A 52,313-nucleotide genomic window follows, 5' to 3' on the forward strand; every position below is an offset into this window, starting at 1 on the left:
AGTATGCCTGCCGGTCGGCTTCCGAATTGGTGTGGAATGCCCGGAACCGTAATTTATCAATCTCGAATTCTTCCTGCGCCGCTTCCTCCAGCACAGCCGCCCTGCCAGCGGAAGGCTGCAAAACACCCTTGCCGTCGCAGATTTCACAAAGCAACGATGGGTATCCGACAGGGCAAGTTTCATCCTGCTGGATTTTGGTGCATGGGCAAGTGTTTGCGGAAGGCTCAAGCGCGGAGAGGATGGCCGAAGAAATCCGCGACCAGTCTTCAAGTGGCAGGTTCATCTGAACATGCGCCAGTTCTTCCACTGCTTTGCGCGCCGCTTCGATCTGGTCGCTGTTCACCCGCACCGCTGCTAGGTGAGGGGCGGCTGCGGTGGACTGATCAAGCGGACGAATGCCGTGCGTCCATGCCTCATTATAAACCGCTAATGCAAACTCCTGATTTTCCCGTGTGAAGTCAGCACCGAACTCGGCGGACAGATTAAACGCCATGATTTCAAGAACGGTCTGGGTTGGCTGCTGCGGGATAAGCCGGTAGCCACATGGAACATCCATCATGAAGGGAGTAGCTGCCGTGAGTGCCAGACGCATACGACGCGCCTGCTCCGGCAATGGCGTTGTATTCATGACGTGCGGGCGCGTTTCTTCAAACCAAGCGTTGATCGCCGCCTGTACTGCCTGTTCTGGGATGGTCATGGCTGGACCTGTTCTGCGCTCACATAAAGCGGACGCTTACGGGGAGGGAGTTCTTTTGTGAGGCGTTTTGGCTGCTTTTCAGCGGCAAGCTTTGAAGATGGGCGCTTTGCGCCTTTGAACTTCGCTTCCCGGCGCTTCGCCTCTGCGATCAGTGCAACATCCTGCTTTGTTTTGACCGCATGGCACTTCTGATGCGCCAGCTTGAGATTGTCGTCGCTGTTGTCGCCGGTCATTGCCAGCGGGTTCACATGCTCGATTTCCCAAGCGTCAAGGCTGGCGTCGATCTTGCCGGAACAAATATGGCAGATGCCCTTATTCAACGCGAAAAGCCGGGTGCGCTCTTTCGTGGAGAATGACTTACGTGCCATCACAGCCCCCAATCCAGAGAGCCTTTGCGGTAGGAAATTCCGCGCTCAACGGCGATGATGGTTGCCATGACGCTGCGAAGTTCAGCTTCGAAATGGCTGTGCCGCTTCTTCTGCTTCTTGGCCTTAGCTATTTCAGCCTTGAGGGATTCCGCCTTGCGATGAAGGCGAGGGAGAGGATCGACATAGCGTTCCCAGATGGCGCGGAATTTGGATGCGATGAAATGAATGATCATGCTGCATGCTCCTGTAGGAAGCCTTGGCGGCGTGTGTCGTGAAGGGTGATGCCGTGAGACGCACACCACGCGAGCGTGTATTCGATCAGCGACGTGGCGCGAGCGACCGACATGCGGGCAGTGCTTTCACGGATATTGATGAATTCGCCTTCGAGGCCGGGAACAATCTCGGCCTGCTGCTTCGTGGCTACGGAATGTCCAGATACCAGGAGGACTTTCCATTCTTCCGGCTTGCGTGGCTTGCCAGCCCATTCGAATCCAGACTTGGCTATGTCTGTGCAGATCGCATGGAACATTGCATTTTGGTCGACGCTACGAGTTGGCGGCGCAAACGTCGCCGTGAACCCGTCAGGCGTCGCAAAGAGTGCCTGAACAGCATTCTGTCGTATGCGTGGGCTGACGAGTATGAAGCGCTGCTTTTCCATGGCGCACCTCAATACGGAACTTCATCATCTAAATCGCGGGATGAGCCAGACGAACCGCTGTCGGTTGAACCGACTTCACCACGGCTATCGAGCATCTGCAGCTCACCACGGAACTTCTGCAGCACGACTTCCGTCGAATAACGGTCATTGCCGTTCTGATCCTGCCAACGGCGAGTTTGCAGCGCGCCCTCGATATAGACCTTAGCGCCCTTCTTCAGATATTGTTCCGCAACCTTGGCGAGGTTCTCATTGAAGATGACAACGCTGTGCCATTCGGTGCGGTCCTTGCGTTCGCCGGTCTGGCGGTCACGCCAACTTTCAGACGTTGCAATGCGCAAATTGGCAACCACATCGCCAGAGTTAAGACGACGAATTTCCGGGTCCGCTCCAAGGTGACCGACGAGAATAACCTTATTGACTGAACCAGCCATTATGCGGCCTCCTTCTGTGCTGCGAATTTCTTGAGGTGGCCGAGCCAAGCGGCTTTGAATGTCTGGAAGTCCCCATCGGAGAGGGCGTTGATTTCGCCTTCCTGCTTGGCTTTCCATTCAACGGAAGCGGCATGTGTCTCTTGCCGTGCGAGATTAGAAAGCAACGCTTCCAGCGTCTGAGATGGCTCTTTTTTGCCGATTGGTTCGGGCTGCTTATGACCGCGAACCATTGACCAAGGGTCTTGCGTCCAGCGCTTCCACTGCTTCTTACCGTTGAATTCCGTGCATTCGCAGGGGACCCACACGGATTCCAAGCTATAGAGATATCGACCAATTCCCCACTTGACGGCAGCGCGCTTGAAGGCGTCGGAAAGACTGCCCTTCTCTGCTTCCACAGCAGTGTCGCCAGCCCCATCAGCCTTGGTTATCCACTCTCCACCGATGCGCAGGGAGAGGTAGCAGATCGTCTTGGCGCCATGGACCTCATAGCGATCCTGCCAATTTTCAGGGGCAACAACATCGTCAAGGCGGTCCTGAACATCGCGGCTGTCGATATAGGCGAGGGCGAGGGCTTTTGAGCCATCCTTTGTTACTGTCTGAGCGCGCCAGCTAACGGCGTCGCGTGGGAACTCGGCGGCGAGCTTTTGAAACATGTCGGACACGTCACTTGCTCCTGATCATGAGAGAATGAACGCCAATCGTTAGATGCGCGCCGGGGATTTCGTTCCCTGCTTCAAGCGCTTCCTTGATGGCTTTCATGTCGGGTTTCTTTTCGAGGCGGTAAAAGCCTTGCGGAATGGCTTCGAGTTCGGTCACTTCGGCTTTGACGCGAGGCTCCAGAACGCTGTAGGTCGCAAATGGCGTGACCAGCTTTTCAACGTCTGCCGCGTTGAGAATGGCGAGGGAGAGGGCCTTGTAGCCGTCTGCCTGCTTCTCGAAACGTTTCTGGCGTTCGGCGGCATCGTCCTTCTCAGCCTTGGCACCTTCTGCCAGTGCTTCGGCCTTGCGCATCCGGCGATAGACACGGCGCAGAAATTCAATCGCGCTCGTTTCGCCATCGATCATATCAACGCGGAGTTCTTCATCATCTGCCAGTTCCGGGTTGTCTGAAACCAGTTCGGAAATCTGGGCTTCGATAGAGGCGAGATCAGCCTTGAGATATCGGTCGCTCATGTTGTCACCGTGCTAGATTGAGATTGCGGAATGCGGAGTTCCAGAGGCGTTCGGACTTCTGCCAGTATTCAGCTGCGCGAAGGCCTTTTCCCTTGATCTCGGCGTAGATCGCCCAATCGCGGTATTCCTTGGCCTGACGGCGCTGTGTCTGTGAAAGGCTGAAAAATGCCCGCTTTGCTTCGATTGGCATTACCTTCCCCTTTGCGCGTAATCGTTGATGATTTCTGCTGTGAGTTGGCGAGCGCCGCCGAAGCCATAAATCCTGACCAGATTTCGGAAGGCGCTGCGCATCTGATGCTCAACGAAGCCTTCTGGCTGACTCATGATCGAACGGATTGCTTCCAGTTCGCCCACGTCTTTAACGGCTTCGGTGCTCATGCTGGACACTCGCCAACTGATCGGAAGTCTTCTGATCTCGGAAGCGCGTCCAGAGCATCAGTGTTTCCGTAAAGCGTGATTTCCTGCTCGCCGTTTTTGTCCGTGATGCGGATTGTTCGGCTATTGCCGTTGCCTGGATAAGCGCGGCAAAGCTCGACTTTTGCGACGAAGTGAATTGACATGTCGATCATGGTCAGCACCCCATAGTCAGCGCGGCAAATGGCGCTGCAACAGCGATTAAGATTGCTGTGATTGCTTCGAGGCGGGAGAGTTCAAACATCTGTTTCCCTCCTTGCGATATCCGCCATTCTTTCAAGGTGGCAGAGCATGAGAAATGCTGCTGAAACACCAGCAACGGCGAGGGTGAAAAGGATTGTTGCGAGGGCGCAGAGGGTCATGACCACACCTTGTGGCCTTGCCACCCACTTTCCATGGCGTTCAGGCCTTCCTCGTGATCTTCACAAGCGTTGCAAAGGCCGGGGCCATTGACGGGAGCGCCGCAATGTCGGCAGTTGCTTGGCGAGTGGTAGACGGGCTTAATCTTGACCTTGCCCACCTGAGCCTTGACACTCGGCGCTTGCGGCCAGACGGTCACGCCAGCCAATTTGCGGTCATTGAGTGCCTTTGCAGCCCATGCGCTTCGCTGAGCAAACTTCTCATTCACATCACGCGGGCGCATGCCGACTTTGTAAGCAGCGGAACACGACTTATCGCAGCACTTGCCCCAGCCGCGCTTGTGATCGGCCAGCCTGACATTGAACAGAGCGCCACAGGCAGCACAGTTCTTCTGGATGAGCATGATTACCTCCACCGGCTGTCAGAGCCGATAAAACGGGACTGTTCGTCTGTGATGAAAACGGGATTGTCCTGATTGCGGACAAAGCGGTGAGCGTGGCCCAGTTCGCTTGCGAACATGATCTTGCGGAGGCGGGCGCTCGCATTCTGATGCTCTGCCAGCCATGCATTGAACGTTGCCCATGCGCGGGCCATTACACGGCGCTGGCGGGAGTAATCACGAACCGGCTTTCCTGCCTTTACGGTCAGGCCGATAAGCGTCTTTGCCGCTTCGTTGTAGGTATTCTGGATTGAGGGATGCATGTTGCGCTCCGATCTCTTTGTTGAGATCATATTCGCGAAAATCGCGAATAATGTCAAACATAAAATCGCGAAAATCGCGAAATAATTTTGACGCGCAGGTTTGCCGTAATAGAATCACAATGCAAAGACCCGGCCAGTGACCGGGCATTATGACGTTGAGAATTCAGAGAGCAGGGGAGGCGGATATGTGAACCGCAGCGCGTGGCGCGCTTCAGAACGGGGCTTTCTTGCCCTTCAAGGAAGTAGGCCTTCCTTCTTCGGCGGCGCGATGGCACGCCGCCAGTGTCGTAAGCCAAGCAGATGCTTTAAGGGGCATTTCTAACTCACCTGATAACCACGCATCCACAAGCGAGACATGACACTCCAGCTTGCGCGCCAGCATATCCGGCGTCCAGCCGATATCATCAAGACAATGCTGCAAGGTTTCGGGCGTCATCATCGGATGAAAATAGCCCAGATATCTGAGGCTGGAAATGAAAAACCCCGCCGAAGCGGGGTCTAAACTAAGCGGGTTTGGATGCTATCGCTTTAGGCTTGAAGGCTTCGATAGCCGCTGCCGCATGTTTTGCTGGGATTTGCCCTTGCTGTACCTTGTTGTTAAGATATTTCGGAAAGCCTGTGGTTAAATAGGTTTTCCGAAGCCATTTGCGGAATTCGGCCAGTGCGTCATCCGGATAGCAGTAGGCAGGCTGAGGGTTTGACATTGCTTGCGGAAAATACGCGGGGTAATTGTGGTCATACTGCTTTCTCTCGCCGTACAACACTTCAAGGCTATTGTCTTTCCAATACTTTGCCCAAGCCTGCCCGACGCTAATGTCAGGAATAAACTTGCTTCCGAGATTTGCGCCTTCGCGGATCATCGTAACAAGCATGTCGGCGATCTCTTTAAAAATAGAGAAGTAGCCATCTGGAACAGTATGATACGAAAGAGAAACTCTATCGTGGAACTGTTTCCAAGATACGTCGACAGCGCCAGATGGGTTGTATCCCACCTGTGAATAGATGAAGTCTTCAAATCCCTTGCGAGCGAGAACACGGAAGCTGCGAAGGGCATGCTCTTGGGCCGCACTATTGGCTTCAAAAGCATAATATTCCAGGATTGCCATACAGACCACATCCGGAACAATGTGCTGGATAGTGCCGTCTTTTAACACGCCCCAGAACGCAACTGTATCGTCTCCACCATTCTCGCGAATAATCTCTCGGATCCGCTTTTCGCGTGGCTTTAACGGCTCATCAATCCACTGAGATGTGATCCTCACGATCAATGAGTGGTCAACACCACACATGGCAGCTAGTCCCCGCAAGGTAAGATATGGCGTCCCATTGTTAAGGACACCCATGCCGACCCCGTTTCTCTCGGTCTCAACAGCTACCAAAAGATTCAGTTCACCTTGCTCGGGGGTGGTGCTCGTTGTTACTTCTTTTGTCAAATTATATAGCCTTTTCAATATGTTAGAGTGGTGCTCAACTTGGAGAGCAGTCACATTGAATGCGGCTAGGGGGAACATTTTCCCTTGACAATATGGGCTGAGTACATATTTAAAGCCCACAAGTGATCACTTAACCAGCCGCAAAGTTGGTATTCAGACCCGGACGGTGCGCTAACACCTCCGGGTCGCTCTGTTTCTGTGACTCGCACAGGTTTGTTCCAAATGGGGACAGAACAAAGCCTTTTCAAGGCAGTGCGCTTAAAAAGTAACGTAACGTAAAGACTTTTGTGAATATCGGCGCGCAAGGTGCTCGATAATGGCCCGTCATTGTCAGATGCGGGGCCGATAGCAGCTCACCCCTATACACCACATCTAGCGGCGGCAAAATGCCGTTAACGCTTCGTCAAGAATGTTCTTGTTTCGTTCTCATTTGTGAGTCATCCTGTCGCACATAACAAGCGTACAGGGAGTAATGAGTATGGGCATGGTTACAAATATCGTGGTGCAGAGCTACACGAAGGCGCCGAAGGGCAAACTCTTTGCAGATACGCCACTAGGCGCAAGGGATGTAGAGCACGCAAGGCGAACTGCCGAGCGTCTGGCAAAAGAAAAGCCGATGGTCGTCGCATATATGGCGACAGGCGATTCTGAGACGGGTGAATTCGAGCAGTCGAAGCTGATTTTCGCTCATGGCGAGCATCTGCCGCCTGAAATTGATGAAATGGAAAAGATATAGGCACGGGAGGCATGAATGATCAAATTCGTTACCATTCAGCCTGGCAAGGAAGGTGACAGATTAGAATTACTGCGTGTCGCCACCCTGAATGGTGGCCTTCTCACGGCAATGCGAAAGGCTGATTTCCAAGCGAAAGAACTCGCTGAAACTATGGCTTTGGCTCATGGTGGGGAGTGGCAGGCACGTGTTGATCATCAGCGGATGACGGTTCTTGTGTGGAAGGCTGACGCTTGATCACGGTGTCTATGACAGAAAAAACCACTTCAACACCGCGTTGATCCAGCCCTTCGATACGGCTGAGCATTTCTAGAATGGCCTGATCGCCCCGGATCGGGCCATTTTCGATCACCGATGTCGGCAACTGTGCTGGCTCTGGGCCTTGTTCTGTGAAGAACTTTTGTATCAGCGGCAACTCGTGAGCTTTGATCTCGCGAGCCTCTTTGCCGCCCTCCACGTTCGCCATGCGTGTTACAGCATCGGCTGACACACCAAGATACTTGGCTAAGCCACCCTTCGTTCCACGGGGGCGCTGATCCAATTCCTGTTTAAGCCAAAGCTTATATTGATACTGGCGGTCTGTCATAGGCGCATAATCGCGAGTATCGCGAAATTATCTATCGCGAATATCGCGAAAAGCGCTTGACATAAATCGCGAAAATCGCGAATAATGTCGGCATGACAAAAGCGTATCTTGAACCCGCAAATACAATCATCACCAAAGTTGGCGCCGATATCATAGCGGCGGCGGCTGATGTGCATGTATCCCGCGTCTATCGCTGGAGGACTGAAAAGTCCAAGGGCGGCACGGGCGGATTGATACCAATCGATCATATTCGACCTATCATCACGGTGGCTTCATCGAAGGGCATTTCGCTTAGCGCGGATGACTTTTTGCCGCCCGCTCCCAAGCGCCCCCGTTCCATGAGGGCGTCCGTATGAGCAACTCGCGCCTGAAATCCTTCATCGACCGTGTGCTGCGCCTCAAGGAAGAAGAGGACACGATCAAGGCTGACATTCGCGAAGTCTACGCGGGAATGAAAGGCGAGGGCTTTGACAAGACCGTCGCCGGTCAGGTCGTCGCACATCTTCGCAAGGTCGAGAAGAAAGGCCGCGATGAAGTCGATAATGCCAATGAGATATTCGATCTTTATCTGAACGAATACGAGAATGGCACGGGACTTGCAACGCGTGCGCACACGCATGAGAACTCCTATTCGTCTGAAAAGGCGACAGTAATGGACCGCGCCACGGAAGGCTCTTTTGAGACTGGAAGTGCGGCAGCGGAAAACGCCCGTGAGGTGTCCCGGCAAAGGTCGGATGACGGTAGCGTGAGCCATGCCGGAGCGGGTGAAAGCCCCGCAACTGTTTCCCTTTCGTCTGTCTCCCCTCAAGCCCCCCAAGCGGCAGACGAAAAAGCCGTGCCACCTTTCAATAAGCGTGGCACGGCTCCCTCTCATGGACAGGACTAAGGCGGCGATGAGGAACATTCAGCCTGTCCAATTCTCAAATTTACGAACCTGCGGGGCGCTTCTTGCGCGTTCTTTCAAGTTCAGCACGGTCTCCCGCAGTAGTGGGCGCAACGTGCTGGCGCGTGGTGACGGCAGATCTTCCATTGCTAACCTGGAACAATTCATCACGTCTTTCTGCGCCTTCGTCATTCCTTCGGGCTATCGCGGCTTTGCGAGCGTTTTGCAGAACTCTCCATGCCGCGTGCCCGATGTGTTCAATCATGTCCGTCCTTCTGTTCGCTTCCTGACTGATCGTTCTCGTCTGATCAGCAACTTAGCGAAGGGCTTTGTGCATGACGGACTCAAAAATTCAGTCAATCGAGCATCAATTGGTTTCGGAGCGCGTACCGATGAGTAGCTGCGAAATGGCAGGCGAATACGTTCGCGGAATGCTGGAAAAGGAAGCGAAAGGGTGGGGCGATAACGCCAGCGCCTTGCAGCGCCTCAGCCGCCGTTACGGCCTGTCTTACTGGACTTTGAACAATCTCCGCATTGGCCGATCCAAGACGGTCGATGCCTCGATCTATCAGCGCATACGCTCGGCCTACCTCGACATTTGCGAAAGGCAGATCGCACGCCTGCAACACGAACTCGAACTAGAAAAAGCGGTGAACGGCGATGCTGATATGGAGGATTTTGAGCGCGAGGCTTCGCAGCTTTTGGCGAAGGTTCGCGAAGCGCAAAAAGCATCCACGAAAACAACTGGAACGTCGCGAGGAAGGTGAGAAATGAACGCCGTCCTCGTCGCTCTCTTATCGACACTTCTGACAATCCTGCTGGTCTGTCTGATCGGCTTGCTCATTGCGGCGAGGTACTGATGCAGAAGCTTCGCGTCCTCGATCTATTCAGCGGCATTGGCGGGTTCTCTCTCGGACTTGAGCGTACAGGCGGCTTTGAAACCGTGGCGTTCTGCGAGATCGAAGAATTTCCGCGCCGAGTATTGGCGAAACACTGGCCAGAGGTTCCTTGCTATCATGACGTTAGAGAACTCACAGCAGACAAGCTTGCTGCCGATGGAATTTCAATCGATGTCATCACAGGCGGGTTCCCGTGCCAAGACTTATCGATTGCCGGCAAGAAAGCAGGGATGGGCGAAGGAACGCGCTCCGGATTGTGGTCTGAAATCGACAGACTTATTGGCGAGCTACGACCGCAATTCGTCATCGTGGAGAACGTCGCAAATCTGCTTAGTGGCCCTAGCGAACAACCGGGCGGATGGTTTGGCCGAGTTCTCGGAGACTTGGCCGAGCGCGGGTATAATGCTGAATGGGAGAACATACCAGCTGCAATCATGGGCGCTCCCCATCGTAGAGAACGCGTATGGATTGTTGCCTACCCCAACAAAGACAGATGCGGTGAACAGGAATCCACCAAAGAAGTTAATGAAAACAGCGAACGGAACATATCGCCACGTCAACAAAGAAGGCTCGCAAAGCTTCGCTCGGTTTGGTCAGATCGTGAAACATATATTCCTTCCGACCATCGGAAAAAACGAACCGAAGGGAGCCAGCCGCAACAGGTTTCGGGGTTCTCCGCATTTTCGTGGTGCGAAGATGTGCGAAGGGTTGAGGACCTGCGAGGAAGATCCGATATACCTACACCCCTCTTTCGCGGAAGCAGCGATGGGATTCCCCATTGGGTGGACAGAATTGGAACCTGCGGAAACGCGGTAATCCCTCAAATCCCTGAACTGATCGGCTACACGATCCTTGAAGCCATCGCCCGCAAGACAGAAGGCGAGGCGGCATGATCAAGCTCTCGCTCCCGTTCCCTCCTTCTGTCTGGGATATCTATGTAGGCTGGGGCAAGACGCGCCGTCTTTCGCCTGAATATGCGAAGTGGCGGAATGACTGCGGCTATTTCCTAGCCCGGAAGAATGAATTCATCGACGGTCCATTCAGCATTCAGGTTGCCTTGAAGCGCCCGCATAAGCGCGCCGATCTGGATAACAGGTTGAAAGCCATTCTCGATGTTCTCCAGCATTACAAGGTCATCAAGAACGACAATCTCTGTGAACGGCTTTCAATGGTCTGGGATCCGGGCCTGAAGGAAGAGTGCGTCGTCATATTGCAGCGCGCCGAGGAGGCGCAGGCGGCATGATCAAGCCTGAAATCCTTGATGCCATGGTTGCCAGTGGTTGCACCGCCGAGCAGATTGCTGCGGTCGTTAAGGCTTCGATGTCTTCGCGATCATCGAACGCAGAACGTCAGGCTCGTTTCCGTGCCAAACGCAAGGCAGAAAAAGGCGTAACTAGTAACGAAAGTAACGTTACGGGCGTTACGGTAACGGACGCGGTTTCCCCTAAAAAAGAAACCTCCCCCACACCCCCTAAAGAAAAAACTACCCCTTCCACGATTTCGGAAGCTAACGCTTCCTCAATTTCGCTCGAAAACGAGTTCGAGCAACAGTTTTGGCCAGCCTATCCCCGCCGTGTCGGCAAGGGGCAGGCTCTCAAGGCCTTTCGTTCGGCTCGGAAGCAAGCCGAGCTTGAAACGATCCTCGCCGGCGTCCGTCGATACGCTGCTGACCGCCAAGGCGAAAACCCTGAATTCACGAAACATGCCGCGACATGGCTGAACGGTCAGTGCTGGACCGACGAGCCAATCCCGAAGCGTGCATCTTCGCAGCAAAAATCCGAACGATCCGATTTAGACGACCCCCGCGTGATGTGGATGCGCCTCGGTCAGAAGATGGAACAGAGCAATGCAGAATTCCCAGATAGCGACGAACGATCACTATTCGAGACTGGCGGACATGCAGGACATTCAGCGAGCGATGAACCGCCTCTACGCCTTGCCTACGCGAGGTCTACCTGATGGTCTGACCGAAGCCGAGAAGGTTGATATTCGCCGCGCTGAAGTCGAAAATTTCATATCTGCGCTCGAAGGCGTGACGGCTTACGCGCTCTACGAAGCGGTCAAGCAAGTCATGCAGAATGCCCTTGGTCACAAGTGGATGCCGCTGCCGCCAGAACTTCGCGGCCTCTGTGACCAGATCATGCGCCCCATCCTCGAAGCCCGTGCCCGCGACCGCCGCGAAGCTGAAATTCTCAAGGAGCAGCACGAAGAAAAGCGCCAGCGGGAACACTCGCAATCAACCTGGACGCCAGAAAGCCGTCAGCGCGCATCGGCCAAGTGGAAAGCCATCAAAGCCCAGATGCAGGCAGAGAGCGCTAAGGATGACGCCAAGCGCGATCAGTATGACACCAGCCCGGAAGCGTGCGCAGCTCGCTTGAAAGCCGCGGCAGAAGCCAACGGACACGAATTCAACATCGACAATCTCAAGTCCGCTCCTAGCGGATCATTCAAGCAAGTAGGGAGGGCCGCGTGATGATGCTTTTGATTGTGTTCACCTATAGCATACTCGGTGGTTATTTCGTTTGGGTCGGTAACGATGAATGGGCAATCGGATGCATGATTGTCAGCATGATCTCGTTGGCCGCGGATGCAATCGCGACAGAAATTAAGCGCGGGAGGGATAAATGACCTTCGCCGCCTATTCATCCAACACAGAACGCGCAGCACGGGCTTACCTTGCGAGGAAGGCCGCGGAAGAACGAGCGCTTGCAATAGAAGCCAAGCCGGCATTGCCGGAACCAGAGGTTGTTGAAAGCGAGCCTGCTATTGAGCCGGAACTTAGCTTTGACGACTTGGCGCGTGAGGCGGTTAGACAGTTTGAGGAAACAAAGACCGTAAGCGCAGATTTGCAGGACAGACATATTCCCGTGAAAGCCATTGTTGCAGCGGTATGCGCTGGAACAGACGTTACCCCAGCGGAGGTATTCGCCGAAGGGCGCAGCCATAGAATCCTGAAAGTCCGTCATACAGCAATCTGTATTGCTGCCTTGGCGCGCCCGAAAAAATCGCTTCTCTGGCTGGGGCATATGTTTCAGCGCGACCATTCGTCAATTCTCAATTGCCTGATTAAGCACGGCATCGAGCGCGACCTGTCCCACAGGCCGAAGAAGCTCACCAAAGCTGACGTAGAGCAAATCCATAAGCTTCGCAATCAAGGCATGGGCAGGGAACGGATAGCAGCGACTATCGGCATATCTACCACTAAGCTCGAGTATGTGTTGTCAGGCGACCGGAAACGTTGCGCCAAATCCCGTGTGTCAGAGCTATTCGAGCTTGGCAACAACACCTACGAAATAGCGAAGATCATGGGCCTGTCAGAAGCGCAGGTGTCAGCACGCCTGCATGCGGCACGCAGGCTTTCCATGAAAAACCAATCCAAACAAGCGGCATAGGAGAGGGCAATGAACACGCTTAGCTGGTTACTTTATCTTTCGGAAGTTGTTGGACGCATCGGTAACGTCACTGCTGCCATCGCGGTATTTGGAGGAATTGCCGGTCTGTTTCTATTTGTTATCGGCAGAATTATCCCGTGGACTGTTTGGTCGTGGGATAATGAGGAGACAAAGAAAAACAAACTGGATGCGCGAGAAAAAGCGGGGAATGTAGGACGTTCTCTCATTTTTATAGCTGCTATCAGCCTTGCGATTACCGCGGTCACACCTTCCAAGCAAACCATCTATCTCATCGCCGCTTCAGAAGCCGGTGAGGTCGTCGTCAAATCCGATGAGGCTAAGGAAATCATGTCAGGCCTCCGCGACATTATCAAAGACCAGATCAGCAAAAATCTACCGACCACGGCGAAAGAGTAGGAGCGGGCGATGGACTGGCAACCAATAGTAACCGCCCCGAAGGATGGCACCGAGTTTCAAGCATGGATTGACAAATATGGGTGGGAACCGCGCTGCAGGATCAACCCGGAGAGTGAAGCGTTCGAAATTTGGGACAGGGTGGATTACGATCAGGATGGTTGGGATGTTTACCCGCACATGATCCCTACCCACTGGATGCCCCATCCTCACGAACCAGCAGCATAACCCCAGTCAGCGAGGAACGGACATGGCGGCATATTCAAAAGCACAGAAGCGACAGGCGAAGCGAGGCAGACCGAAGAAGGAAGGAATAGCACGTGAGCCGAACGGGCGAGCATTACGCGCAAAGGATGACCCGGCAAAGGTGGCTACAGAGGCGAGGATGAGACATTACGGCGTACCGGCAGACATGGCGCGTGATCCGCGCACAGGCTCATATCTTGGTCGTCTGGCGATGGCTGGCCGAGGCGAGGGCATCAGTCAGGATCAGTATGAGGCGGCAACCCGCTATATCGATCTGTACAACTCATATCAGAAGGCAATCGGTTCACCTGGAGCGCATTACGAACAGATCGGAGGCATCAATGCTGCTGATCCTGATGCATATGTCGATTGGTGCGTTCGAGTAAAGCAATCGTATAAAGCAGCACAAGACGCGATCTACGAAGCGCAGGCAGAGGAACGATCAGAGAACCTATGGGCGGGCCTGCAATACGTGGTAATTCAGGATCAAGAATTCCCGCATCTTCTTCCTTCCACAAGACTTGTGTGTAACGCCCTGCATAGGCACTTCATTCTTGACAAAAAAAGCAAATCACTGAATAAATGACATCAGATTTTAGGGTGCCGAGTTGCATCCAAAGAGTTACAGCGGCTTTCGGGCTGCTTTTTGATTCATGCGGGTGCAAGTTGCAGGTGATTGAATGTCCAACCAGTTGCCGGGAGGTGCAAATCCTCCCACAGCGCCAAATTCGCCCTCATGCAGTACCGCCCCACTTATCCGGGCAGCGCGAGCCATGAGGGCTGCGAAATGCGACGAGACGGCGGACGCGCCTCTGGGGTACGGTACTCCTCCCGGCCTCGCATGCAAATCAGAACGGCGGCGCTGAAAGCAGAAGCGCGTCGTCAAGGGTAGTGGGTCCGGTACGAACCCGGACACGGGCCAAGTGGGCAAGGTAGGTGCTTGGTAAGCCGGGGTAGCGTCCGGCCCGTTCTGGTCAACTATTGCAAGATTTGCACAGGTTCAGCCGTCGCCTTCGGGTGGCGGCTTTTCATTGGAGAGAGCATCCATGCCCAAGCCCTCCAAGAAAGAGCTTAAGGCTCTTAACAAGATAGCGAACAAAACTCAGGTCAAGGTCTGGCGCGCTCGCAACATGATCATGCTTGAAGCTGTCATTGCCGCATTCATGGATACGGACAGCCCGGAAGAAGTGGCTACGATCCTGAGAGAGCAGGCGGATATGCTGGAGAACTTCGGATGACCGCCAAGCTTCTCGCTCTCTCTGCCTTCATCCTCCTTGCCTCATGTGCAAGCAAATACGAATACCACTGCGGCTTTACGGAATATCTCAGCGATAGCAGGTGTAAGTGATGGACGCTCTTTCCTTCGGACTGTTTGGCGCGGGTGTTTTCGTCGGCGTGGTCATTATGGCGCTCGTTAGCGTCTGGGATGCAAGATCAGGTTCGCACATGGGAAACTCGCCATGGTTGCGAGACGACAACGAACCCTGCTGATATGAATTAAATCAAAGGAAATCAAACATGGCTCGCGGTGGTAAGCGCGAAGGTGCTGGCCGTCCTGCTGGCGCCGCAAACGTGCGCACAAGAGAGATAGCGGATAGCGCAGCAAGTGAAGGGCTGACCCCGCTCGAATTCATGCTGAATGTCCTGCGCGATAAAGACGCTGCCATGGACAAGCGCATGTGGGCCGCTGAAAAGGCCGCGCCTTACGTTCACGCGAAGCTAGCCAGCATCGAGCACAAGGGTGATTTGACCGTCACCACGCGTACGAAGGAAGAGAGAGACGCTATTGTCTCAGCCGCTCTCCGCGCCGACACTTGAGGATCTGGCCTATAGCCGCCTCATCGCTTATGCAGCATATCAATGGCCCGGCTATAAGGACGCATCGCATCATCGCCTGATTGCCCGTCATTTGGAGGCAGTGGAAAGAGGCGAGATTACCCGCCTGATGATCACAATGCCGCCTCGCCACGGCAAATCAATGCTGGCATCGGAGTTCTTTCCGGCGTGGTATCTGGGCAGAAACCCGGATCACTACGTGGTCACAGCTACATATGCGCAGGAACTAGCCGACGACTTCGGGCGAAAGGTCAAGAACCAGATCGAAGATCCGGCGTATCAGTTGGTATTTCCCGGCGTGGGTTTGGCGGATGACAGCAAGAGTGCCAAACGCTTCCATGTCGAAGGTCAGACTGGTGGATATGAGCACGGCACAACACAGCGCGGAGCATTTTATGCGGTTGGCGTGGGTGGACCGCTTACCGGGCGCGGCGCTCACCTGCTGCTCATTGATGATCCAGTTAAAAACAGAGAAGACGCGGAAAGCGAAGTAATCCGCAAGAAAACCAAGGATTGGTACACTTCGACCGCCTACACCCGCCTGATGCCGGGTGGTCGCATTGTGGTCATTCAGACCCGTTGGCATGAGGATGATCTCAGCGGGTGGCTACAGTCTGAACATGACCACGAATGCTGGGTGGTACTCGACCTTCCGGCCATTAATAACGATGGCGAGGCTCTTTGGCCTGAACAATACCCAGTCGAAGCACTAGAGCGAATTAAGCGCGCTCTTCCTCCGCGTGACTGGTCAGCACTTTATCAGCAGCGACCAAGCCCGGACAGTGGCGATTACTTCAAGCGGGAGTGGATACACACAACCGAACATCTGCCGCCACGTGAGCAGATGCTAATATACGGTGCGTCGGACTATGCGGTTACCGCAAACGGCGGCGACTACACCGTTCATGTCGTTCTTGGCCTTGATCCTGACGGGCGCATGTATCTGCTCGATCTCTGGCGCGGCCAAGCTTCGTCAGACGTGTGGGTGGATGCTTTCTGCGATCTGGTCGCAAAATGGAAGCCGGTAGGCTGGGCCGAGGAAACAGGCCAGATCAAATCAGGCGTTGGCCCCTTTCTCATCAAGAGAATGATGGAGCGTGGCGCATACGTCGCTCGTGAAAGCTTCGCTACTCGTGGTGACAAGGCAATTCGCGCGCAGTCCATTCGTGGTCGCATGGCGATGGCTGGGCTTTATGTCCACAAGGATGCGCCATGGCTGTCTGATCTCATTAGCGAAATGATGAGTTTCCCGGTCGGCGTGCATGACGATCAGGTGGATGCGCTTGGCCTAGTTGGTCAGCTCATCGACCGCATGAGCAATGGCAGCAAGCCAAAGCCAGACAAGCCAAAACCAGTTTACGCCGTCGAAGACGGCTATGTGCTCGCTCCAGCTCTGCCGGGGCAGAAAAGGCGTTAGTGATGGAAGTTTTTCGCCAGCATGTATGCTTCATCGTTCATACAGCGATGCAATACGAGGCAGGGCGCAGGTACTATCATCATGAAGCTCCGCAGATTATTACCGACAAGGCAATCAAAGATGGAGTTCGGTCCGAAGCAGGCCTGATCAATCACATTGATTATTGGATGAAAAAGCTTCGCGTCGGAAGATGGGATGGTTCCATTGGCTGAATTCATCGAAGAAGAATACGCCGATACGCTGGAAGTCGAAGGCGACACCAAGTCATCTGCGCGTGTTCTCTCGGCAATTAAAAAGGCTGAGCGCGCTTTCAATTCATGGCAGTCGCTTTGTGATCAAATCGACGTTGTTTATGGCGGCGAGGACACCATAGACAGCGATTGGTCTGATCCAGACTACGATCTGTTCTGGGCTTCCATGGAAATTATGAAGCCTGCAATCTATGCTTATCCGCCGCAGCCGGTTGTTTCGCCTCAGTTCAAGGATCGCCGCAAGCTACAGAACACCACAGCTGATCTGTTGGAGCGCTCGGTAAAATCCGCCTTCATCCGCACCGGGATAGACGATGCGATGATCTGCACCCGTGATGACCTGATTTTCTATAATCGCGGCCAGCTCTGGGTAACGTATGAGACGGACGAGAAGGGGGGCGGTCAACGTATTTGCGTTGAGCATCTCGACCGCAAGGACTTTCTCTATCCGCTAGCGCGGAAATGGGCTGATGTGCCATGGGTTGCCCGTCGCGCATGGATGACCCGCAAGGAATTGCGAGTTCGCTTCAAGAAGAACAGCGGCGAGGCGTATAAGGATGCCACGCTATGCTCTGCCGCGAAGCAGAACGACAATGACGGAGGCGCTGATCATTCGCGAAAGGCGGCTGTTTGGGAAGTCTGGCATAAGGCAGATGACCGGGTTTACTGGGTTTCCGAAGGCGTGAGCGTCATGCTCGATGAGGGTAAGCCTCATTTGAAGCTTCGCGGCTTCTTCCCGTGCCCGAAGCCTGCATTTGGTACGATCAAGCCGCGCACACTTGTGCCGGTGCCGGATTACGTGCGTTACAAGCGCCATTTCACGCAGATCAACAGTCTGACGCGCCGCATCTATGCACTGCTCGACATGATCCGCATGAAGGGACTTATCCCGGCTGGCGGCGATATCGGGGACGCTGTTGAACAGGCTCTTGCCGATGATGGCAACGCCGCTCTGTTGATTCCGGTACCTGGAGCCGCACTTCTCGCACCAGGCAGCGCAGCGAACTTTGTCCAATGGTTGCCACTGGCTGACATTGCCACGGCCATTCAAGGCCTTATCGAGGCGCGTCGGGAACTGTTTTCAGACTATGACCGTCTGTCAGGTATCTCGGATATTATGCGTGGCGAGACGCAGGCAGAGGAAACACTTGGCGCGCAACGCCTCAAAAGCCAATATGGCAGTGTTCGCGTCAAAGAGAAGATCGATGAACTGCAACGCATTGCCCGCGATGTGACGCAGATATCAGCGGAAATCATGGCAGAGAATTTCAGCCAAGACACCTTGCTTGAAATGAGCCAGATGGAAATACCGACAAAGGCCGATATCGAGAAGCAGCTAAAGCTTGTTGAGGACGGCGCGGAACAGGAAATCAAAGCTCTTGCCGATAATGCCAAGAAGGCGGCAGAGAAGGCGCGCGCGCAGGGCCAGCAGATAGACCCGCAGCAGGTTGAGCAGCAGTTCCAGCAGGCGCAACAGCAGATCATGGCCAAGTATGGTCCGCAGATCCAGCAGGCGCAGGATGAAGTACCTATCGAAGATGTGATGAAGCTGCTTCGCGATGACAAGGCGCGCTGCTTCGCCTTTGAAATCGCCACTGACAGCACGATCCTGACGGACGAAATGCAGGAAAAGGCAAGCCGAAACGAATTCCTGACTGTTTACGCGAACGCCTCGCAGTCACTCATGCTCACAGCACAGTTTGGTGAAGCGGGCGCTGAACTGGCCGGTGAACTGCTCAAATTCGTGCTGCAGCCTTATCGTGTAGGACGTGATCTGAATGGCGTCATCGACCGCTTTGTTGAGCAGGCCCCGAAGATGGCAACGCAGGGCAAAGACGATAGCGCAGAAAAGGCACTTGCCGAAGCCAATGCTAAGATTGCCGAGGCTGAACTGGGTAAGGCTCAGGCTGCTATCCAAAAGGTTGATGCTGACACCCAGCTTAAGACCTTTGAGCTTCGACAGAAGCAGCAAGAAGCCGTTGTATCGGCTGAGCAGGACCGTCAGAAGTTCGAGCTCGAGATAGAGCAAACTAGGGGCAATCTGGCCGAAACGAATGCTCGCATTGAGAAAATCGGGGCAGATATCCAATTGGCATTCGCCAAGCTCGGTATCGATCGGCAACGAGAGCAGCGTGAAGATGTCAAAACCGCTGCCGATATATCCATGCGCAAAACCGATCAGGCTATTTCGGTAGCCAATTCTGAGCGTGATGCTTCGTTCCGTGAACAGGAAGGTATGCGGGCTGATAGGCAGCAGGACTTCAGCGAACGCAATACGGATCGCCAGCAGACCTTTGCTGAGCGTCAGGCCGAACGGAGTGCGATGGAATGAGTATCCCTTTCGTCATTGCCGCAAACGGCTTGGGTATCCCGGTAATCCCGGTTGAGAAGAACGCCCCAGCCGCAATCATCGCCGAGAATGGTCTCGGTATTCCAGTTGTCATCGTTGAAAAGAATGGTGCGCCCTTCATCATTTCGGGCCTGCCAGAACCAGAGCCAGAAGGAGCATAGATATGGCTGATGTAAGGCGTTTGTGCGAGGTCGGCTTTGCGACCGTTGCAGCAAAAGAATTGGCAAACCAGATACAGTCTGGTGGCCTTCAGATTGGTACGACCGGCACGACTGCCATGGCTGGCAACCGCATACCCACTTCCACAATTCGCGGTGGCGTTCTCCAGCAGACAGCCATTCCCAATGTTTCCGCCGCACCAACGCAGGCAGACTTCAACGGTTTGCTCGCGGCACTTCGTGCTGCCGGTATTCTGGCGCCATAATGGATCTGGTCGAGTTTGACCTTGGCAATGGGCGCAAGGTCTATCGCTTTCCAAAGGTACAGGTCGAGAAATCCCGGTCTGACTTGGCTTCGCCGCGGCTAATTCGAGACTTCGATGAGCCGGTGCAGTCAATGGCAGACGGCAAATGGTACACGTCAAAGCGTGATCTTGCCCGTTCGCATCGCGCCAGCGGCAATCCGCATGGTCAGGACTTCATAGAGCTTGGCAACGATGAAATGCCATTTGTCGAGCACAAGACCGACGAAAAGAAGCTTCGCGATGATATCCGCGCAGCTAAAGCCGATCTGGATGCCGGTTGGCGACCAGAAGTAGTCACGCTGGACGATTAGATAATTTCCAAAATAAAACGGAAGTTTTATCGATTGGCCCTGAACCGATTGAAACAGGCGATAGATCGCAAAAGCTGCTTAACTCTTGAAAGGCGCGCTCTCTTCCAAGAGGAAAAAGAGCATCGTTCAATTGCGTTTGAGCATCAAGCTCAGCTTCGCCTAGAAGGCGTTTTATTTCGCTGAAGTTCTCCATTCAACAATACTAGCATTCCTCCTCAGACAAGGAAATATCAAATGAACGACACCACGGTCACTCAGCCGGGGACGGTGGCGCTTGAGCCGCCGTCAACGGTCCTTAATCCTGAAACGGTATCTGGAACAAGCGGCGGCGGTCAGCCGTCCCTTAGCGAGCCAGATAAAGGCAATTCCATCCAGTCCGTGCTCGAAGGTGAGCTTTCGCGGCTGAGAGAGGAAGATGCCAAGGGAGCAAAGCCGGACGAATCGCCTGAGAAATCAGATGACAAGCCGAAAGCCGAGCAGGAGGATAAGTCCGACGACAAAAAGCCAGAAAAGGCTGAAAAGTCAGAGGAAAAGCCCGCTAAGACCCGTGGCGATGATGGGAAGTTTGCCAAGGCAGAGAAGGCAGAAGACGCCGACGATGCCAAGGCAGAGAAGGGCGCGCCTGAGAAGGCCGCAACCGAGCGGAGCGCGCCAGACGACAATCGCCAGTCTGAGGGCCGAAAGTTTGCTGAGCCGCCCGCTCGGTTTCTCCCGGAAGCCCGCACCAAATGGGCAAATGTTCCCAATGAAGTGAAGGCAGAATTTCATCGCATCTCTCAGGAGATGGAAACCGAAATCAGCCAGTCTAAAACGGCGCGTGAGCGATATGAGCCTATTCGTCAATTTGATGAAATGGCGCGCCAGAATGGCCGCAATCTAAACGAGAGCTTGGCGAAGGTTGTTCGGATTGAGCAGCACATCGCCCGTGATCCGATTGGCGCGATTGAAACCATTCTTCGCGAGATTGGGCCGCGTAAGCAGGATGGTTCGCCTGTTTCTCTCTACGAAGTGGCGCAGGTAGTCATGCAGCGCGGCCCGCAACGGGCCGATGCGCAGGATCTACCCGCCGCGTCTACTCCTCAGCTAGACCAACAGACAGTTATCCAGCAAACGAAAGAGCAAATACGCCAAGAGATGGCCGCAGAAGTGATCATCGCGTCGTTTGCTGGATCGCACCCCGACTATCACACCCTTGAACCTCAGATCGAAGCTGTTCTCAAGTCAGGTGTGATTGAGCAGATTTATGGCAACGGCTTGTCGCCGGAACAGAAGCTCACAGAGGCATATCGGATGGCTGGCGGCAGTGTGTCGCCTTCACGTTCCCAGCCTGAGCCAGTCCCACAACACTCCGAGCCTGAAAAAGTGCCTTCAAAAGACGCTGGCACGAAATCCATCAAAGGCGCTCCAAGCGACGGCATGGATACCGTCATCGAGGAGCAATCACAGGATTTGCGCGACATCCTGAAGAAGGAATTTCGCAAGATGAGCGCATAAGCAAAAGGAAAGCGATATGGCTATCGTTGATGATCGTCATTACCGCCAGCTCCTGACGGCGGCTGTTGCCAAGAGGCAGCGGGAAATTCAGGATATCGTCTATAATGCGACCCCACTCACCCGTATTCTCCGGGATCAGGGACGCATTCAGGTCAAGCGTGCCGGTGGGCCAGAACTTCGTGTTCCGGTTGAATTCGACAAACTGCAGGCTCAGTGGTTCACTGGATACGACAAGATCGAGATTACCCCAAAGGAACTGCTGAACTCGGCAGTCTTCAATTGGTCTCGCGTCGTTTCCATGTTCTCGCTGACCGGCACAGAACTGCTCTACACTCGTGGCGAAGAAGAAATCATCGACCTGATGAGCTTCTATGTCCGCGCCGCAGAAAAGAGCGTCAAGGAAGAGTTCGAAGTGTCTCTCGTTGGTGACGGCACTGGTTCCGGTGGCCGTCAGATGATCGGCTTTGGCGGTGCCATTCCGATTGTAGCCAATACCGGCACTTACGGCGGTATTGACCGTGCGGAGGTCGCCAACTGGCGCACCACGACCTACAACGCCACCACGGACTTTGCTGACATCGGCACCACCTGGGATCCGACGACAGCGCGCCCGATCATTGAGCGCATCGCTCTCAATCGTTCGCGGAACGGTCAGTACCCGGACCTGTGGATTTTCGACGCCAATTCGTATCAGGCTGTTTCCGCGTCGTTCGTGGCGCATCAGCGGCTTGCAACCGAGCGTTCGGCTCGTCTGGGTTATCAGGCTCTCGCCTATCATACCCCGGCTGGCTTGGTCGATCTGGTCGCTGCAGGCGGCGTTGGCAATGTCATGCCAGCAAATACCGCGTTCGGTATCGATACCTCGGCGCTCTCGATTTACGAGTTCCCAAATCAGTCGTTCGTTCCATTCCATCCCGGCGACGGCATGCGTCCAATCAACCAGGACGCTGTTGCGCAGGGCATCGTGTGGTCTGGTCAGCTGGTTCTCGAAAATCCGCTGTTCACCGTCCGTCTGCAGACGGCGTAACGGAAAGGAGATCAAATCATGGTTTTCCGTACCACTCCACAGCTTGGCCAGCAGCTTGATGATGTTGGCGCAAACTACTGGGATCAGCTCGCAGGCATCACGGTTCCTTCGCCAAAACCCGGCAACAAGGAACTGGGTAGCGACGGCGGCGAGTACTGGTTCGTAACGGCATCCGCGAATATCGCGGCGACTGCTACGACCGGCACTCAGGTTGCTATTACCTTCCCAGCCTACACCGTAGCGACCGGCACGGGAGGTTTCTACACGCCTCCAGGTGTCGCAGTAACGAGCGGGCAGACCCTTTGGGTCCGTCGCGGCGCTTACAACGCCACTCCGGCCTGATCACATCAACGCGACATGAAGGGCGGCTTTCGAGCCGCCTTTTTTCATTCCTAACTCAGACAGGAGAAAAACCATGGCTCTTTCAGTGCCGATCGATACCCGCGAAATCACCATCACGCCGGTATTCAAACATATCACCGTCGAAGACATCGCTGCTTCGGAACGCGAAAAGCGACCCGTCATGAAGACGATTGAAGCGGTAGAAGTGCGCTTCGCCGGTTCAAAGCTCTATACCCCGGTTTTCCCGGTTACAGCTCAATGGAAACGTGAAGGCCACAACGTTATTACGTATGCAGAGCGTTGGGCCGATCAGTACCGTGATTTCCTACAAGGGAACGACCAGAAGGCAGCGGGAACGCCACTGGAGATGCTGAAGACGCTCGGTATTAGCGATGCGCAGCTTTCACTCTGCCGCGCGCTAAAGATATACAGCATTGAGGCGCTTGACGGTCTGGAAGGTCCAAACCTTAAGAACCTCCAGATGAACGCCAATCCGTTAAAGGATATGGCACGCCGATATCTCGCTGACCGCAACAGCGGTGGTGCAGCAACGAACGAGATCGCAGAGCTTCGCGCTGAGATTGATCGTCTGAAAGCTGCTCAGTCCTTGCCAGCCAAAGAACCTACGGCGGCAGAAGTCGAAGAAGCGCTTCGTAAAGCCGACGACGAATACACAAACCTGAGCGACGACGAATTGAAAGCCTTGATCAAGGACAGAACGGGATCGGCGCCACGTGGCCAGCCCGCTCGAGATTTCCTGCTCAATGCGCTTCGTGAACTGGACGCAGCATAATGACTGTTCTCTCAGCCGCCCAAGACGCAATCGCTCGGCTTGTCGGGCGTCGCCCTGCAGCTGTTGTTTCCTCAACGGATGAAATCTGTGTGGAGGTGACTTCGATTGCACAGGAGGCGGCTGAGGATATTGCCAAGGCTCATGACTGGCAGAACCTGACCGAGTTTTACACGCTGACCGCAGACGGAACTGCCTCGGCTTATCCTTTCCCGTCAGATTATGATCGGATGGTGCAGAAAACCGAGCTTTACGACCCGAAAACGTGGTGCTGGGGTTACGAGCACATCACTGACTATGGTCAGTGGATTATATACAATAACAGCGGCTTTGGCTGGATTTCTCCCGGTATTTGGACAATCCGCAAGAACCAGTTTCATTTCATGCCGACGCCAGCGCAGGGCGCGCAGGCTGTATTCGCTTATGTGCAGAATACGATTTTCACTGATGCAAATGGCAATCCGAAAGCCAAGATTACCGCAGATACAGACGTGTTTGTTCTTGATGAACGCATTCTGACGCTCGCCATTATCTGGAAATGGTTGTCGCTCAAGCGGATGGATTATCAGCAGGAGATGGACGATTACAATATCGCCATCTCTCAAGCCGCTGCACGCGACAAGGGTGCGCGCGTTATTCGCAAGAACAATCGCTTCGCGCCCCTCAATACCTATCTCGCATATCCGTGGCCACTCGGAGGCAACTGATTCATGCTTATGAGAAAAGCGGCTCGACAGACAGGCGCGCCACGCCAGCGCAAGTCGGATATGGTGACATTTGCTTCTCCCGTAGCCGGATGGATATCCAATCGCGCGCTCGCTGAACCGAATACCGGCCCGCAAGGCGCGTCAGTTCTCGAAAACTTTTTCCCTACGGCCACAGGGGCGATTCTTCGGCGTGGCAGCTATGTTTACGCCCAGTTGGACGATGACGCCCCAGTAACTGCGCTTTTCAAGTATGTTGTCGGCAACAATCAAAAGCTGTTCGTCGCTGACGAAACAACCATCTACGACATCAGTGTAATCATCGATCAACGAAACTGGACGCTTAGCGTTGGCGATGACGTTATTGGCGACCCGATTGCGAATTATGAAATCGGTGTTGTTTCTGTTTATCAGAAGGAAGTCTGGGAAGGAGCGCTTGGAGGCGATTGGTTTACTGTCCAGTTTGCTACGACTGGCGGCGTGTTCCTGATCGGCGTGAATGGAGCCTCCGAAGGCTTTATTTATGACGGGACCGATTTCTACTCTCTCGATGGCGGCGACGATCCGGCCTTTACGGGTATTCAATTTCCGAATGGATTGACAAGCGCCGACATGGCTTATGTTTGGGTATATAAAAACTCTCTGTGGTTCGTGGAGAAAGAAAGCCTTAACGCCTATTACGTCGCAGTGGATCAGATCGGCGGAACAGCCAAGAAATTCCCTCTCGGATCGGAATTTGGGCAGGGTGGTTCGCTTCTCATTGGCCAGTCTTGGTCGCTGAACAGTGGCGGGCAGGGCGGTCTTTCTGACCAGTGCGTCTTTGTTTCGACAGAAGGTGAAGTCGTCGTTTATCAGGGCACGAATCCTGACGAGGCTTCCACGTGGAGTAAGGTCGGCACGTATCGCATTGGCGCACCGATGGGACGGCGCTCTTTTATTCGCGCGGGCGGCGATCTGGTATTTGCGACCACTATCGGCTTTATCGCCCTTTCCACTGCTGTGCAGGTGGATATGGCTGCTCTCGCCCCGCGCGCTGTGTCTTATGCAATTGAAGACAAATGGAATGACCTCGTTACTCAGAGAGGTCGAGAGAATTGGGTGGCCATGCTGTGGCCTGAAGGCCAAATGGTCGCTGTATCCCCGCCATCGGTTGACAATGCGCCAATGTTCCTTGTTTCGAATGCGCGTACCGGCGCATGGGCAAATTTCACCAACTGGTCGGTAACGTGCATGGAAGTGTTTCAAGGGCGCTTATTCTTTGGGCGCCCGGATGGTTTCATCATGGAAGCCATGGTGGGCGGGACTGATGATGGAACACTGTTCACCGGCACGTACATGCCCCTGTTTACTGACGCGGCCAAGCCTACCTTGCATAAAGCCGCGCGTATGGCTCGGGCCGAACTGGTTTCAGATGTCGAGATAAGAGAAAAAATCTCATGTCTCTTCGATTTCAATTCTGAGTTGCCGGAACCTCCTAACGCCGAACCCACGCCTGTAGGCAACGAATGGAATAACGGTATTTGGGACCAGTCAGTTTGGGGCTGGGAAAAGCCGGGGATAATCAGCAAACGCCGTCATTCGGTTTCTGGCGACGGCTACCGTTTGGCCCCGGTTCTACAGGTTACGAGCGGTTCCGTGGTGCCTCTCGATGCCCGCATTGTCACTCTCGATGTGACCTTTGAATACGGCGATATCTTCACATGATCGTATGTGGTGAGCGTGTCGCGAAGTTCGTCAGCGAAGCTATAGGCAAGGGCCTTGTACCTCCGTTTACGACAATGGGAATCGAGAAAGACGGCAAGGTTATCGCAGGCGTCATATTCAATGTTTTCGAAGGCAAAGACGTGCATGTGACGGTCGCGGGTCGCGGATGGAACCGGGCATTCTTTGTGGAAGTAGGCGATTACGTGTTCCGCCAACTCGGATGCGAACGAATGACCGCCCTTACCGAGCAAGAAAAGGTTGTGAAGATTGCGGTCCGCCTTGGCGGGCAAGTTGAAGGAAAGCTTCGCAATCACTTCGGCGTGGGCCGAGACGCCGTTCTTATCGGCATTCTCAAGCATGAATATAGATTTTGACGACTGAGGATTGAAACATGGTCTCAACGCCTGACGCGCCCGATCCAAAGGAAACAGCCGCCGCACAAGGTGGTATGAACCGGGACACAGCCACTTCTCAGCAGATGCTGAATATGGTCGATCAGTACAATCCTTGGGGATCTGTTACCTATAACCAGACCGGCGAAACGACCTTCACTGATAGTCAGGGCAATATTGTTTCTGTCCCGAAGTTTACGCAGACAACGAACTATACGCCGGGACAGCAGGCGATTTTCGATGCCTCTCAGCAGGCGCAGACAAATCTAGCGAATATTGCTTCCGAGCAGTCAGCCAAAATCCAGCAATATCTGAATGAGCCATTCGAGTTCAACAATCAGGATGCTGCGAATTGGGCTTATGATCTGGCTGCCTCACGCATTTTACCGCAGCAGCAACAAAATCAGGAAGCTCTGCGCACGCAGTTGATCAATTCCGGCTTGCGTCCAGGTACGGAAGCCTACGACCGCGAAATGACCCGTCTTTCAAACTCGAACACCGATCAGCTCAATCAGTTGATGCTCAATGGTCGGTCGCAGGCATTTTCGGAAGCTCTTGCGACACGAAATCAGCCGATCAATGAAATCACGGCGCTCATGTCAGGCTCGCAGGTTTCAAACCCGGCCCAAATGTCAGGCGCTACGCCACAAACCGGCGTTGCCGGTGTGGATTACACCGGGCTTGTAAATCAGAAATATCAGGCAGAGCTAGCCCAATCTCAGAACATGATGGGCGGGCTATTCGGCCTAGGGTCAGCATTGATCGGCCTGTCTGACCGCCGAGCTAAACGGGATATCAAGAAGATCGGCGCTCTGCCAAATGGTCTGAACTGGTACGAATTCCGCTATCTGAATGACGAAACGCGCCAAGAAGGCGTCATGTCCGATGAAGTTCGAGCAATCATGCCTGACGCAGTAATAATCGGGGCAGATGGCTTTGATCGTGTCGATTATGGAAAGGTACTTGCCTGATGGCTCTTTCTGATATCGTTCAGCCTTTTGTGTGGGGCGCTAACGGCGGGCGTATGACGCCAGAAGAAATCGCCCGCCAACGAGAAATCGCAGCATCGTTGCTTGGTGTAGATACATCGCCAGTTGGTCATTGGACGCAGGGCGCGGCGCGCATGGCAAATGCCCTCGTGGGCCGCGTTCGCGAAAGCAGAGCAGATGCGGCTTCGCAACAGAACGCAGCGGATAGTAAGGCGCGGATAGCTTCTCTCCTGACAGGGCTTGGCGGCGGTGCTGGTTTCCCGGAAGCGGTCGCTACAGGGGCATCGCCAACAAGCGGGGTTGCGACAGGAACCGCACCAAGCAATTTCGACTTTGGTTCGAGCGCGGATGCTCTCCGTTCTGGCATTGTGGAAACTGCGCAAGCTATCGGCGCTGATCCTGTAGACCTCGCTACGGCAATTTCCTATGAAACTGGTGGTACGTTCAACCCGACAAAGGCTGGCCCAACCACACAATATGGCCAACATCGCGGGTTGATCCAGTTCGGCGAGCCGCAGGCGCAGCAGTATGGGGTGGATTGGAATAATCCCATCGGTTCGCAATTAGGCGCAAATGGCGCTGTTGCCAATTATTTCCGCGACCGTGGCTTTAAGCCGGGGATGAGCGGGCTTGACCTGTATTCGACAATCAATGCTGGGTCGCCGGGCCGCTATTCGGCTTCTGATGCTGCAAATGGTGGTGCGCCGGGCAGTGTTGCGGACAAATGGAACAATCAAATGAGTGGCCATCGTCAGAAGGCGCTCGCTCTTCTTGGCGGCGGCATTGACTATACGCCAACCAATTCGATAGCGGACACTCCGCAGCAAGCCATTCAGGCGGTTTCTCCTGTTGCTGATCCAGAAGGACTATTTGCACCCGGCGCGGACGTTTCGCAGGCTGACTTGGATTTCGCACGGCAGGCAACCGGACCAGAAGTATCAGCGCCGGACACTGTTCCCTCAGTAGCCCCTGAGAATGGGAACAACTTCGATGCTCGCTGGAACGCTGGGGCTGTGCAGCAGCCCATTGTGCCACAAGCAAAGTATGCTCCGGGGCAAGTAGTTACAGGCCCAGATGGTCAGACATATCAGAACGTAGAGCAGATCGACGGCTCTTATGCGCTTACCCCATATAATCCGAATGCTCAGGCTCCCGCAGTCGATCAGCGCTTGCTTGATATAAATGATCGGATGTTCGGCGGCGCACTGTCTCCGTCAGGCAGTAACGGAGTTGCGCAGGCGTTGACTGGATTTTTCCCGGAAGCACCAAGTGCAATCCGCGCGCCTATTACCCCTGCCACAAATGCCGCGCCCAATTCCTCTACTAGTGGGGTAAACCCGGCGATTATTGAGGCTCTTTCGAATCCCTACGCATCTGAGCAGGAACGTTCCATTGCGGGATTGCTTCTAAACCAGCAAATGCAGCAGAATGACCCACTGAGGCAGTTGCAGGTACAGAAAGCGCAAGCTGAAATAGCCGCTTTGCGCGCCAAGCCGACGACGAAATATGGTTTCTCTACACTCCCGGATGGCACGGTGCTGCGTACCAACGAGGCAACAGGACAGGCAGAACCCATTTACAATGCTGGAACCAAGCCCACGAGCGAAATACAGAATTTCGAATACGCTCGGCAGAATGGCTTCACGGGTTCATTTGCCGATTATCAGCAGGCGATCAAAAAGGCTGGTTCAAACAGCACAGTCATCAATAACGGCACCAATAGCGACAAGTTTGTTGAGAAAAGCGATGAGGCAGCCGCCAAGCGTTTTGATGAGATTGTAGCAGCTGGCCAGACCGCGCCACAGACGATGGCGGACATGCAGCAGTTGCTTGATCTAGGTTCCCAGATTGGAACAGGCAAAGCCGCACAAGCAAAAGCTGTGCTTGGACCATATGCGCAATCTCTGGGCATCAATATCGACGGAATGGGCGATATACAGGCGTACCAAGCCATTACTTCGCGTCTAGCTCCGCAAATGCGCGCAGTTGGCTCTGGTTCATCGTCTGACCGGGATGTCGCTTTGTTCTTCCAGAGCCTACCAAGTTTGGGCAACACACCGGGTGGCAACGAAATCATTGCTAACACGATAAAGGCCGTAGCCCAGAATAAGATGAATGCTGCTGATATCGCCCGCCGTGCACAACGTGGGGAAATTTCGTGGCAGGATGCTGACAAGCAGATCGCCGAGTTGCCAAACCCATATGACCTTTTCAAACAGTTTCAGAAAGACACTCAATCCGGCAACCCGGACAATGGTGGTTGGAAGGATATGGGCAACGGTGTTCGCATCCGGAGGAAGCAGTAATGCCAATCTTTGACATTCAAGGACCGGATGGAGCATCCTATGAAATCGACGCACCAGACGAGAACGCTGCTATGTCAGCGTTTCAAGGGATGTCTGGTAACAGCCACGAGCAGCCGGGATATATGGGCGATGCATTCTCTTCATTTGCGGCAGGTGTCGGACGTGGAGCCGCTGATTTGGCTGGGTTGCCTGGTACTGTAAGCGATTTGCTGAATGCGGGTGGCGAATGGGCCATGAGCCAATTTGGCCTGCCTACTCGCAGCCAAGTGATGCAACAGCAAGGCATAGAAAGCACAGGGAATCCTCTCTCAGGTGAAAACTTTCGCGAAGGTCTTTCGGCGATTACAGGCGGCGCGACCGATTATCAGCCGCAAACGACAGTCGGTGAATATGCTCGTACCGTTGGCGAATTTGTTCCTGGCGCGATGGTTGCAGGCGCGAATCTCCCCAATGTTCTTCGGTTCGGGGTTGCGCCTGCAGTTGCCAGTGAAACAGCTGGTCAAGCGACTGAGGGAACGCCGCTCGAGCCTTATGCACGCATTGCTGGCGCCCTTCTTGGTGGAGCCGCAGCTTCTCGTATAGGGAACACATCTGTCCCAAAAGTTCCAACTGCCGCTGAAATTAAGCAATCAGCGAACTACGGCCAATTGAATGATGCTATGCGCAATACCCAGTTGACAGGAGGCGCGTATAGACAGGTCGTTGGAGATATCTGGAAAGAAGCACAGGATTTCGGGCTGACTACGGATCTCAAGAGCCGTTTTGGAGGAGCATTAAACGATTTTCTGAAACGAGCGGATCAGAGCGGCGGTGCTTCTCTTTATGATCTCGAACTTTTGCGGCGATCCCTTCGAAACTCAGCTGGCAATACTCTGGATAAAGCCTCTCAAGCACTGGCTGGGCGACTTGTTGATAAGCTTGACGATGTTGTTGATGCGCTTTCGCCATCGCAACTTTCAAATGCTGGTCGGTCGGCACAAGATGTTGTTGCCTCCCTTAAAGATGCTCGACAGGCTTATCGAACCGGCTTGAAGGGCCAAATGATTGAGGACGCCATGACAAAAGCGCAGAGCGCGGCGTCAGGCGTTGAAAACGGGCTACGGACCGAATTCCGTAAATTGGTGAATAGCCCACGGCTGGCGCGCAATTTCACGAATGCGGAGCGAGAAGCTATTCGTAATGTTGCCGAAGGCAACTTCACAACAAACACTCTTCGATGGCTAGGTTCTTTCGGTGTTCCTGTTGATCAGGGAAGGAATTTCTTAGGCAGTCTCAGCGGTGGCGGTGTCGGTGCAACAGTTGGTGGCTTGTTGGGGGGGCCAGTCGGTGCCACCGTTGGCGGCTTTGCGCTGCCAGCGGCAGGAACTGCGGCGAAAATCGGTTCAACCCGCTCAACGCAGAACCTTGCCAATATCGCCGAAGCGTTGGTTAAATCGGGTCCACAGGGGCAGGGAGCCTTTTCTGCTGCAACGGCGGCGCGTTCGGAGGCCGGTAGACAAGCGATATTACGGGCACTTCTTCAAGGCCAAAGCGCGGGCCAAATCCCGCTTTTACGAGAATATGCGAGATAACTACCGAAGAGTACCATGCGACCATGCCGCCCAGAACGCCAGCTGCTAATCCACCGGCGCCCCATTGCCAATAAACGTCGCCCAAAAGAAAAAAGACAACGACCGACAGCTGGTAGATTCGCCAGAACATCAATAGCACCTAACCGATGCGTATCCAGCAGGAGAAGGCACCCGCGTACAGGTAACTGGCTTATTCATAGCGTTGATGAGTTGTTGATTCCGGGCGTTGGCCTGCATCTGATTGCCTGTGTTAGCCAATGATGCACTTGCACGTGAGTAAGCCCGTTGGTGGCTTTGTTCGCGTTGCGCAGTCTTGAACATGCGGCATTGAACGTAAGCATTGGTGTTCGGCGCAGCACCGATGGATTTGCAATAGCTGTCGTCCATTGCAGCTAGTTTTTCCTTACCGATCATAGCATCGCCTATCGGCGTTCCCTGGCACCCAGCCAAGACGATCAGCGATGATGCGAGAATAAGAATACTTTTCATTTCAAACCCCAAGGTTGCGCCGCCGAGCGCATTCTGACGCAACAAGAGAAAAAATGAAACAGAGGCCGTCCGAAAGGGCGGCTTTTTTCATGAGGTATACACATGCCCTTTGATCCAGCTGGCAATTTCAGCCTTGTCCCGAGCTACAAAGCTGTACCGGGGCAGACAATTCGCACCGAGCAGCACAACCCACCGTTAGAAGACATTGCTCAGGCGCTTTCTTCTGTATTGGTCCGCGATGGCCGAAACGGAATGGTTGGTGACCTAAATATGGGGTCCTTTGGGATCAAAAACCTGCGCCCCGGAACGGATAATACAGACGCGGCAACGGTCGGTCAGGTTCTCGGTTCAGGCCCAATTGGTGCAGTGACAATGTTTGCAGGCCCCAACGCCCCTTCTGGTTGGATGTTATGCGCAGGACAAGCCATTTCAAGGACAGACTTCGCAGCTTGTTTCGCCGTCCTTGGAACCCGCTACGGGGCAGGTGACAATTCTACGACCTTCAACCTACCCGATTTGCGCGGAACCATCGGTGTAGGTCTCGACAATATGGGCGGCACTCCTGCGAACCGAGTGACCTCATCAGGATCCGGTATTAACGGTATTATTCTTGGCTCCCGTGGCGGCGCGCAGAACCATGTTTTGTCCGTGGACCAGTTGCCGCCTCATACACATCCGGTATCGGATCCCGGCCATTCTCATGCAGGTGGGGCCAATACATCTACTCCGGGAGTGAACTATCCGGGCACAGGACCTAACCCGTTTTTTGCTGGAAACATGCAAACCAGCACATCCTACACAGGAATTACTGTCCAACAGACGGGCAGTGGGCAATCACACAACAACATGCCCCCCGTAATCATCCTGAATTACATCATCCGAGTTTCGGCTTAAGCTGCTATAACCATTGAGGAAAGCCAATGGCGATCATTCCTATTCGTGATATCCCAACCACGATATCATCCCCCACAGGCTCTGATTTTCTTGTTATTGACAACGGCGTTTCTATGGGAAAAGCCAGCTTGAACAGCGTTGTCGATGCCCGCGCACCCACGCTTATAACGAATGCCATTAATGCCCTTGGTCTTGGCACCGCATCGCAGCAGAACGTTGAAGCATTTGCAACAGCAGCCCAAGGCACCAAGGCGGACAGTGCCGTGCAACCCGCGATAACCATTGCAGCGGGGACTGGGCTAACTGGCGGCGGCACATTGGCCGCAAACCGCACGATAGCGCTTAGTTCTACGTCAATCGCCAGTCTTGCACTTGCGGACACCTCTGTGCAGCCGGGGCGATTGGTTAGCGCGGGTACAGGGCTGACAGGCGGCGGGAGCCTTGCGGCAGATCGCACACTCGCATTGAGTGCGGCAAGTATTGCGAGCTTGGCAAAAGCTGATACGGCCATACAAGCGCCGGGCGGTTCCGCTGGACAGGTCTTGACCAAGAATAGCGGGACCGATGGTGATGTTTCATGGCAGTCTGTTGCGGCGGCAACCGCTGTTTCATATGCTCCGCAGACGCTGACTGGACCACAACAAACCCAAGCACGACAAAATATTAGCGCGCAAGAAGCTGGAGTTAATCTGGAAGCGCTCAGAGCGGCGTCCGGGGCCGCCGCTAACCAGCTGGCATATATGACTAGCGGGACGGCGGCTGCTTTCACACCGTTAACAGCGTTTGCCCGCACCGTTATTGATGACAGTAGTGGTGCGGCGATGTTTACAACGATGGGCGCAACACAAAGCTTGGGAGGAGGTAGCGGTTACACGAAATTGCCGAACGGAGCGTTGAGGCAATGGGGTTCCGCTGTGGTGACAACCTCAGCCGGAGGCTATGTGGCGATTGTATTCCCTACCTCTTTCACCAACACCAACTGGGCAGCGACATTCTCCAATGGAGAAAGAACATCTAACCCACAAATGCTTATTCTTCAAAACCGTGATGCCTTATCGAGTAGTCAGTTAGATGTTCAGTGCATTAATAGCTCAACCGGCGCGGCTGTTGTAGGTCTAGTCAGAATTAATTGGCAGGCGGAAGGAAACTGATATGAAAGAAAATAAGTTCTATGTTGTCTTCAACATCGAAGGGTTTCTTTCGGCTTCGTATCAGTCTGCAATTTATGACGATCCGGACAGTATCATACCTTCTAACGCGATTGAATTAACGCAGCAAGAATGGGAAGATCTTTACGATAATCAGGCGTTTCGAAGATATGTAAGTGGGGAAATAGTCGCTTACGCGGCACCGGAACCGACACCGGAAGAGAAGAGAGAACGCATGCCCAATCTATCTGCGCGTCAGATACGGCTCGGCCTACTACATCTTGGAAAACTCTCAGCAGTGAATGCCGCAATTGGGGCATTGCCGGAACCTGACAAGTCAGAGGCGCAGATCGAATGGGATTATGCGAGCGAATTCCACCGCCTCAATCACCTGATTGTACAGCTTATCCCGATCCTCGGCCTGACAGATGAGCAGGTTGATATCGTTTGGGAACAATTCTCGACGGTCTGACCAAGCCGACAATTTGACGACACGCACCGCCCTAGAGGCGGTTTTTTATTGAGGCAACCATGAATATGCACCTTGGCGATACCAGGCTCTTGATTGAGGTTGGCCGAAAGCATGGGCTATTGCGCAATCAACTGGCCTATCTGCTGGCGACTGCCTATCACGAGACGGCAGCAACGTTGAAGCCGGTTCGCGAAACACTGGCAAGCACCGATGCGAAGGCAAGGGAAATCCTCACCAAGTCGTGGAAAGCTGGAAAGCTGCCATGGGTGAAGTCTGATTATTGGTCTAGTGGCTTTTTCGGGCGCGGTTATGTGCAGCTGACGCACAAAGAAAATTACCAGAAGGCCGGTGCAAAGCTTGGCATCGATCTGGTCGGCAATCCTTCGAAGGCTCTGGAATCTTCCGTTGCAGCCGAAATCATCGCTCTCGGCATGAAAGAGGGTTGGTTCACGGGCAAGAAGCTGTCGGACTATGTCACGTTGCAGAAATCGGATTTCGTCGGCGCCCGTAAGATCGTGAACGGAACTGACAAGGCTGATCTAATCGCCGGGTACGCAAAGCAGTATGACGCGCTGCTCAAGGCCGAGGGATACGGTGACGCCCAGACGAATCCGGTTTCTCCCCCGATCGAGGTCGCGCCGCTGCCAACAGTCGGCCTGATCGCAAAAATCATCGCGGCGCTTGCTGCCATCTTCAAAGGAAAATCCAGTGAGCAAGTATAACAAGTTTCTGGCCGCTGCTGTCATGGCGCTTGTGGCCTTTATCCGCTCGTACTTTGGCATCGATCTGGGCGTGGATGATACGGCGGCAACGGCCATCGTCGCGGCATTCACAGCGCTCCTGGTATGGCTTGTTCCCAATAAGCAGCCGGAACCGAAGAAATCAGATCCGATGGATAAGGTGCAGGAGCATCATTGATGATCTGGGCGCTCATCCCCTCATGGCTGAAACACTCGCTCGCTGCCGTTCTGGCGGCGTTTTTGTTGGCAGCAGGTGGATACGCATACGGAACGATAAAAGAACGCCAGCGAACCGCTGTGGCGGCGGCAGAAGCGACGGCAAAGGCAATCCAGAAAAGGGCGGACGTGGATGAGGAAATTATCGGTATGGATAGCTATAGGCTTTGCCTTCAGCTTGGCGGCTTGCAGTCAGACTGTGAGCAATTGCGCCGGGTGGAAGCAGATAAGCCTTAAGCCGTCGACGGCAGTTTATATCGCACAGAACGATATCCCGGCTGGGCAGGGAATCGCTTCTCACAATGCATTTGGCAAATCGGCGGGGTGCTGGAGGTGACACCAATGGACAATGAAGCACCGACTGCCAACCGCCTCGTTGAACTGCCAGAGCGGACAAAGGAATTCCTGTCAAAGCTGGACGAAGATGATATCGATAATCTGGAAGATGCCATCAAATTCTATGCGACAGTCCGCACCATGGGCCATGTTGTGAAGTGGCTTGCGATTACCGTTCTCGCCATCATTGTCGGCATCGCATCGCTTTATGAGAACACGCTCAAATTGTGGGGGTATTTTCACAAGTGAGTAATATCCGCGATCTTCAACCGATCCGGCGTGGCGCCGATATATTCATTACGATAAATGGCGAAGAAATGAAGCTTTCACCGATGCAGGCAAATCTCATGCTGCAAGCGTGGGCATCAGCTGTGGGCGGGGCGCTCGTGGCTATTCGTCCGGGTCAGTCCCGGTCTCGCCCTTCTGAATAGCATTCGCTGCCTTCACCATAGCGTCCGCAGCGTCGATCCTATCCCAGCCTGCCGCCTCTGCTGCGTCTAATGCTTCAACAAGCATTGCGGCAATCATTTCCTGCAAATCCATATCCCGGTCGGGATAGTCGCCTTCACGCTTTGGCTTGATCATTAAATCCTCCCTTGATTCGTTCTAGGAAGGTAGGGCGCTTATCTTTTCCGTCCAGCCAAGGCGTCTTCGCCTTCTTGCTTATGCTCGCGGCAGAACCAAAGCTGCCCATAGGCCGTCTGATAGCCAAACGATCCCCACGCCTTGCAGTCCTTCGCATCGCAATAATGCTCAAAAAGCTTGCCACCTTTTGCTGCGACTGCGTTCTCGCTCTTGTATCCGCTCATTTGTACCAAACCCCGCCTTCCCAATTATATGGCCGGTTGAACTCCAGCCGCTTGGTGACACGAAGCTCTTCGAACATCCTTTTCACCAGATCCACGACCTCATCTTTGCTATCGCAAGACCCGTAGGGCAGCTTTTGAAACGAGCAGATGGGCATAACGAGCGCCCACTGCCAAGCCCCGTGGTTCGGGCCAAAATTGTTTCGAATGATCCGGCAAAAATCACCCCAATCGGTGTAGGCGATAAAATCATTATGGCACGTCTGACCGCCGATCACGGTTCGCTTCCATTTCAGAATTATCATTTTTCAGGCAGCCCATAGCTGATGAAATTGCCATCCTTGTTCCCGCACTTGCTGCAAACAAGCCGAGGCTCCAGTTCTTCAAGCGTCTTCCACTCTCCAAAGCGTGCGGCCATTAATGGCGCGGATTTCTCAAAATGATGCTGGCAACGCGCACAGGTGAACCTCACCACGTGCTGAAGTCGCAGCTCGCGTAGAACTGTTCGCATAGTCATTGCTGTTTGTGTGTTGTCGTTGGCTATCGCCGGGATGTTCTTATTTTGTTCACTGCGGCGAAAGAGTCAAGCATGTTGCGTTTCATGTCGCGTGGATTTACCGCGATTATTTGTAACTAGTTGTAATTTAAGGGAATCTATTTGTGGCCAAATGCGACATGAAAAAGGCCGCAAAAATTTCCGGCCCATTGCTTATCGTTTTGATTTTTTTGAAGAAAATATTGGCTGGGGAACCTGGATTCGAACCAAGACTAACGGAGTCAGAGTCCGTTGTTCTACCCTTAAACTATTCCCCAGCAAGGATTGCAAATTATTCTCTTATCGAGAGTTTGCAATTGCGACAGGAGCGTGAAGCTCATTCGCGACGGCCTCCATCTAGCGAACTCAAACCGCGAACGCAACCCCTTTCTTTGAAAAAAGAACAGCAAATTTAGCTATCCCCAATTTGTCGAGCTGCGATGGTCAAAAACAACCGCAAAGCCTGGCCTTTTGTGGAGCGGTCAAACGGGCGACGGGTATGGGTGCGGCTTTAAAATAAAAAGGCCCGGCCAGCGGAGGAGCGGGCCGGGCAAAGGGCAGGCTGGCCGAGAGGGGACCCGGCTTGTGAAGGTGGCGCCTGCCAGATGTTCCGTCGGCAGTTCAGGCGGAGGGTTGTCTCCGCCCGAACCACTTGGATTCGAGAGACTGCTGAAGCAATTGCCTCAGCAGATATGCCGTGTAGCTTCGATGCGGCGCTGCGCATCGGCAAGCGAACGCAGAACACGTGTCGGATTTTCGCGGCCGCGATAATGCGTCGCCGTATAGACATCGCCGCGATGCAGACCAATGTCGCGCAGCAGATAATCGTCAAGCTCGTTCAGTCGCATCACATGCTGTCGATTGCGGAAAATCATCCAGCGACGCAGAGCCGACGTAAACACAGCTTTCACCGTTTGCGCGAACGTGGAGGTCTCTGCGCTCGTTGCCGGTAAGTAGGTCGTCGTTGTCTTGCTTATCGCTGTCATGTCCGCTCTCCTTTAAATCAGCGGTGCTAAGGGGTTTTCATCGTCAGGGTCATGCGCTTTCGCGGCTCCTTTCCTCTACGATGGCTGCTTTATCCAACAATCGAATTGATTGTTCCAACGAATGTTTCTAATGTCATTCTTCAATTATAGTGATGGATAGCGCCCATGAGCACGCCTCTGGATCTGGATCAGTTACAAACCTTCATCGCGATAGCCGATACGGGCAGTTTCACACGCGCTGCCGATGCTATTTTCAAGACGCAATCGGCGGTTTCCATGCAGATGCGGCGGCTTGAAGAACGGATCGGAAAGCCCCTGTTCGAGCGGGACGGGCGCTCCAATCGTCTGACTGAAGATGGCGACAGGCTGCTTCTTTATGCGCGGCGGATGATGCAGCTGAATAGTGAGACCATTGCAGCTTTCGACGATACGCAACTGGAAGGGCATGTCCGCATCGGAACGCCCGATGATTATGCCGATCGCTTCCTGCCGGAAATCATGGCGCGTTTCGCCCGCTCCAACCCGCGCGTCGAGCTGTCGGTCGTCTGCGAGCCAACGGTCAATCTCGACGAAATGATCCGTCGCGGCACGCTGGATATTGCACTGGTCACCCAGTGCGACGACAAGCGCCGTTCGGAAGTGGTACGCACCGAGCCGTTGCTCTGGGTCACCTCGGCCAATCATGCCGTGCATGAGGAAGCCGTGCTGCCGCTTGCGGTGGGGCGCCCGACCTGCATCTGGCGTCATGCGGCAATCGAAGTGCTGGAAGCGGCGAAACGCGATTATCGCATCATCATCACGAGCTGGTCTGCGACGGTTTCGGCGGCTGCGGTGCTATCCGGCCTTGCCGTTTCGGTACTGCCGGAATGTGCATTGCGTCCGGGCATGCGGGTGCTGGGTGAGGCAGACGGATTTGGCACCTTGCCGGAATTCGGCATCGGCATCATGCGTGGCCATAACAAGCAGAATGCGGTGGTGGATGCGCTGGCGCAGCACATTATCGAAAGCCTCGACAATATTTCGTCGCCGCAGCCGGTGGGCATTGTCGGCGTGATGAATTCGCCGGAAATTTCGTCGTTTCCGGCGGTTCGCACGCGGAGGGTGCGGGCCAATGAATTGCTGCCTGGCTGGTAAGGCCAGTTGTGGTCGAACCGTAATTTGCCGCGTGGCTGCTTGACCAGCCATACCGGCTAATGGCCTATGATGGGATGAGCATGGGTTCCGATTCGAGTTTTACCGGCGCATCGTCGAATGTCGCCGAGTATAGCGTTTCCGAGATTTCCGGCGCCTTGAAGCGCACGGTCGAGGATACGTTCGGCCATGTGCGCGTGCGGGGTGAAATCTCCGGTTACCGCGGGCCGCATTCTTCCGGCCATGCCTATTTTGCCTTGAAAGACGACCGTTCGCGGCTGGAAGCCGTGATCTGGCGCGGCTCCATGGGCCGCCTGCGGTTTCGTCCCGAAGAGGGTATGGAGGTCATCGCCACCGGCAAGCTGACCACCTATCCGGGATCGTCGAAATATCAGATCGTCATCGAGCAGATGGAACCGGCGGGCGCCGGGGCGCTGATGGCGCTTCTGGAAGACCGCAAGCGCCGCCTTGCGGCGGAAGGACTGTTCGATCCGGCGGTCAAACAACTTCTGCCCTTCATGCCGCGCGTGATCGGGGTGGTGACATCGCCCACCGGCGCCGTCATCCGCGATATTATTCACCGCATTTCAGATCGCTATCCGCTGCATGTCATTGTCTGGCCTGTGCGCGTGCAGGGCGAGACAAGCGGCCCGGAAGTGGCCGCTGCCGTGGACGGGTTCAACGCGATGCCGGAAGACGGTTCCGTGCCGCGTCCCGATGTGCTGATTGTGGCGCGCGGTGGCGGCAGTCTGGAAGACCTGTGGGGCTTCAACGACGAAATCGTCGTGCGCGCCGTGGCTGCGTCGCATATTCCGGTGATTTCAGCAGTGGGGCACGAAACCGACTGGACGCTGATCGATCTTGCTGCCGATGTGCGCGCACCGACCCCGACTGGCGCTGCGGAAATGGCCGTGCCGGTCAAGGCTGATCTACAGGCAACGCTTGCCGGGCAATCGGCGCGTCTAGCCTCGGCCATGTCGCGCTTCATCGATCTGAAGCGACAGGCGCATCGCGCGGCTGCGCGCGCGCTGCCTTCCGCTGATCAGTTGCTGGCCTTGCCACGCCGCCGCTTCGACGAATCCGCTTCGCGGCTGACACGGGCGCTGTTCGTCAACACGCAGAAGAAGCGCGTTCATTTTGAAGGGCGCGCCCGGCAATTGTCACCGCGCCTGCTGCAACGCCGCTTTGTTGAGCAGCAGCGCACCATGTCGCTGCTTGGCCAGCGACTGCCGCGTGCGCTGGAAGCGTTCCTGCGTGAACGTCGCACGGCGCTTTCGCATCGCGCAGACCGGCTGGTCCCGGAACCGATTTTGCGGCGCACCCGTCTAGCCACATCGACGGTCGAACAGCTGGATCGCCGACGCGACCAGGCGGTGCGGCTTTTGATCGAACGGGCCAAACGGCGCGGACAGGAACTGGAACGCCTCATGCGCACCCTGTCTTATGAAAGCGTGCTGGATCGCGGCTTTGCCATCGTGTTCGATGCGGATGGGAATCCGGTCAAGCAGGCTGCAAGTGTGGCTGCGGGCGATGCTCTGTCGCTCCGCTTCCGTGATGGCGATGTTGCGGTGGTTGCCGATGGCGGCGCAGAGGGCGAATCGCCAGCCGGGCCGAGCGCGGCGAAAAAGCCTGCATCGTCCCGACCGGGCGGGCAGGGATCGCTATTTTAGCAACACTCGCAATGTCTTGAATGCCGAATTGAGAGGTGTCCGCTTACAGGGGCTTTTCTCTTAAGGCTGGCTTAAGCTTGGCCTTTTCTTTCTCGCACATCCGAAATGATCGGCACAATTCCGGCACGAACGAACCGCGTTCATTGCTGCGATGCGTGTCCAACAAAGAGTTCAAGGATGTCGCGTAAAAATTCCCAGGACGCCGCATTTTCCGGCTTGAAGACGGCGGTTTTCAGTCGCCGCAGCTTTCTGATCGGCGCCAGTGCCGTCGCGTTGTCAGGCTGTGTTTCAACCGCCCAGCCGCCGCAACCGGCAAAGCCGGTCAAGAAACCGGTCGCCCCGTCACAGCCGGTGCCGCTCATGTATCAGGCCATGCCCGAAGAGCAGTTTCCACTCCCGGCCGTCGATATCAGCAAGGTCGATCAGAAATTCTGGCGGCAGGAAGTCGATTATCCGACATCCGAGGTGAAGGGCACCATTATCGTCGATACGCCGAACAAGTATCTCTATCACGTGCTCGGCAATGGGCGGGCGATGCGCTATGGCATCGGCGTCGGCCGTGATGGCTTTGCCTGGGCGGGCCGGGCCGTGGTCGCCTACAAGCGCCAGTGGCCGCGCTGGACGCCGCCGGATGAGATGGTGGCGCGTCAGCCAGCGCTCCAACCCTACAGCATCGCCAATGGCGGTATGCCGCCCGGCCTCAAGAACCCGCTTGGCGCGCGCGCCATGTATATCCATAAGGATGGTCGCGATACGCTATACCGTATCCACGGATCGCCGGAAGCATGGAGTATCGGCAAGGCCGTTTCCTCCGGCTGTATCCGTATGCTCAATCAGGATGTGATCGACCTTTATAACAATGTGCGCGATGGCAGCACGATTGTTGTGATCCCCGATCCGACAAAGGGTCAACAGGTCACGAGCTGACCTCGGAGCACATCCCGAAAAATGGAAAGGGCGCGAAAAACGCGCCCTTTTTGTTTGGGTGTTTCGACCGGCTCGAAGCTCAGTAGGCATATTCCAGGAAGATCGGCTCGACGGAACCGGCCCAGATGCTGTTATAGGCTTTCAGCATGCGCTCGGCATCGGTGATGCCGGCGGCGACGATTTCTTCGAGGGGCGCGAGGAAGTGGGTTTCGTCAAAGCCTTCCGGGTTCAGCTTGTTACGGTTCTTCAGGCCGAGACGCGAAATCTTCAGCGTTTCGCGGGCGATGCCTTCCAGCGGCTTGCCACGGAATGTTGCAGTGAGCGCTTTGGTGGGCACGTCATTGCGCAGCGCCAGAACCTCTTCATAGGTCCAGTCCTTGGTCAGCATTTCGGCTGCCGTCAGCGCTTCTTCGTCATAGAGCAGGCCGACCCAATAGGCTGGCAAGGCGCAGATGCGCCGCCACGGGCCACCGTCTGCACCGCGCATTTCAAGGAAGCGCTTGAGGCGAACTTCCGGGAACAGTGTCGAAAGATGGTTGGTCCAGTCGCCCATATTCGGAACGGGATCGCTGACTTCACCCTTCAAAGCGCCGTTCATGAACTGGCGGAAAGTGACATGGGTGCAGTCGTGATAACGGCCATCGCGCAGGATGAAATACATCGGAATATCGAGCGCCCAGTTGACATAGTCAGCAAAGCCGAAATTTTCCGAGAAGACGAAAGGCAGCACACCGGCGCGCTGGTTGTCGGTATCGCGCCAGATGCTCGACCGCCACGACAGTAGACCGTTTGGCTTGCCTTCGGTGAAGGGTGAGCTGGAAAACAGCGCCGTGGCGACCGATTGCAGTTTCATCGAAACCTGCATCTTGCGGCGCATGTCGCGTTCAGAGCTGAAGTCGAGATTCACCTGAATGGTCGAGGTCCGGTACATCATGTCCAGACCTTCATGGCCGACCTTCGGCATGTAGTTGGTCATGATCTTGTAGCGCGACTTCGGCATGACCGGGGTTTCGGCCAGCGTCCATTTCGGGCTGCCGCCGACGCCGAGAAAACGAATGCCCAGAGGTTCGGCGATTTCACGCACCTGGCTCAAATGGGCGTTCATCTCGCGGCAGGTCTGGTGAATGGTCGTAAGCGGTGCGCCGGAAAGCTCGAACTGCCCGCCCGGTTCCAGCGAAATTGCGCCCTGTCCGGTCGGCTCCACCAATCCGATGATGTTGCCTTCATCCATGATCGGCTCCCAGCCGAGCATGGCCTGCATGCCTTCCAGAATGGCTTTGATGCCGCGCGGGCCTGCATAGGGGACAGGGCTGTTGTCAGCGGTATAGAAGGGAAATTTCTCGTGCTCGGTGCCGATGCGCCAAGCATCCTTGGGTTTGTTTCCCCCGGCAAGATAGATCGCAAGTTCTTCAACGCCCGTCAGTGCCGTTTCGTCAGTCGTATCGCGCGCCATACAGTCTATCCCTGGTGGTATTTCAGCTTGTCAGCGTGATTGGACAAATTTGTCAAATCACGCAAGTCAATTTCATTGAACGATCGATTTAGAGAACATCATGCCGCATTTCTCCACTCGCCGAGAATGGCCTGTACCAGAGCCATGGCCGCAACCGCAGCTGTATCCGCCCGCAAAATGCGAGGGCCGAGCGGAATGGCGGTCACGAAGGGCAGACGGTGCAGCAATTGCCGCTCTTCTTCCGAAAATCCGCCTTCCGGGCCGATCAGAAGCCCAATCGGCCAAGGCTTCGATTGGGCCTTCAAACCTTGCAGAATGCTCAAGGGGTCGTCCGATTCGTGGCCTTCATCGCAAAAGATCAGATGGCGAGACGGGTCCCACTGGTCGATAAAGCGGTCGAAACGCACTGCGTCGCGGCATTCCGGTAGGCTGAGCACGCCGCATTGCTCGGCTGCCTCGATGGCATTGGCCTTTATTTTATCGGTGCTGAGCTTCGGCACCTGCGTGTGCTGGGTGACGACCGGCTGCAAAACGCCTGCGCCCATCTCAACAGCCTTTTGCACCATATAATCGAGGCGGCCCTGTTTCAGCGGCGCGAAACAATAGACGAGATCGCTTGGCGCTGGCTGCGGGCGCGTCTCCTCAACGGGTACGAGCAGAACGCGCTTCTTGCCTTCCGGCTTCAGCCGGGCCTTCCATTCACCATCGCGCCCGTTGAAAGCGAGAACTTCATCGCCTTCTTTCAGGCGTAACACGTGAATGAGATAGTGGGCAGCCTGCGGCGCAGCCTCGACCGGCGTCTCCGGGGCGAGGTCATCCTCAATATAAAGTCGTTGCATTCTGTAATTGGCGCGCATGTTCGCATCGATGGCAGAGGGAAAGCCCGCCGGTCAAGCGCTTTGTGTGACCGTTCTGCCAGCCTCCGCATTGAAAACCGCTCTCACCTGAAGAAAAGCTTACACAAACAATTGATGGGAAATGTCTGGTGGTTGAATCTAATTAGATTGTATCCATATAGGTATGAAGCTATCTATTTGAATGGAATTGAAGTGATGAAACAAGCCTGGGTCGAATTCGCGCCGCTTCTTGCAAGCACCGCCAGAGGATGGCGGAAAGCCTTTGATGCGGCAATGGCGGAACATGGTCTTTCCGATGCGAAAGCCGTTCCGCTGATGACCCTCTTGCGGCATGGCGATCTGATCCCCCAGGGGGTGCTGGCCGAACGGGTCGGCATCGAGGGGGCTACGATCGTTCGTGTCGTCGATGAGCTGGAGAAGGATGGCCTGATCCTGCGCGTCGCCGACGATGCCGATCGTCGCGTCAAACTCATCCAGTTGACAGAAGACGGGCGCGCCGTTGCCACCAAGGTGGAAAAGTCTGCGGCACGTCTTCGGACGCAGTTCTTAAGCGATTTCGACGCCGAACAGGTCGATGTCGCCATGGAAGTATTGCGCAAGCTGAACGAGAAGTTCCTCAACCTTTAAACCAACGCTGCCTTCGAAAACCATGACCAAGCTCGCCGAAACAACACCGAAATTCTGGGATGTCGTCTTTTCCTTGAAGACGTTCGCCGCCGGTATGCTTGCCTTGTGGATTGCGCTGATGGCCAATCTGCCGAACCCATATTGGTCGATTGCCGCCGTTTACATTGTCGCGCATCCGCTTTCGGGGGCCACCACATCCAAGGGTCTCTATCGTCTGGTCGGCACGATTATTGGCGGTGCGGTCACGATCCTTTTCGTGCCGCATCTGATCAATTCGCCGGAGATTCTGACCGTCGCCATTGGCCTGTGGATGGGCGTCTGTCTGGCGATCAGCCTGCTCGACGGCACGCCGCGCAGCTATCTGTTCATGCTCGCCGGTTATACCGTGGCGATTGCAAGTTTTGCCGTGGTTTCTGTTCCTGAAACCACTTTTGATTATGCGCTTGGCCGCGTCGAGGAAATTGCCATTGGCATTATCTGTGCGGCAGTGGTCAACCGCCTTGTCTTTCCGCGCCACAGCGGTCCGGTTCTGGTCGGTCGTATCGACAACTGGCTGCGTGAGGGTTCACGGCTGGCCGTCGCCACCATGCGTGGCGAGGGCGCCAGCCCGCAATTCCTTCGCGACCGCCAGCGTCTGGCCGCCGATGCGCTGGAACTGCGCAATCTGACGACCCATGTGGCCTATGACACTTCGTCGATCCGCGGCGTCGGAACCATGCTGCATGTGCTGCAACAGCGCATGGTTGCCGTGCTGCCGATCATTTCCTGTCTGCACGATGTCATCGTGCTGAAGCCGGGTGAGGGCGAAAAGCCTTGGCACCCCGCAGTTCAGAAGCTTCTTGACGAAGCCTGTGACTGGCTCGAAAGCGGCGAAAACCTCAGCGAAGAGCGCCGCGCGGTTTTGTTGAAGCTGATCGACGAGATCGAGCGTCACGGTAAGGATGCCTCAAGCTGGGGCGAGCTTTTGCCGTTCAATGTGGCCGCGCGTGTACGCGATCTGGTCCAGATCTGGAGCGATTGCATCACGCTGCGTCAGGATATCGTTTCCGGTGCGAAGCGCGGTCATGCACTGCGCTGGCGTCGTTACGATGCCCATCTGAAGGGGCGTCCGGCGCACCGCGATTATGGCATGGCGTTTCTGTCGGGCTTCTCGGCCTTTCTCGCAACCGGTGTGGCAACGGCTTTCTGGATTGCCACAGGCTGGGCGCAGGGCAGTGCAGCCGCGATGATGGCAGGTATCTTCTGCTGTATCTTCGCGACGATGGACGATCCCGTGCCGGTGATGCGCAAGTTCAACTGGCTGCTGCTGATCGTGATTGTAGCGGCTTTTGTCTTCGAATTTGCGCTGCTGCCGCTGGTGGATGGCTTCTTCCCGCTGGCGCTGGTGCTGGGTCTGTTTCTGGTGCCTGCCGGTGTGCTTCTGGCAATTCCATCGCAGTTTCTGCTGGGCATGGTGCTCTGTGTGAACCTGCCGAACATGCTCATGCTGCAAAGCCACGCCACGTCGGATTTCGTGACCTTTGCCAATGCCAATCTGGCGACGGTTGTCGGTATTGTTATGGCTGCGGTGATCACATCTATCGTGCGCTCGGTCGGTGCTGAATGGAGCGTGCGGCGTCTGGTCAAGGCTGGCTGGCGCGACATCGTCGCGGCAACTGAACGCGGTCCGAGCCGCCATCGCCGGCAGCATATGAACCGCCTGTTACTGCGCATGATCGACCGCATCGGCATGATGACGCCGCGTCTGGCGCTGATCCCGTCGGCGGATGTCGCCAAGGTCGATCTGCTGCGCGATCTGCGCAACGGGATGAACGCCATCGACCTGCAGCAATATCGCGCCAAACTGGCCGAGCCTTGCCGCGATGCGGTGGATGCGGTGCTGGACGGTGTCGGCGCGCATTATCGGGCCCTGTCCAAGCATGGACCGGACGGTCAGTCGCGCAAGAATACCGATGAACAACTGCTTGCGTCCATCGACAAGGCGATAGCGGCGATCATCGAAAACGGTTCGCCCGCTGTTGCCCGCCGTCCGCGGCTTGCACTGGTGGCGCTGCGTTTTAACCTGTTTCCCAAGGCGCCGCCTTTTGCTTTGCCGCCGCGCCCGCAATTGGAGCTGCCGCAAGCTGCCTGACAAACAGCCGCCGGAAGAACAGCCCCGTGAAGACCTGAATGTGAACGATCATGAGACCTGAACTCGATATATACGGGATCTATATCCCCACTCTGGGCGTGCTGGCGCTTGGCGCCTATGTCCTCAATACGATCATGCAGCGCCTGCTGGCGCGCGTGCGTTTCTACCGTTTTGTGTGGCACCGGCCCTTGTTCGATGCCGCCATGTATTTCTGCATTCTTGGCGCTGCCGCCATTATCTTGAACGGAATAGACTGATGAAAAAGCTCTTCGCACATACTGGCCGGGTTTTTCTCACCCTCGTCATGGTCACAATGGCGGGGCTGCTTGGCTGGCATCTCTGGGACTATTACATGAATGCGCCGTGGACACGCGACGGCAAGATCCTTGCCGATGTGGTGCGTGTTGCGCCTGACGTTTCGGGTCTGGTGAGCGAGGTTCTCGTTCGCGACAATGAGAACGTCAAAAAGGGCGATGTGATTTTCCGCATCGATCAGGCGCGTTACAAGCTGGCGCTGCAGACTGCTGAAGCCAAGGTGGATAGCAGCAAGGCCGCGCTCGACATGGCCGATCGCGATCTCGTCCGTTATCGCCAGCTCAACGACACGACCGTAACCCGCCAGAAGCTGGAACAGGTCGAAACCACAGCCATGCAGGCCGAGGCGGCTTACCGTCAGGCCGGTTTGGACCGTGATCTGGCCGCGCTCAATATGGAACGGTCTTCGGTCAAGGCGACGGTCAACGGCGTCATCACCAACTTCTCGCTCCAGCCGGGCGACTACGTCACCGCAGGTTCTGCCGTGACGGCGCTGGTGGACACGGATTCCTACTATGTCTCGGGCTATTTCGAGGAAAACAAGCTTGAGCGCATCAAGATCGGCGATCCGGTTCTGGTCGATGTCATGGGCAGCAAGGTGCAGCTCAAGGGCAAGGTGGAAGGCATTGCTGGCGGTATCGAAGATCGTGAACGCACCGCGACCACCAGCCTGCTCGCCAATGTCACGCCGACTTTCAACTGGGTGCGCCTTGCGCAGCGCGTGCCGGTCCGGGTGAAGTTGGAGGATGTGCCGGACGGCGTGCACCTCGTGGCGGGCCGAACGGTCAGTGTGTCGGTCGTCGAATAATCGGCATCCATCAATCAAAGGCCCGGCTGTTGTCCGGGCCTTTTTCATGCTAGCCAAAGAAAACGAGATTTATGGGGTGGTCTATGCGCGTATTGGTCGTCCAGAATTATGACGGTGCAGGGCTGGGGCAGATTGAACCTGTCCTCACGCAAGCCGGTTATTCGATTGATTTGCGCCACCCCTATAATGGCGATGCGCTGCCCGCCGATGCCAGCGAACATAATGCGCTGATCGTTCTGGGCGGCGAGCAGAATGCGCTGGCCGACGCCGAATTTGCCTATTTCCCACATCTGCTTGATCTCATCCGCGGCTTTGGTGACAAGGACAAGGCAGTGCTCGGCATTTGCCTTGGCAGTCAGCTTGTGGCGCGCGCCTATGGCGGCGAGAATATTCTCGACCGCCCGATGGAGTTCGGCTGGCAGGAAGTGCGCCTGACCGATGAAGGGCAGCGCGATCCGGTTTTGTCGACAGCAGGCAATGCGTTTCCGATCTTCCACTGGCACCGCGATACATTCACCCTCCCCGAGGGGGCGGTGCATATGGCGTCGAGCGACATGACGCAGAATCAGGCCTACCGGATCGGACGGGCGGTCTATGGCACCCAGTTCCATTTCGAGGCCGATACCAGACTGGTCAAACAGTGGAATGCCCAACTCGCCGACGAAATCGAAGACTTCGCACCGGGCTGGGACAAGGCCTTCCCGCAACTGGCCGAGAGCGTCGGTCGCTCTTCCGATAAGGCGGGTGCTGCACTGGCCAAAGCCTGGATCGGCCGAATCTAGAACGGGCAAGGCCGCTCTTGCGATTCCCGGTCGCTCATCCGGAGAGGAAGACTTCTCCCCCTTCAGCTACAAGCTTGTAAACCCAACATTAACCTTAAGGATAAGCTTCGCGTTGCTGCTTTGCCACATCCTGTCAGCAATGCGTGGATTTGTGAAAAAAGCGCGGTGAACGACGCTTCCGTTCAGTTGCGGGTAACTTTTATCGGGTGTAACTGAACGCCGTCTCCCGGGCAATGATCGGTCGGGCAGGGCTTCACGCCATGCTCGTAACGGCGGCTCGTTTTATCGAATTTCATCCGGCAACCGTCGAGAGAGTTTCCGAATATGACCGCCAAGCATGCCGCCCTTCTTACCGTCCTGATGGTCTCCGCGATCGTGTTCATGGCAGTCGGCATCTTCACCGTTGATGCCGGTAACACCATGGTTTCGAGCGACGGTTACGGAATTTCCAGCGCTCACTAATTTCGGTTAATGCGCTTCGATGAAGCGCTTTTCCACACCGTCGATTGCGATTGCCGAGAGCAAACCGCTCTTCCAGGCATAGGTGTCGAGATTGACCCGGTTGGGTTGAACATCGACTGCACCTTGCGGTGTGTGCCCATGGATGATCACCTTTGCGAGGGGATCGGTCCATTTCAAAAACAGCGTCCGTATCCAGATGAGATCGTCAGGGTCCTGCTCTTCGAGCGGCAGGGCCGGATCGACGCCTGCGTGGCAGAAAAAGAAGTCCCCGAACGAGAGCCAGCGCGGCATTGAGCGTATGAAATCGATATGCGCCTGCGGCACGGCTTTCACCAGTGCTTCGTGGCTGCGCCGGGCTTTATCCGTATCGGAAAAATCCAGTTCCACGCCATAGGAGAGCCCGGTTTCCACGCCGCCATGCAAGGCGAAGATGCCTGCCGTGTCGCCGGTGGCGAGGTAATTGAGAAAGCCTTCGTCGTGATTGCCAAGCAGCGACAGGATGCGCGGATCTTGCCTGGCTGCATCAATGAGAAAGTCGAGCACTTCCTTCGATTGCGGCCCCCGGTCGATATAATCGCCAAGATGGATGATGCGCCAGTCATGGACAGGGCGATGATCGAGATCGGCGCGGATCAATCCATGCATGTCCTGCAATAGATCGAAGCGCCCATGCACATCGCCGATGGCATAAAGGCGGATGTTTTGCGGGCCGCACGCATCCTTGAAAATCACACCGGTCATTCGCCCTCGTCCTTCACTTCCTTCACCGCATTGGTGCCCGCACGCTGGCGGAAGCGCAGCCGCGAGACGCGCTCGCGTTCTTCGTTCAGCTCGCGGTCGTGCGTTGCCTGCTCGACGAAGCGGATATGTTTTTGCACCGCTTCGCGGGCTGCTTGCGGGTTGCCGGCCATCACGGCATCGTAAATAGCGCGATGCTGCGAGAGGAACATGTCGGCGACGCCGGGATAGCTGTAGATCAGGCTGCGGTTATAAAACACACCGTCCTTCAAAAGCTGGTAGCAGGAGCGCAATGTGTGGAGCAGCACGATATTATGCGCTGCTTCGCCAACCGCGTTATGCAGTTCGACATCAAGGCGCGCTTCGGTGTCGAAGTCGCTCGCTCCATGCGCGGTTTCCATCGCATTCATGATTTCCGTCAGCAGCGCCTTGTCGGCGGGCGTAGCCCGAAGCGCTGCATATTCGGCGGCAATGCTTTCGATCTCTCGGCGATATTCCAGATAATCGGCGGTTGCCTTGCGATGATCGGCAAAAAGCTTGACCACGGGCGCGCTGAAGACCTGTCCGATGACATCGGCCACGAATGTTCCGCCGCCGTGGCGTGAGGTCAAAAGGCCTGCCATTTCAAGGCGCTTCAGGGCATCGCGCAGGATGGGCCGGGAAATGTCGAACTGACGCGCCAGTTCACGCTCGCCGGGCAGACGGTCGCCGCCGCGCAGAACGCCCTCCAGAATGAGCGTCTCGATCTGGTACACGACGTCGTCCGCTGTGCGGCTCGTCTGTATGCGGGAGAAAATCGTTTCGGCCATGCCGTTCAAGCCCTTTGCGTATCGGCGGCAAGGTAGCCGCAAGGGACGGACCCGGCAACGGAATATATTGAAAATAAAGCCCGACTGGCGATCCAGCCGGGCTTTCTGATGGTTGGAAGAGGGGCGTTTTAAGCCTTTTTGCGCTTGCGCGTCGCAACAAGCACGAACAGACCCGCGACAACGCCATACATCGCCCATTTGAAAGGCAGGGCGTCAGCGGTTTCGCTGCGGATCGGCAGCACGGTTACCGTGCCCGGACGGCTTTCGAAGCCGGGCTTGCCTTCAGACTTCGCCTGTTCGATCTGCTGTGGTGACACGACCCATTCCGCACCGCGGGACTTGTCGTAGAACATGAAGCCGCAACCGACGACAACGGCAACGATGATGGCGAGAATAAAACGGATCGGAGTGTTCATTATCTTTCCTCAAAAGTCGGAACGACACGGCCGGCATGATGGGAGTTCATGCCGCATCGCATTTATATGCACGCATTCTAATGCGCAGCGTTACATAGCCAGCGAAAGACTTGATGTCTATTTTTGAGATGCGACCTGTGGAGAACTGCCGCTCTCCCAATAAGGTACAGGGCCGTAAAGGTCGGCGAGATAATCTATGAACAGGCGCACCTTGGCAGGCAGGAACTGTTTCGAGGGATAGACCGCGTGAATGGCCACATTGCGTGAGGCGGTATAGTCGGGCAGCACCTGCACCAGCTTGCCTGCCGCGAGTTCCGGGCCAATGTCCCATGTGGAGCGTTGCGCGATGCCGAGACCGGCCAGCACGGCCTCGCGCACCATTTCGCTGGAATTGGTCTGGAGCGGACCGACCGGGCGAATGACGATTGGCCCCTTCGGACCTTCAAGCCGCCATGGATCATTATTGTGCGGCGCAAGGCAGATATGCGCCTGCAAGTCTTCGATTGTCTCGGGCGTGCCGCGTTCCGCGATATAGCCGGGCGAGGCGACGAGCAGGCGGCGGACGGGCGCCAGCCTGCGGGCGACAAGGGTCGAATCCGACAATTCGCCAATGCGGATGGCAAGATCATAGCCGTCGCCGACAATATCGACCATTTCGTCGGTCAATTGCATATTGACCGTCAGGTCGGCATTGGCGCGCATGAAAGGCACCAGATAGGGGGCGATATGCATGCGCCCGAAGGTCGTCGGGGCCGAGATTTTCAGCGTGCCACGCGCATCGGCGGAACGCCGCGCGACGAAAGCTTCCGCTTCCTCGATATTGGACAGAATGGCCAGGACGCGCTCGTGATAGCCCTGACCGGCCTCGGTCAGCGCGATCTGCCGCGTTGTGCGTTGCAGGAGCCGGGTACCGAGGCGTTCTTCCAGACGACCAAGACGCTTGGAAACCACCGCGGGGGAAAGGCCGAGATCGCGAGCCGCCGCCGACATGCTGCCGGTTGCGACAACGCGGGCAAAGATTTCCATATCGGCCAGACTGCTGCTCATCATGATCGCGTGATCCCCCTCCTACCGAATTGGCCTGCATTTCAATTGCATCTAACGCATTTCCAGCAAAAGTGTGAAACGGTTTTGCGGGTGGAAATGCGAAAACAAACCGACACGGCGTTGTAAGGCTCGGCAAGCAATTATGCCGCAGCGTGAAAACTGTTATGCGAACGGCACAAGTG

General features: G+C 55.3%; 71 protein-coding genes, 1 tRNA gene and 1 pseudogene. 46 read left to right on the forward strand and 27 right to left on the reverse strand.

Translation table 11 applies throughout. The features are described from left to right. The 13 genes and pseudogenes from ACTJKP_RS15015 to ACTJKP_RS15075 all read right to left on the reverse strand — a co-directional run. Nucleotides 1-697, reverse strand: a 697-nt coding sequence (locus tag ACTJKP_RS15015; RefSeq protein ID WP_440631215.1) for a hypothetical protein, incomplete at its 3' end; no start/stop codon positions are given. Between the two features lie 173 nt (nt 698-870). Then, a pseudogene (locus ACTJKP_RS15020) lies at nt 871-1,065 on the reverse strand (HNH endonuclease); the annotation flags it as partial. Next, nucleotides 1,065-1,298: a hypothetical protein gene (locus tag ACTJKP_RS15025; protein ID WP_440631216.1), complete on the reverse strand. Its 234-nt coding sequence runs from the start codon at nt 1,296-1,298 to the stop codon at nt 1,065-1,067. The pseudogene ACTJKP_RS15020 and the gene ACTJKP_RS15025, both read right to left, overlap by 1 nt. After that, nucleotides 1,295-1,723 carry a recombination protein NinB gene (locus ACTJKP_RS15030; RefSeq protein ID WP_440631217.1) on the reverse strand — a complete coding sequence of 143 codons (429 nt, stop codon included), beginning with the start codon at nt 1,721-1,723 and terminating at the stop codon, nt 1,295-1,297. The genes ACTJKP_RS15025 and ACTJKP_RS15030 overlap by 4 nt, the downstream gene beginning before the upstream one ends. A gap of 8 nt (nt 1,724-1,731) precedes the next feature. Further along, a complete protein-coding gene (gene ssb, locus ACTJKP_RS15035) occupies nt 1,732-2,154 on the reverse strand; it encodes a single-stranded DNA-binding protein (protein ID WP_440631218.1) in 423 nt (140 codons plus the stop codon). Continuing rightward, nucleotides 2,154-2,807: a Rad52/Rad22 family DNA repair protein gene (locus ACTJKP_RS15040; RefSeq protein ID WP_440631331.1), complete on the reverse strand. Its 654-nt coding sequence runs from the start codon at nt 2,805-2,807 to the stop codon at nt 2,154-2,156. Before ACTJKP_RS15040 ends, ssb begins: the two co-directional genes overlap by 1 nt. Before the next feature lie 10 nt (nt 2,808-2,817). Further along, nucleotides 2,818-3,327, reverse strand: a complete 510-nt coding sequence (locus tag ACTJKP_RS15045; protein WP_440631219.1) for a siphovirus Gp157 family protein — start codon at nt 3,325-3,327, stop codon at nt 2,818-2,820. Between the two features lie 4 nt (nt 3,328-3,331). Continuing rightward, nucleotides 3,332-3,517, reverse strand: a complete 186-nt coding sequence (locus tag ACTJKP_RS15050; RefSeq protein ID WP_440631220.1) for a hypothetical protein — start codon at nt 3,515-3,517, stop codon at nt 3,332-3,334. Beyond that, nucleotides 3,517-3,705 carry a hypothetical protein gene (locus ACTJKP_RS15055; protein WP_440631221.1) on the reverse strand — a complete coding sequence of 63 codons (189 nt, stop codon included), beginning with the start codon at nt 3,703-3,705 and terminating at the stop codon, nt 3,517-3,519. The genes ACTJKP_RS15050 and ACTJKP_RS15055 overlap by 1 nt, the downstream gene beginning before the upstream one ends. A gap of 394 nt (nt 3,706-4,099) precedes the next feature. Beyond that, nucleotides 4,100-4,504, reverse strand: coding sequence for a hypothetical protein (locus ACTJKP_RS15060; protein WP_440631222.1), 405 nt, complete (start codon nt 4,502-4,504; stop codon nt 4,100-4,102). A gap of 2 nt (nt 4,505-4,506) precedes the next feature. Next, complete coding sequence (locus tag ACTJKP_RS15065) at nt 4,507-4,803, reverse strand: hypothetical protein (RefSeq protein ID WP_440631223.1); 297 nt, start codon at nt 4,801-4,803, stop codon at nt 4,507-4,509. A 211-nt stretch (nt 4,804-5,014) separates the two neighbouring features. Then, nucleotides 5,015-5,242 carry a hypothetical protein gene (locus ACTJKP_RS15070; RefSeq protein ID WP_440631224.1) on the reverse strand — a complete coding sequence of 76 codons (228 nt, stop codon included), beginning with the start codon at nt 5,240-5,242 and terminating at the stop codon, nt 5,015-5,017. 64 nt (nt 5,243-5,306) lie between these two features. Next, nucleotides 5,307-6,236, reverse strand: a complete 930-nt coding sequence (locus ACTJKP_RS15075; RefSeq protein ID WP_440631225.1) for a hypothetical protein — start codon at nt 6,234-6,236, stop codon at nt 5,307-5,309. Nucleotides 6,237-6,714: 478 nt separating this feature from the next. Here ACTJKP_RS15075 and ACTJKP_RS15080 point away from each other — a divergent pair, with 478 nt between their 5' ends. Next, entirely contained in the window at nt 6,715-6,972 is a 258-nt protein-coding gene (locus ACTJKP_RS15080) for a hypothetical protein (RefSeq protein ID WP_440631226.1), read from the forward strand. Between the two features lie 148 nt (nt 6,973-7,120). Here ACTJKP_RS15080 and ACTJKP_RS15085 read toward each other — a convergent pair whose 3' ends face one another. Next, nucleotides 7,121-7,555: a hypothetical protein gene (locus ACTJKP_RS15085; protein ID WP_440631227.1), complete on the reverse strand. Its 435-nt coding sequence runs from the start codon at nt 7,553-7,555 to the stop codon at nt 7,121-7,123. Nucleotides 7,556-7,647: 92 nt separating this feature from the next. Here ACTJKP_RS15085 and ACTJKP_RS15090 point away from each other — a divergent pair, with 92 nt between their 5' ends. From ACTJKP_RS15090 to ACTJKP_RS15180, 19 genes are all read left to right on the forward strand, one after another. Further along, the gene (locus ACTJKP_RS15090; RefSeq protein ID WP_440631228.1) at nt 7,648-7,911 is read left to right on the forward strand and encodes a hypothetical protein; all 264 of its coding nucleotides are present in this window, start codon (nt 7,648-7,650) and stop codon (nt 7,909-7,911) included. Then, nucleotides 7,908-8,441, forward strand: coding sequence for a DUF2312 domain-containing protein (locus ACTJKP_RS15095; RefSeq protein ID WP_440631229.1), 534 nt, complete (start codon nt 7,908-7,910; stop codon nt 8,439-8,441). Before ACTJKP_RS15090 ends, ACTJKP_RS15095 begins: the two co-directional genes overlap by 4 nt. After that, complete coding sequence (locus ACTJKP_RS15100; RefSeq protein ID WP_440631230.1) at nt 8,428-8,838, forward strand: hypothetical protein; 411 nt, start codon at nt 8,428-8,430, stop codon at nt 8,836-8,838. Before ACTJKP_RS15095 ends, ACTJKP_RS15100 begins: the two co-directional genes overlap by 14 nt. Beyond that, entirely contained in the window at nt 8,831-9,205 is a 375-nt protein-coding gene (locus ACTJKP_RS15105; protein WP_440631231.1) for a hypothetical protein, read from the forward strand. The genes ACTJKP_RS15100 and ACTJKP_RS15105 overlap by 8 nt, the downstream gene beginning before the upstream one ends. A gap of 92 nt (nt 9,206-9,297) precedes the next feature. After that, nucleotides 9,298-10,230, forward strand: a complete 933-nt coding sequence (locus ACTJKP_RS15110; protein ID WP_440631232.1) for a DNA cytosine methyltransferase — start codon at nt 9,298-9,300, stop codon at nt 10,228-10,230. Further along, nucleotides 10,227-10,580, forward strand: a complete 354-nt coding sequence (locus ACTJKP_RS15115) for a RusA family crossover junction endodeoxyribonuclease (protein ID WP_440631233.1) — start codon at nt 10,227-10,229, stop codon at nt 10,578-10,580. Before ACTJKP_RS15110 ends, ACTJKP_RS15115 begins: the two co-directional genes overlap by 4 nt. Then, complete coding sequence (locus tag ACTJKP_RS15120; protein WP_440631234.1) at nt 10,577-11,296, forward strand: hypothetical protein; 720 nt, start codon at nt 10,577-10,579, stop codon at nt 11,294-11,296. Before ACTJKP_RS15115 ends, ACTJKP_RS15120 begins: the two co-directional genes overlap by 4 nt. Then, nucleotides 11,256-11,810: a hypothetical protein gene (locus ACTJKP_RS15125; protein ID WP_440631235.1), complete on the forward strand. Its 555-nt coding sequence runs from the start codon at nt 11,256-11,258 to the stop codon at nt 11,808-11,810. Before ACTJKP_RS15120 ends, ACTJKP_RS15125 begins: the two co-directional genes overlap by 41 nt. A gap of 151 nt (nt 11,811-11,961) precedes the next feature. Next, the gene (locus ACTJKP_RS15130) at nt 11,962-12,729 is read left to right on the forward strand and encodes a hypothetical protein (protein WP_440631236.1); all 768 of its coding nucleotides are present in this window, start codon (nt 11,962-11,964) and stop codon (nt 12,727-12,729) included. A 9-nt stretch (nt 12,730-12,738) separates the two neighbouring features. Then, the gene (locus ACTJKP_RS15135; RefSeq protein WP_440631237.1) at nt 12,739-13,146 is read left to right on the forward strand and encodes a hypothetical protein; all 408 of its coding nucleotides are present in this window, start codon (nt 12,739-12,741) and stop codon (nt 13,144-13,146) included. Nucleotides 13,147-13,393: 247 nt separating this feature from the next. Beyond that, a complete protein-coding gene (locus ACTJKP_RS15140; RefSeq protein WP_440631238.1) occupies nt 13,394-13,975 on the forward strand; it encodes a hypothetical protein in 582 nt (193 codons plus the stop codon). Between the two features lie 460 nt (nt 13,976-14,435). Further along, entirely contained in the window at nt 14,436-14,627 is a 192-nt protein-coding gene (locus ACTJKP_RS15145; RefSeq protein ID WP_440631239.1) for a hypothetical protein, read from the forward strand. A 280-nt stretch (nt 14,628-14,907) separates the two neighbouring features. Next, nucleotides 14,908-15,207: a hypothetical protein gene (locus tag ACTJKP_RS15150; protein ID WP_440631240.1), complete on the forward strand. Its 300-nt coding sequence runs from the start codon at nt 14,908-14,910 to the stop codon at nt 15,205-15,207. Beyond that, complete coding sequence (gene terL / locus ACTJKP_RS15155) at nt 15,176-16,642, forward strand: phage terminase large subunit (protein WP_440631241.1); 1,467 nt, start codon at nt 15,176-15,178, stop codon at nt 16,640-16,642. The genes ACTJKP_RS15150 and terL overlap by 32 nt, the downstream gene beginning before the upstream one ends. Nucleotides 16,643-16,644: 2 nt before the next feature. Next, nucleotides 16,645-16,854 carry a hypothetical protein gene (locus ACTJKP_RS15160; protein WP_440631242.1) on the forward strand — a complete coding sequence of 70 codons (210 nt, stop codon included), beginning with the start codon at nt 16,645-16,647 and terminating at the stop codon, nt 16,852-16,854. Next, entirely contained in the window at nt 16,838-19,225 is a 2,388-nt protein-coding gene (locus ACTJKP_RS15165; protein WP_440631243.1) for a hypothetical protein, read from the forward strand. Before ACTJKP_RS15160 ends, ACTJKP_RS15165 begins: the two co-directional genes overlap by 17 nt. Next, nucleotides 19,222-19,404, forward strand: a complete 183-nt coding sequence (locus ACTJKP_RS15170) for a hypothetical protein (protein WP_440631244.1) — start codon at nt 19,222-19,224, stop codon at nt 19,402-19,404. The genes ACTJKP_RS15165 and ACTJKP_RS15170 overlap by 4 nt, the downstream gene beginning before the upstream one ends. Nucleotides 19,405-19,406: 2 nt before the next feature. After that, on the forward strand, nt 19,407-19,667 hold the full coding sequence (locus tag ACTJKP_RS15175; protein ID WP_440631245.1) for a hypothetical protein: 261 nt from the start codon (nt 19,407-19,409) through the stop codon (nt 19,665-19,667). Next, nucleotides 19,667-20,017 (forward strand): hypothetical protein, encoded by a 351-nt coding sequence (locus ACTJKP_RS15180; protein ID WP_440631246.1) that lies wholly within the window; start codon nt 19,667-19,669, stop codon nt 20,015-20,017. The genes ACTJKP_RS15175 and ACTJKP_RS15180 overlap by 1 nt, the downstream gene beginning before the upstream one ends. Here the strand turns inward: ACTJKP_RS15180 and ACTJKP_RS15185 are convergent. Further along, complete coding sequence (locus ACTJKP_RS15185) at nt 20,001-20,210, reverse strand: hypothetical protein (RefSeq protein ID WP_440631247.1); 210 nt, start codon at nt 20,208-20,210, stop codon at nt 20,001-20,003. The genes ACTJKP_RS15180 and ACTJKP_RS15185 overlap by 17 nt on opposite strands. A 41-nt stretch (nt 20,211-20,251) precedes the next feature. Here ACTJKP_RS15185 and ACTJKP_RS15190 point away from each other — a divergent pair, with 41 nt between their 5' ends. The 10 genes from ACTJKP_RS15190 (at nt 20,252) to ACTJKP_RS15235 (ending at nt 31,336) form a co-directional block, all read left to right on the forward strand. Continuing rightward, nucleotides 20,252-21,511: a hypothetical protein gene (locus ACTJKP_RS15190; protein ID WP_440631248.1), complete on the forward strand. Its 1,260-nt coding sequence runs from the start codon at nt 20,252-20,254 to the stop codon at nt 21,509-21,511. Between the two features lie 16 nt (nt 21,512-21,527). Beyond that, entirely contained in the window at nt 21,528-22,538 is a 1,011-nt protein-coding gene (locus tag ACTJKP_RS15195) for a phage major capsid protein (protein WP_440631249.1), read from the forward strand. 18 nt (nt 22,539-22,556) lie between these two features. Continuing rightward, the gene (locus ACTJKP_RS15200) at nt 22,557-22,880 is read left to right on the forward strand and encodes a hypothetical protein (protein WP_440631250.1); all 324 of its coding nucleotides are present in this window, start codon (nt 22,557-22,559) and stop codon (nt 22,878-22,880) included. Between the two features lie 73 nt (nt 22,881-22,953). After that, nucleotides 22,954-23,673, forward strand: a complete 720-nt coding sequence (locus ACTJKP_RS15205; RefSeq protein WP_440631251.1) for a hypothetical protein — start codon at nt 22,954-22,956, stop codon at nt 23,671-23,673. Then, complete coding sequence (locus tag ACTJKP_RS15210) at nt 23,673-24,377, forward strand: phage adaptor protein (protein ID WP_440631252.1); 705 nt, start codon at nt 23,673-23,675, stop codon at nt 24,375-24,377. Before ACTJKP_RS15205 ends, ACTJKP_RS15210 begins: the two co-directional genes overlap by 1 nt. Nucleotides 24,378-24,380: 3 nt before the next feature. Then, the gene (locus ACTJKP_RS15215; protein WP_440631253.1) at nt 24,381-26,078 is read left to right on the forward strand and encodes a hypothetical protein; all 1,698 of its coding nucleotides are present in this window, start codon (nt 24,381-24,383) and stop codon (nt 26,076-26,078) included. After that, complete coding sequence (locus ACTJKP_RS15220) at nt 26,075-26,452, forward strand: GNAT family N-acetyltransferase (protein ID WP_440631254.1); 378 nt, start codon at nt 26,075-26,077, stop codon at nt 26,450-26,452. The genes ACTJKP_RS15215 and ACTJKP_RS15220 overlap by 4 nt, the downstream gene beginning before the upstream one ends. Nucleotides 26,453-26,469: 17 nt before the next feature. Continuing rightward, nucleotides 26,470-27,441, forward strand: a complete 972-nt coding sequence (locus ACTJKP_RS15225; protein ID WP_440631255.1) for a tail fiber domain-containing protein — start codon at nt 26,470-26,472, stop codon at nt 27,439-27,441. Next, nucleotides 27,441-29,765: a hypothetical protein gene (locus ACTJKP_RS15230; RefSeq protein WP_440631256.1), complete on the forward strand. Its 2,325-nt coding sequence runs from the start codon at nt 27,441-27,443 to the stop codon at nt 29,763-29,765. The genes ACTJKP_RS15225 and ACTJKP_RS15230 overlap by 1 nt, the downstream gene beginning before the upstream one ends. After that, complete coding sequence (locus ACTJKP_RS15235) at nt 29,765-31,336, forward strand: hypothetical protein (protein WP_440631257.1); 1,572 nt, start codon at nt 29,765-29,767, stop codon at nt 31,334-31,336. Before ACTJKP_RS15230 ends, ACTJKP_RS15235 begins: the two co-directional genes overlap by 1 nt. 129 nt (nt 31,337-31,465) lie before the next feature. On the opposite strand, the gene ACTJKP_RS15240 is transcribed toward ACTJKP_RS15235, so the two are convergent. Beyond that, complete coding sequence (locus ACTJKP_RS15240; protein ID WP_440631258.1) at nt 31,466-31,825, reverse strand: hypothetical protein; 360 nt, start codon at nt 31,823-31,825, stop codon at nt 31,466-31,468. A gap of 102 nt (nt 31,826-31,927) precedes the next feature. Between ACTJKP_RS15240 and ACTJKP_RS15245 the strand changes: the two genes are divergently transcribed. The 7 genes from ACTJKP_RS15245 to ACTJKP_RS15275 all read left to right on the forward strand — a co-directional run bounded on the left by ACTJKP_RS15245 (nt 31,928) and on the right by ACTJKP_RS15275 (nt 35,880). Continuing rightward, nucleotides 31,928-32,719 carry a phage tail protein gene (locus tag ACTJKP_RS15245; protein ID WP_440631259.1) on the forward strand — a complete coding sequence of 264 codons (792 nt, stop codon included), beginning with the start codon at nt 31,928-31,930 and terminating at the stop codon, nt 32,717-32,719. Between the two features lie 26 nt (nt 32,720-32,745). Continuing rightward, nucleotides 32,746-33,870, forward strand: coding sequence for a gp53-like domain-containing protein (locus tag ACTJKP_RS15250; RefSeq protein ID WP_440631260.1), 1,125 nt, complete (start codon nt 32,746-32,748; stop codon nt 33,868-33,870). Between the two features lies 1 nt (nt 33,871). After that, nucleotides 33,872-34,339 (forward strand): hypothetical protein, encoded by a 468-nt coding sequence (locus ACTJKP_RS15255; RefSeq protein ID WP_440631261.1) that lies wholly within the window; start codon nt 33,872-33,874, stop codon nt 34,337-34,339. 59 nt (nt 34,340-34,398) lie between these two features. Further along, a complete protein-coding gene (locus tag ACTJKP_RS15260) occupies nt 34,399-35,061 on the forward strand; it encodes a glycoside hydrolase family 19 protein (protein WP_440631262.1) in 663 nt (220 codons plus the stop codon). Continuing rightward, nucleotides 35,048-35,257 (forward strand): hypothetical protein, encoded by a 210-nt coding sequence (locus ACTJKP_RS15265; RefSeq protein ID WP_440631264.1) that lies wholly within the window; start codon nt 35,048-35,050, stop codon nt 35,255-35,257. The genes ACTJKP_RS15260 and ACTJKP_RS15265 overlap by 14 nt, the downstream gene beginning before the upstream one ends. Next, the gene (locus tag ACTJKP_RS15270) at nt 35,257-35,532 is read left to right on the forward strand and encodes a hypothetical protein (protein ID WP_440631340.1); all 276 of its coding nucleotides are present in this window, start codon (nt 35,257-35,259) and stop codon (nt 35,530-35,532) included. The genes ACTJKP_RS15265 and ACTJKP_RS15270 overlap by 1 nt, the downstream gene beginning before the upstream one ends. Before the next feature lie 87 nt (nt 35,533-35,619). Continuing rightward, nucleotides 35,620-35,880 (forward strand): hypothetical protein, encoded by a 261-nt coding sequence (locus ACTJKP_RS15275; RefSeq protein ID WP_440631265.1) that lies wholly within the window; start codon nt 35,620-35,622, stop codon nt 35,878-35,880. 141 nt (nt 35,881-36,021) lie between these two features. Here ACTJKP_RS15275 and ACTJKP_RS15280 read toward each other — a convergent pair whose 3' ends face one another. The 5 genes from ACTJKP_RS15280 to ACTJKP_RS15300 all read right to left on the reverse strand — a co-directional run bounded on the left by ACTJKP_RS15280 (nt 36,022) and on the right by ACTJKP_RS15300 (nt 37,958). After that, on the reverse strand, nt 36,022-36,216 hold the full coding sequence (locus ACTJKP_RS15280) for a hypothetical protein (protein WP_440631266.1): 195 nt from the start codon (nt 36,214-36,216) through the stop codon (nt 36,022-36,024). Between the two features lie 38 nt (nt 36,217-36,254). Continuing rightward, complete coding sequence (locus tag ACTJKP_RS15285) at nt 36,255-36,440, reverse strand: hypothetical protein (RefSeq protein ID WP_440631267.1); 186 nt, start codon at nt 36,438-36,440, stop codon at nt 36,255-36,257. Further along, on the reverse strand, nt 36,437-36,715 hold the full coding sequence (locus tag ACTJKP_RS15290; RefSeq protein ID WP_440631268.1) for a hypothetical protein: 279 nt from the start codon (nt 36,713-36,715) through the stop codon (nt 36,437-36,439). Before ACTJKP_RS15290 ends, ACTJKP_RS15285 begins: the two co-directional genes overlap by 4 nt. Nucleotides 36,716-37,176: 461 nt before the next feature. Continuing rightward, nucleotides 37,177-37,250, reverse strand: a tRNA-Gln gene (locus tag ACTJKP_RS15295). A gap of 405 nt (nt 37,251-37,655) precedes the next feature. Next, nucleotides 37,656-37,958: a DUF1127 domain-containing protein gene (locus ACTJKP_RS15300; protein WP_078338983.1), complete on the reverse strand. Its 303-nt coding sequence runs from the start codon at nt 37,956-37,958 to the stop codon at nt 37,656-37,658. A 165-nt stretch (nt 37,959-38,123) separates the two neighbouring features. Between ACTJKP_RS15300 and ACTJKP_RS15305 the strand changes: the two genes are divergently transcribed. The 3 genes from ACTJKP_RS15305 (at nt 38,124) to ACTJKP_RS15315 (ending at nt 41,686) form a co-directional block, all read left to right on the forward strand. Then, a complete protein-coding gene (locus ACTJKP_RS15305) occupies nt 38,124-39,092 on the forward strand; it encodes a LysR substrate-binding domain-containing protein (protein WP_440631269.1) in 969 nt (322 codons plus the stop codon). 80 nt (nt 39,093-39,172) lie between these two features. Further along, entirely contained in the window at nt 39,173-40,759 is a 1,587-nt protein-coding gene (gene xseA, locus ACTJKP_RS15310) for an exodeoxyribonuclease VII large subunit (protein ID WP_440631270.1), read from the forward strand. 177 nt (nt 40,760-40,936) lie between these two features. Continuing rightward, nucleotides 40,937-41,686, forward strand: a complete 750-nt coding sequence (locus tag ACTJKP_RS15315; protein ID WP_440631271.1) for a L,D-transpeptidase family protein — start codon at nt 40,937-40,939, stop codon at nt 41,684-41,686. A 79-nt stretch (nt 41,687-41,765) separates the two neighbouring features. Here the strand turns inward: ACTJKP_RS15315 and ACTJKP_RS15320 are convergent, their stop codons facing one another. Then, nucleotides 41,766-43,139 (reverse strand): glutamate--cysteine ligase, encoded by a 1,374-nt coding sequence (locus ACTJKP_RS15320; RefSeq protein WP_113533895.1) that lies wholly within the window; start codon nt 43,137-43,139, stop codon nt 41,766-41,768. 98 nt (nt 43,140-43,237) lie between these two features. Further along, entirely contained in the window at nt 43,238-43,996 is a 759-nt protein-coding gene (locus tag ACTJKP_RS15325; protein WP_440631272.1) for a 16S rRNA (uracil(1498)-N(3))-methyltransferase, read from the reverse strand. Nucleotides 43,997-44,191: 195 nt separating this feature from the next. Here ACTJKP_RS15325 and ACTJKP_RS15330 point away from each other — a divergent pair, with 195 nt between their 5' ends. The 6 genes from ACTJKP_RS15330 (at nt 44,192) to ACTJKP_RS15355 (ending at nt 49,121) form a co-directional block, all read left to right on the forward strand. Beyond that, nucleotides 44,192-44,623 (forward strand): MarR family winged helix-turn-helix transcriptional regulator, encoded by a 432-nt coding sequence (locus tag ACTJKP_RS15330; RefSeq protein WP_113533894.1) that lies wholly within the window; start codon nt 44,192-44,194, stop codon nt 44,621-44,623. A 22-nt stretch (nt 44,624-44,645) separates the two neighbouring features. Then, the gene (locus ACTJKP_RS15335; RefSeq protein ID WP_440631273.1) at nt 44,646-46,754 is read left to right on the forward strand and encodes an FUSC family protein; all 2,109 of its coding nucleotides are present in this window, start codon (nt 44,646-44,648) and stop codon (nt 46,752-46,754) included. Between the two features lie 50 nt (nt 46,755-46,804). Next, on the forward strand, nt 46,805-47,011 hold the full coding sequence (locus ACTJKP_RS15340; RefSeq protein ID WP_078338977.1) for a DUF1656 domain-containing protein: 207 nt from the start codon (nt 46,805-46,807) through the stop codon (nt 47,009-47,011). Then, the gene (locus ACTJKP_RS15345) at nt 47,011-47,877 is read left to right on the forward strand and encodes an efflux RND transporter periplasmic adaptor subunit (protein WP_078338976.1); all 867 of its coding nucleotides are present in this window, start codon (nt 47,011-47,013) and stop codon (nt 47,875-47,877) included. Before ACTJKP_RS15340 ends, ACTJKP_RS15345 begins: the two co-directional genes overlap by 1 nt. 83 nt (nt 47,878-47,960) lie before the next feature. After that, nucleotides 47,961-48,659 carry a type 1 glutamine amidotransferase gene (locus tag ACTJKP_RS15350; RefSeq protein ID WP_440631274.1) on the forward strand — a complete coding sequence of 233 codons (699 nt, stop codon included), beginning with the start codon at nt 47,961-47,963 and terminating at the stop codon, nt 48,657-48,659. 324 nt (nt 48,660-48,983) lie between these two features. Next, complete coding sequence (locus tag ACTJKP_RS15355) at nt 48,984-49,121, forward strand: hypothetical protein (RefSeq protein WP_167836115.1); 138 nt, start codon at nt 48,984-48,986, stop codon at nt 49,119-49,121. Nucleotides 49,122-49,127: 6 nt separating this feature from the next. On the opposite strand, the gene ACTJKP_RS15360 is transcribed toward ACTJKP_RS15355, so the two are convergent. The 4 genes from ACTJKP_RS15360 to ACTJKP_RS15375 all read right to left on the reverse strand — a co-directional run bounded on the left by ACTJKP_RS15360 (nt 49,128) and on the right by ACTJKP_RS15375 (nt 52,131). Further along, entirely contained in the window at nt 49,128-49,862 is a 735-nt protein-coding gene (locus tag ACTJKP_RS15360) for a metallophosphoesterase (protein WP_440631275.1), read from the reverse strand. Continuing rightward, nucleotides 49,859-50,668, reverse strand: coding sequence for an FCD domain-containing protein (locus ACTJKP_RS15365; protein WP_078338973.1), 810 nt, complete (start codon nt 50,666-50,668; stop codon nt 49,859-49,861). Before ACTJKP_RS15365 ends, ACTJKP_RS15360 begins: the two co-directional genes overlap by 4 nt. 128 nt (nt 50,669-50,796) lie before the next feature. Continuing rightward, nucleotides 50,797-51,084 (reverse strand): hypothetical protein, encoded by a 288-nt coding sequence (locus ACTJKP_RS15370; protein ID WP_440631276.1) that lies wholly within the window; start codon nt 51,082-51,084, stop codon nt 50,797-50,799. 117 nt (nt 51,085-51,201) lie between these two features. Then, a complete protein-coding gene (locus ACTJKP_RS15375; protein ID WP_078339071.1) occupies nt 51,202-52,131 on the reverse strand; it encodes a LysR family transcriptional regulator in 930 nt (309 codons plus the stop codon). Nucleotides 52,132-52,313: the final 182 nt, after the last annotated feature.

The organism is Brucella sp. 22210 (assembly GCF_052045675.1).
Taxonomy (GTDB): Bacteria; Pseudomonadota; Alphaproteobacteria; order Rhizobiales; family Rhizobiaceae; genus Brucella.

Bases quoted from the DNA above. Each gene is read 5' to 3' on its own strand.
- xseA (WP_440631270.1), top strand. From the start codon at position 39,173: ATGGGTTCCGATTCGAGTTTTACCGGCGCATCGTCGAATGTCGCCGAG.
- ACTJKP_RS15145 (WP_440631239.1), top strand. From the start codon at position 14,436: ATGCCCAAGCCCTCCAAGAAAGAGCTTAAGGCTCTTAACAAGATAGCG.
- ssb (WP_440631218.1), bottom strand. From the start codon at position 2,154: ATGGCTGGTTCAGTCAATAAGGTTATTCTCGTCGGTCACCTTGGAGCG.
- ACTJKP_RS15190 (WP_440631248.1), top strand. From the start codon at position 20,252: ATGAACGACACCACGGTCACTCAGCCGGGGACGGTGGCGCTTGAGCCG.
- ACTJKP_RS15115 (WP_440631233.1), top strand. From the start codon at position 10,227: ATGATCAAGCTCTCGCTCCCGTTCCCTCCTTCTGTCTGGGATATCTAT.
- ACTJKP_RS15355 (WP_167836115.1), top strand. From the start codon at position 48,984: ATGACCGCCAAGCATGCCGCCCTTCTTACCGTCCTGATGGTCTCCGCG.
- ACTJKP_RS15330 (WP_113533894.1), top strand. From the start codon at position 44,192: ATGAAACAAGCCTGGGTCGAATTCGCGCCGCTTCTTGCAAGCACCGCC.
- ACTJKP_RS15025 (WP_440631216.1), bottom strand. From the start codon at position 1,298: ATGATCATTCATTTCATCGCATCCAAATTCCGCGCCATCTGGGAACGC.
- ACTJKP_RS15150 (WP_440631240.1), top strand. From the start codon at position 14,908: ATGGCTCGCGGTGGTAAGCGCGAAGGTGCTGGCCGTCCTGCTGGCGCC.
- ACTJKP_RS15225 (WP_440631255.1), top strand. From the start codon at position 26,470: ATGGTCTCAACGCCTGACGCGCCCGATCCAAAGGAAACAGCCGCCGCA.
- ACTJKP_RS15070 (WP_440631224.1), bottom strand. From the start codon at position 5,242: ATGATGACGCCCGAAACCTTGCAGCATTGTCTTGATGATATCGGCTGG.
- ACTJKP_RS15210 (WP_440631252.1), top strand. From the start codon at position 23,673: ATGACTGTTCTCTCAGCCGCCCAAGACGCAATCGCTCGGCTTGTCGGG.
- ACTJKP_RS15370 (WP_440631276.1), bottom strand. From the start codon at position 51,084: ATGAACACTCCGATCCGTTTTATTCTCGCCATCATCGTTGCCGTTGTC.
- ACTJKP_RS15250 (WP_440631260.1), top strand. From the start codon at position 32,746: ATGGCGATCATTCCTATTCGTGATATCCCAACCACGATATCATCCCCC.
- ACTJKP_RS15315 (WP_440631271.1), top strand. From the start codon at position 40,937: ATGTCGCGTAAAAATTCCCAGGACGCCGCATTTTCCGGCTTGAAGACG.
- ACTJKP_RS15235 (WP_440631257.1), top strand. From the start codon at position 29,765: ATGCCAATCTTTGACATTCAAGGACCGGATGGAGCATCCTATGAAATC.
- ACTJKP_RS15060 (WP_440631222.1), bottom strand. From the start codon at position 4,504: ATGCTCATCCAGAAGAACTGTGCTGCCTGTGGCGCTCTGTTCAATGTC.
- ACTJKP_RS15205 (WP_440631251.1), top strand. From the start codon at position 22,954: ATGGCTCTTTCAGTGCCGATCGATACCCGCGAAATCACCATCACGCCG.
- ACTJKP_RS15280 (WP_440631266.1), bottom strand. From the start codon at position 36,216: ATGATCAAGCCAAAGCGTGAAGGCGACTATCCCGACCGGGATATGGAT.
- ACTJKP_RS15085 (WP_440631227.1), bottom strand. From the start codon at position 7,555: ATGACAGACCGCCAGTATCAATATAAGCTTTGGCTTAAACAGGAATTG.
- ACTJKP_RS15045 (WP_440631219.1), bottom strand. From the start codon at position 3,327: ATGAGCGACCGATATCTCAAGGCTGATCTCGCCTCTATCGAAGCCCAG.
- ACTJKP_RS15110 (WP_440631232.1), top strand. From the start codon at position 9,298: ATGCAGAAGCTTCGCGTCCTCGATCTATTCAGCGGCATTGGCGGGTTC.
- ACTJKP_RS15260 (WP_440631262.1), top strand. From the start codon at position 34,399: ATGAATATGCACCTTGGCGATACCAGGCTCTTGATTGAGGTTGGCCGA.
- ACTJKP_RS15095 (WP_440631229.1), top strand. From the start codon at position 7,908: ATGAGCAACTCGCGCCTGAAATCCTTCATCGACCGTGTGCTGCGCCTC.
- ACTJKP_RS15300 (WP_078338983.1), bottom strand. From the start codon at position 37,958: ATGACAGCGATAAGCAAGACAACGACGACCTACTTACCGGCAACGAGC.
- ACTJKP_RS15135 (WP_440631237.1), top strand. From the start codon at position 12,739: ATGAACACGCTTAGCTGGTTACTTTATCTTTCGGAAGTTGTTGGACGC.
- ACTJKP_RS15065 (WP_440631223.1), bottom strand. From the start codon at position 4,803: ATGCATCCCTCAATCCAGAATACCTACAACGAAGCGGCAAAGACGCTT.
- ACTJKP_RS15050 (WP_440631220.1), bottom strand. From the start codon at position 3,517: ATGCCAATCGAAGCAAAGCGGGCATTTTTCAGCCTTTCACAGACACAG.
- ACTJKP_RS15030 (WP_440631217.1), bottom strand. From the start codon at position 1,723: ATGGAAAAGCAGCGCTTCATACTCGTCAGCCCACGCATACGACAGAAT.
- ACTJKP_RS15255 (WP_440631261.1), top strand. From the start codon at position 33,872: ATGAAAGAAAATAAGTTCTATGTTGTCTTCAACATCGAAGGGTTTCTT.
- ACTJKP_RS15105 (WP_440631231.1), top strand. From the start codon at position 8,831: ATGAGTAGCTGCGAAATGGCAGGCGAATACGTTCGCGGAATGCTGGAA.
- ACTJKP_RS15360 (WP_440631275.1), bottom strand. From the start codon at position 49,862: ATGACCGGTGTGATTTTCAAGGATGCGTGCGGCCCGCAAAACATCCGC.
- ACTJKP_RS15375 (WP_078339071.1), bottom strand. From the start codon at position 52,131: ATGAGCAGCAGTCTGGCCGATATGGAAATCTTTGCCCGCGTTGTCGCA.
- ACTJKP_RS15270 (WP_440631340.1), top strand. From the start codon at position 35,257: ATGATCTGGGCGCTCATCCCCTCATGGCTGAAACACTCGCTCGCTGCC.
- ACTJKP_RS15215 (WP_440631253.1), top strand. From the start codon at position 24,381: ATGCTTATGAGAAAAGCGGCTCGACAGACAGGCGCGCCACGCCAGCGC.
- ACTJKP_RS15160 (WP_440631242.1), top strand. From the start codon at position 16,645: ATGGAAGTTTTTCGCCAGCATGTATGCTTCATCGTTCATACAGCGATG.
- ACTJKP_RS15195 (WP_440631249.1), top strand. From the start codon at position 21,528: ATGGCTATCGTTGATGATCGTCATTACCGCCAGCTCCTGACGGCGGCT.
- ACTJKP_RS15320 (WP_113533895.1), bottom strand. From the start codon at position 43,139: ATGGCGCGCGATACGACTGACGAAACGGCACTGACGGGCGTTGAAGAA.
- ACTJKP_RS15285 (WP_440631267.1), bottom strand. From the start codon at position 36,440: ATGAGCGGATACAAGAGCGAGAACGCAGTCGCAGCAAAAGGTGGCAAG.
- ACTJKP_RS15120 (WP_440631234.1), top strand. From the start codon at position 10,577: ATGATCAAGCCTGAAATCCTTGATGCCATGGTTGCCAGTGGTTGCACC.
- ACTJKP_RS15305 (WP_440631269.1), top strand. From the start codon at position 38,124: ATGAGCACGCCTCTGGATCTGGATCAGTTACAAACCTTCATCGCGATA.
- ACTJKP_RS15325 (WP_440631272.1), bottom strand. From the start codon at position 43,996: ATGCGCGCCAATTACAGAATGCAACGACTTTATATTGAGGATGACCTC.
- ACTJKP_RS15245 (WP_440631259.1), top strand. From the start codon at position 31,928: ATGCCCTTTGATCCAGCTGGCAATTTCAGCCTTGTCCCGAGCTACAAA.
- ACTJKP_RS15230 (WP_440631256.1), top strand. From the start codon at position 27,441: ATGGCTCTTTCTGATATCGTTCAGCCTTTTGTGTGGGGCGCTAACGGC.
- ACTJKP_RS15140 (WP_440631238.1), top strand. From the start codon at position 13,394: ATGGCGGCATATTCAAAAGCACAGAAGCGACAGGCGAAGCGAGGCAGA.
- ACTJKP_RS15100 (WP_440631230.1), top strand. From the start codon at position 8,428: ATGGACAGGACTAAGGCGGCGATGAGGAACATTCAGCCTGTCCAATTC.
- ACTJKP_RS15220 (WP_440631254.1), top strand. From the start codon at position 26,075: ATGATCGTATGTGGTGAGCGTGTCGCGAAGTTCGTCAGCGAAGCTATA.
- ACTJKP_RS15175 (WP_440631245.1), top strand. From the start codon at position 19,407: ATGGCTGATGTAAGGCGTTTGTGCGAGGTCGGCTTTGCGACCGTTGCA.
- ACTJKP_RS15165 (WP_440631243.1), top strand. From the start codon at position 16,838: ATGGTTCCATTGGCTGAATTCATCGAAGAAGAATACGCCGATACGCTG.
- ACTJKP_RS15185 (WP_440631247.1), bottom strand. From the start codon at position 20,210: ATGGAGAACTTCAGCGAAATAAAACGCCTTCTAGGCGAAGCTGAGCTT.
- ACTJKP_RS15180 (WP_440631246.1), top strand. From the start codon at position 19,667: ATGGATCTGGTCGAGTTTGACCTTGGCAATGGGCGCAAGGTCTATCGC.
- ACTJKP_RS15350 (WP_440631274.1), top strand. From the start codon at position 47,961: ATGCGCGTATTGGTCGTCCAGAATTATGACGGTGCAGGGCTGGGGCAG.
- ACTJKP_RS15240 (WP_440631258.1), bottom strand. From the start codon at position 31,825: ATGAAAAGTATTCTTATTCTCGCATCATCGCTGATCGTCTTGGCTGGG.
- ACTJKP_RS15200 (WP_440631250.1), top strand. From the start codon at position 22,557: ATGGTTTTCCGTACCACTCCACAGCTTGGCCAGCAGCTTGATGATGTT.
- ACTJKP_RS15345 (WP_078338976.1), top strand. From the start codon at position 47,011: ATGAAAAAGCTCTTCGCACATACTGGCCGGGTTTTTCTCACCCTCGTC.
- ACTJKP_RS15340 (WP_078338977.1), top strand. From the start codon at position 46,805: ATGAGACCTGAACTCGATATATACGGGATCTATATCCCCACTCTGGGC.
- ACTJKP_RS15040 (WP_440631331.1), bottom strand. From the start codon at position 2,807: ATGTTTCAAAAGCTCGCCGCCGAGTTCCCACGCGACGCCGTTAGCTGG.
- ACTJKP_RS15080 (WP_440631226.1), top strand. From the start codon at position 6,715: ATGGGCATGGTTACAAATATCGTGGTGCAGAGCTACACGAAGGCGCCG.
- ACTJKP_RS15170 (WP_440631244.1), top strand. From the start codon at position 19,222: ATGAGTATCCCTTTCGTCATTGCCGCAAACGGCTTGGGTATCCCGGTA.
- ACTJKP_RS15130 (WP_440631236.1), top strand. From the start codon at position 11,962: ATGACCTTCGCCGCCTATTCATCCAACACAGAACGCGCAGCACGGGCT.
- ACTJKP_RS15090 (WP_440631228.1), top strand. From the start codon at position 7,648: ATGACAAAAGCGTATCTTGAACCCGCAAATACAATCATCACCAAAGTT.
- ACTJKP_RS15335 (WP_440631273.1), top strand. From the start codon at position 44,646: ATGACCAAGCTCGCCGAAACAACACCGAAATTCTGGGATGTCGTCTTT.
- ACTJKP_RS15055 (WP_440631221.1), bottom strand. From the start codon at position 3,705: ATGAGCACCGAAGCCGTTAAAGACGTGGGCGAACTGGAAGCAATCCGT.
- ACTJKP_RS15365 (WP_078338973.1), bottom strand. From the start codon at position 50,668: ATGGCCGAAACGATTTTCTCCCGCATACAGACGAGCCGCACAGCGGAC.
- ACTJKP_RS15125 (WP_440631235.1), top strand. From the start codon at position 11,256: ATGAACCGCCTCTACGCCTTGCCTACGCGAGGTCTACCTGATGGTCTG.